Source organism: Actinoallomurus spadix (assembly GCF_024055725.1).
Classification (GTDB): Bacteria; Actinomycetota; Actinomycetes; order Streptosporangiales; family Streptosporangiaceae; genus Actinoallomurus; species Actinoallomurus spadix.
The window spans coordinates 225,738-281,515 of record NZ_JAMXMX010000008.1 but is presented as its reverse complement, the minus strand read 5'-3'; the positions used below and the strand labels follow the sequence as shown (position 1 = coordinate 281,515).

The following is a 55,778-nucleotide window of genomic DNA, read 5'->3' as shown; positions in this document are numbered from 1 at the left end:
GCGGGCGGACGACCGGCTGTGGGCGGGGCCCCGGCCGCTGACGCGCCTGCACGCCCGGACCCGGCGGGCCGCGGCGGCGGTCGCGGACCGCCTCGCCGCCGAGACCGGCCACGAGGTGGAGGTCTCGCCGGTGATCGCCGTACACGGCGGCCGGCTGCCGCGCGGCGGGATCGTCCACGAAGGCGTCCTGCTGCACCGGGCCGACCGTGTGAAGCGCCTCATCGAGCGCCAGCCCGTGCTGTTCACCACCGCCGAGGTGGCGGCGATCGCCGCCGCCGCGGAACGCATCCTTCCCCCGATGATCGACATATGACGAAAAACCAGCACCCTTGGTGACGGATTAGTACGCTCAGCGCAACAGCCGAACATCTTTTCGTAGCCGGGGAGGTCGCATGGCGGGGCGCATCGTGATCTTCGGCGCGACCGGCTACACCGGCGCCCTGACCGCCCGGGCGCTCGTCGGCCAGGGAGTCCGCCCCGTCCTCGCCGGGCGGAACGCCAACGCCCTGGCGGCGCTGGCCGCCGAGCTCGGCGGCCTGGAGACGGCGTACGCGGACGCCGATTACCCGTGGACGGTCCGCTCCCTCGTCGAACGCGATGACGTGCTCGTCACCACGGTCGGCCCGTTCCGCCGGTACGGCCACGCGGCTCTCGCAGCGGCGGTCGACGCGGGGGCGCACTACCTCGACACCGCGGGCGAGTCGCTGTTCGTCCGCGAGGTGTTCGACGAGTACGGCGTCAAGGCGAGCTCCGTGCTGCTCCCCGCCTTCGGCTATCACCACGTGCCCGGCAACCTCGCCGGCGCCCTCGCCCTCGACCGGGTCGGCGAGGACGCCGCGCGGATCGACGTCGGCTACTTCCTCGGCGGCGGATCACTTGTGCGCGGCCTGTCCGGCGGCACCTTCGAATCGGCGCCGGGCCTGCTGGCCACCCGGATGTACACCTACCGGGACGGCGTCGTCGACGAGCCGCGGTCGCAGGTTCGGGACTTCGCGATGGCCGGACGGACGCGCACCGGCGTGTCCATCGGAGGATCCGAGCACTTCACGCTCCCGGCGTCCCATCCCGGACTGCGCGAGGTCAACGTCTATCTCGGCTGGTTCGGCGCGGCCTCCCGGATCGCCGCCCGGCTGCCGCGCGGCCGTGCCGCGGCCGCCGCGATCGGCTTCTGCGGGCGCGGGCTGGCCCGCATGGCCCGCCGCCGGGCCGGCAAGGGCACGCTGACGTCGCGGATCGTCGCCGCCGCCTATGACGCGCAGGGCGGCCTGTTGACGGAGATCCACCTCTCGGGCGGCGATCCGTACGATTTCACGGCCGGAATAGTCGCCTGGGGCGCCCGCCAGGTCGCCGATGGAATGACGGAAACGGGGGCTCTGGGGCCGGTTGCGGCTTTCGGGCTGTCCGAGCTGGAGGCCGCCTGCGCCATGGCCGGGATATCGCGCGTCACCGGCTGAGTCCCCGGTCGTACGGACCTGGTCCCGCTGTCGTTCGCCCTGATGAGCGCGTACGGGCACCTGGATCGCCGACGTTCACCCTGCCCGATAAATCTGCCGAATACGAAATATCCGCCCGGAATTTCGTTGACCGGAGATCGTTTGTCCGGAGCGGAAGAATTATCTACGCAAGGGCCGCGGGAAATAGTTGAAGGCGAGGCGGAAAAGGCTTTACCTTCGCGACATGGAAGACCGCCTCCTGGTCGATGGCCTGCGGTCGGGCGATCCCGGCGCGATCGGCGCGATGTACGACACCTACGCCGTTCGCCTCTACGACTACTGCTGGTTCCAGCTGCGCAACCGCGAGACGGCGCAGCTGGCCCTCCGCGACGCGCTGCTCGCCGCCGAGGCGCACATCGGTGAGCTGCGCGCCCCCGAGCGGTTCGGGCCGTGGCTCTACGCCCTCGCGCGGATCGAGTGCCGCCGGCGGCGGCCGCCGGGAGTCCTGCACCCGGACCTCCCCATCGCCCGCCACGACCAGGACGACGTCGACCTGCGCGTGATCGCCTGGCGCGCGGTCACCGGCCTGCCGGTGCTCAGCCAGGAGCTCCTCGACCTGCACCACCGCCACTCCCTCGGACCGTCCGACATCGCCGGGGTCGTCGGCCTGCCGGTCCGTGAGGTGGCCGACCTGCTCGCCCAGGCGCGTGAGCTGCTCGAGGCGGCCGTCATCGCGGAGATCCTCGCCCACGAGGACGTGTTCGAGTGCGACGACCGGGCGGCGATTCTGCGCCACCGTCGCGGAGAGCTCCGTGACGACGTGCGCGAGGTCCTCGTCGGCCACGGGATCGCCTGCGACGCCTGCGCCGCCCACCTGCCGCGCACGATCTCCACCGCCAAGGTCTGCGCCCTGCTGCCGCACGCCGTCCCGCCCGACTCCCTGCGCGGGCAGGTCACCGGCTGCTTCACCGACCCGCGGCTGGCCGGCTACCGGCTGTTCGCCGCCGCCCGGCTGCGCACCTTCGGGGCGCGGGGTTTCCCCCGGCAGCACGGGCCGGGGCGCGTACACCGACCCGTCCGTGAGGCGCGCTGGCCGCGGGGGCTGGCCGCGGCGGCCGGTGCGGTCGTCACCGCGGTCGGGATCGCGGCCGTCTGCCAGTGGATCAGCCGGGACACCCGCCACACCCCCCTCGTCACCGGTGGCGCCTCCCCGCCGCACGCGCGCGTCCCCAGCCCCGGCCCCATCGGGCCGCCGGCGGTCGGACGGCCGGTCGCGGCGACGTTCGCGCTGAACCCCCGCGACCGAGCCGCGGCACCGCCCGGGCGGCCCGCGGCGCTCACCCCCACCCTCGGTGACGGCTGGATCTACGTCGCCCCCGCTCACCTGAGCCTGGCCCCCGGCGGTTCGGGCGTCATCAGGGTCCAGGCCGCCGGCGGGGGACCGGGAGGCTGGCACGCCGTGGTGACGGGCGCGGTGACCGTCGAGCCCGCCGAAGGCTCCATCGACCTCCTGCCGGCCACCGTCCGCGTGCGGGCTCCCGCCGACGGGCCGGGAGAGGCAGTGATCACCTTCTGGCCGGGTGGGGCGCGGGTGGTGGTCGACTGGGGTGCCCCGTCCGCCCCGCCCGCTTCCCCACCCTCCCAACCGCCGTCCTCACCCCCGTCCACACCGACGCAGCCGCCGTCTCCACCGCCGTCCACGCCCACGCAGCCCTCGTCAACGCCGCCACCCAGTCCGCCCCCGCCCGCGTCCACTCCGGCCCCGCCGCCCTCGACGTCGTCCGGCCGCCCGTCGGATCCCCCGTCGAGCACCACCCCGTCCTCGCAGTCCGGCCCGGACGCGGCCCGGGACGCGACGCCGTCCGCGCCGGAGCACCCCTGATGGCGGCGTACACGGTGCGCCCCGGTGACCTGCGCGGTGACCTGGTCGCACCGCTCGCCGTCCCGCCCCGGCTGGCGGACGTGGTCGAACGGATTCAGCGGGCCCCGTGGCCGCAGTGGCTGCAGCCGGGAGCCCGGATCCGCCGCGAGGTGGCTGAGCTCTGCCGGCTGCAGTCGGCGCGCGGCCTGACGGTGCTGGCCTGGCTCGCCGAGGGCGACGCGCCCGCCGACATCGACTGGCTGCTCGACACGCACCGGCTCACGGGCCGGCGCCAGGAGCGGATGTACGGCGAGGCCGAGCGGCTCGCCGATCCGGTGCGTGATCTGGTCGTCGCGAACTGGACGTGGGCGCTGTCCACCGGTCACGGCGGCCGGGTGACCGCGCCGTTCTTCGCCAGCCGCGCCTATCCCGACGACGGGTACGCCGCAGCGCACGCGACCGTGACGCTGCTGCAGCTGTGGGACCGCGCCCCCGAGGTGCGTCAGGCGCTCGCCCTGGCCTGGGCCGCGACCCGGACTCCGGCGGACTGGTGCAAGGCGGCCGAGCTGGGGGCCGGCCACGGAGACGAGGTCCCGATCTTCACGTATCCGCGGGGCCCCCTGCCGCCGAAGTCGGCCGTACGGCCGTGGATCGGCCGTCTTTTGAGATGCGCCTGAGCTGATCCCCGGCCGGGTTCCGGGCGCCTCCATCGGTCACCGTGTCGGGGGTGACCTGAGGAAAACACGACTGTGACCGGTGTTTCTCTTGTGACCACTGGGGCTAACCAAGTGACAGATCGCTCACGCGGAACGGGGTCCGAGGGGGCACTTTGTCAGCTGTTGTCCGGCGCCGGCTCGGCGCCGTGGTGGTCGCGACGTGCGCGATGGCCGGTCAACCCGTCGGCCCGGCCGACGCCGACGTCCTTCCCAGCGCCGCTTCCGGCGCTGCTCCCGGCGCCGCTTCGGGCGGCCGTTCCGCCTCGGACGTCCGGTCGGCTCCGGACATCCGGTCCGCGCCGGGCGGCCGGTCGGCTTCGGGCGCGGACGGCGGGTCCACCGCGCGCGACGTCGCGCGGGGCAGGGAGCGGGTGCGCGCGCAGACCGCCCGGCTCGGCCGCATCAGCGCCGAACTCGCCCAGGCCGACGCGCTGCTCGACGATCTCGGCGTCCAGGCGGAGAGCGCCGTCGAGCGCTACAACGCCGAGCGCGTCGAACTCGACCGGGCGAAGGCGGCGTACCGGGCGGCGGCGTGGCGGTCGGCGCAGGCGCGGCACCGCCACGCGCAGATCCGTGACGACGCGGCGAGGATGGCGGTCGGCGCCTACCGAGGCGGGGGCGACGTGGCGTCCAAGGCTGCGGCTCCGGCCGGGGCGGGGGGACTCGCCGGATTCCTCACGCGGGCGACGCCGAGGCAGGCCCCGGCCGATCGCGGGCGCGCCCTGCTGCGGCGGGAGGCCACCGCCAAGACCGCCGCCGACGTCTCCGAACGTCAGGCGCGCGAAGCGCTCGCGGCCCAGGAGGAGGCGGTGCGTAGCGCCGCCGACGCCCGGCAGGCGGCGGTGGCGGCGGTGACGCGCCAGCAGAAGGCGGTACGGCGGATTCAGCAGCGGAAGGCCGCCCTCGTCGCCGAACTGGAGGCGGTCCGGGCGGGCGTGGCGGCCCTCGAAGAGGCCCGGCTCGCGGCCGTGGACCAGGCACGCCTCGCGCGCCCGGGAACCGAGCGGACCGTCTCGTCCCATCACGTCGTGCCCGCCGGGGCCCCGGCCCAGCAGGTCCCTCCCACGGGGACGTCGTCAGAAGGGTCGGTTCCGGCCGGGGCGTCGTCTCACCAGGTGCTCACCGCCGGCACGTCGCTTCATCAGGTGGCGTCCGCCGGAACGCGGCTCGGCGCCGCCGGTGTCCGGGCGCTCGTTCGCGGGCTCGCCCGGAGCTCCGACCCGGGGTCCGTCGCCGCGTCCGCCGCGCTGAAGTGGCTCGGCACGCCGTACTCCTGGGGCGGGGGCAACGAGGCGGGGCCGAGCCGGGGGATCGCGCAGGGGGCGGGGACCGTGGGGTTCGACTGCTCGGGCCTGGTGACGTACGCCTGGGCGAAGGCCGGGGTCCGGCTGGTCCACTACGCGACCACGCAGTACAACGCCGGACCGCACCCGTCACGCGGCGACCTGCGCCCGGGGGACCTGGTCTTCTTCGCGCACAATCCCGCCGACCCGAGCACGATCCACCACGTCGGGATCTACATCGGGAACGGGCAGATGGTGGAGGCGCCGTTCACCGGCGCACGCGTGCGGATATCTCCGGCGTTCCGTCCGGATTACGCCGGAGCCACCCGCCCCGTCGCCGCGGTGCCGCTCAGTGACCGTGCTGTGCCGCGCGCTTGATCGACAGCTCGATCTCGGCCTCGGCCTCCGCACGACCGGTCCAGCTCGCGCCCTCGACGGACTTCCCGGGCTCCAGGTCCTTGTACACCTCGAAGAAGTGCTGGATCTCCAGCCGGTCGAACTCGGAGACGTGGTGGATGTCGCGCAGGTGTTCCATGCGCGGGTCCGTCGCGGGCACGCACAGCACCTTGTCGTCACCGCCCGCCTCGTCCGTCATCCGGAACATCCCGACGGCGCGGCAGCGGATCAGGCAACCGGGAAACGTCGGCTCCTGCAGCAGGACCAGGGCGTCGAGCGGGTCGCCGTCCTCGCCTAGCGTGTTCTCGATGAATCCGTAGTCGGCGGGGTACTGGGTCGAGGTGAACAGCATCCGGTCCAGCCGGATCCGGCCGGTCTTGTGGTCCACCTCGTACTTGTTTCGCTGGCCTTTCGGGATCTCGATGGTGACGTCGAATTCCACAATGTCCTCCGCTCCCCGGGGCGGGCCGAGGTAGTTCTGGTTGGATGTTGGCTCGTACAAGGATCTCGCACCGTGGTGAGTGCACGACGATGGGGGAGGGGCGCACATGCCGAGGCCTGAGCGCGTCGTGGCCATGCTCACACTGGCGCTCCTGAACGTCTTCCTTGTCGCCGCCGCGCTCGCAGTGGTCAAGCTCACACCGGACCGTTCCCTGGCGGTACGACCTCCAACCGTCGCAGACCGGACGATCCTGACGGCGGCGGCACCGGCGCTGAGCCCGACGTCCGCGAATGCGCCGGCGCCGAGCTCGGGCAGCCTCACGTCCCGGCTGGACGGCCTGATGGAGCAGGCCGGGATGGGCGCGAACCTCTCCGGCACCGTGATCGACGTGAGCACCGGGCGGGCGCTGTACGCCAGTAACGCCGAGAAGCCGGCGGTTCCCGCCTCGACGACCAAGCTGGTCACCTCGACGGCGGTGCTCGCCGCCGTCGGGCCGGGGCACCGGCTGACGACCAAGGTGGTCAAGGGCGGTGGCGGCGTCATCCTCGTCGGCGGCGGCGATCCGACGCTGACCCGTGCGCCGGGCAAGAACGCCTACCCGCGCCCGGCCTCGCTGACCGACCTGGCGAAGCAGACGGCGGCCTCGCTGAAGGCGGCGGGCACCCGCAGCGTGCGCGTCGACTGGGACGTGTCCCTCTTCCAGGGCAAGCAGATGGGCCCGGGTTGGAAGCCCAACTACGTCGGCGAGGGCGACGTGTCGACGGTGTGGGCACTGGAGGTGGACGAGGGCAGGGTGGCCCCGACCTCGCACGTCCGCGTGCAGAACCCGCCTCGGATCGCCGCCGACGCGTTCCGGAGCCTCCTGCGCAAGCAGGGGATCTCCGCGACCCTCGGGTCCCAGACGACCGCGCCGCGGGGCGCCCGGCAGCTCGGCGCCGTCCAGTCCCCGCCCGTCTCGGCGCTGGTGGAGCAGCTGCTGACCAACAGCGACAACGACGTGGCCGAGGCGATGGCCCGTCAGGTGGCCCTCGCCCGGCACCGGCCGGCGTCCTTCGCCGGGGGAGCCGCGGCCGTCCACGAGGCCCTGGCCGGCCTCGGTCTCGCGAACGGCGTCGCGACCGTCGACGGCAGCGGCCTGTCGCCCAGGAACCGGATCACCCCGAACGCCCTGGCCCGGCTCCTCGTGACCGCGGCCTCCCCCGGCCACCCTGAGCTGGCCTCGGTCATGTCCGGGATGCCGATCGGCGGCTTCTCCGGCACCCTCGCCGGCCGCTACCACGCCGGTTCCTCCGCCGCCGGGCTCGGCCTCGTCCGCGGCAAGACCGGCACGTTGAACGGTGTGAACACCCTCGCCGGTGTCGTGTACGACGCCGACGGCCGGCTGCTCGCGTTCGCCTTCATGGCCAACCACGTCGCGAACCCCAGCGCCGCGCTGGCCGCGCTGGACGGCCTGGCCGGCAGTCTCGCGACCTGCGGCTGCCGCTGACCGCTCCCCGGGGAGCCGGTCCGCCGCCTTGCGGGACCGCGCCGACCTCTCCGGCGGCCGCCGGTGGGAGTCGATCGGGGCCGTCCGCGCGTTGGGTGGATATGGGCATGCCCCCGGGAAGAGCGGGGACGTACGGTTAGAGGTGCCCGGCCGGAGAGGTTACGTGATGCCAGCATCCATGATCGACTGGAACGTCGCCGTACAGACGGGGACCCGCCTCGTCCGCTCGGGACCACAGGTGAGCCCCACCGAGGCCCGCCAGGTCGTCGCCGAGCTGAGAGACCTGTCGCGGACCGCGCAGGGCCATGTCCGCGAGTTCACCGGGATGGACGGGGGGCTGGACCCGTCTCCGGCCAAGGTCGTCGACCGGCCGGGGTGGATCAAGGCGAACGTCGACGGCTTCCGGGTCGTGCTCGAACCCCTGATGGAGCAGTTGCAGGAGCGCAGGGGCGGCGGCGGGATGCTCGGCGGGATCGGCGGCGGCGCCGGCGGCGCGGTCATCCAGGCCGTGGGCTCGCGGGTCACCGGGGCTCAGGTCGGGGCCATCCTCGCGTACATGGCCAGCCGCGTGCTGGGCCAGTACGAGCTGTTCCTGCCGCCGGACCCGACGGGCCGCGCGCCGACGGGGCGGCTGACGCTGGTCGCGCCCAACATCGTGCACGCCGAGCAGGAGCTGGACGTCGACACCCGCGACTTCCGGCTGTGGGTGTGCCTGCACGAGGAGACCCACCGGGCGCAGTTCGCGTCGGTGTCGTGGCTGCGCGCGTACGTCCAGGACCAGATGACGGCGTTCCTGCTCGCCGCCGACCTCGATCCCGGAGCGCTGCTGAATCGGCTGCGCGACGTGGGCGAGGCCGTCGCGGACGCGGTTCGCGGGGGTGAGGGCAACCTCATCGACGCGATCCAGACGCCGGAGCAGCGGGAGATCCTCGACCGGCTCACCGCCGTGATGACGCTGGCCGAGGGGCACGGCGACTACGTGATGGACGCCGTCGGTCCCGAGGTCGTGCCGAGTGTGGCGGACATCCGCGCCAAGTTCCAGCACCGCCGCGAGGGCGGGTCCGGGGTGGACCGGGTCATGCGCCGCCTGCTCGGCCTCGACCTGAAGATGAAGCAGTACGCCGAGGGCTCGCAGTTCGTCCGGACCGTGATCGAGCAGGTCGGGATGGAGCAGTTCAACCGCGTCTGGACGTCCCCGAACACGCTGCCGACGCACGCAGAGATCAAGGATCCCGCCCTGTGGATCGGCCGGGTGGTCGGCAAGCCGGAGCTGCCGCCCGCCGAGTGACCCCGAGGCGCCCGGGTGCCGTCTCCGGGGCGGTGGGCGGCGCCGTACGGGGGTGAATGGTGCCAAGACGCCCCTCGGGTCGGCGTCGCGCTGGAGAATGGGACCGTGGGACCTGATCCGGCGGTCGCGGCGGTACGCCTCGCGGTCCGCGGCACCCTCCGCGAGATCGACGCGGGCGACCTGGTGCTCGTCGCGTGCAGCGGCGGCGCCGACTCGCTGGCCCTGGCCGGGGCGCTGGCCTTCGAGGCGGCCAGATCCGGCCATCGGGCGGGTGGCGTCACCGTCGACCACGGCCTGCAGGAGGGCTCGGCCGAGCGCGCCGCCGGGGTCGTACGGGCGATGGCGCGGCTCGGTCTGGAGCCGGCCGAGGCCGTACGCGTGACGGTGGGGACGTCCGGTGGTCCCGAGGCCGCCGCCCGTGACGCCCGGTACGCCGCGCTCGCCGACGCCGCCGCGCGGCACCGCGCCACCGTGGTCCTGCTCGGGCACACACGGGACGACCAGGCCGAGACGGTGCTGCTCGGTCTGGCGCGCGGCTCGGGCGCCCGCTCGCTGGCCGGGATGGCGGGGACGGCGGGCCGCTACCGCCGGCCGCTGCTGGACCTCGACCGTGACCTGGTCCGCCGCGCCTGCCTGGCGATGGGCCTGGACCCGTGGGAGGACCCGCACAACGACGACCCGGCGTTCACCCGGTCCCGGATCCGCCGGAACGTCCTGCCGCTGCTGGAGAAGGAGCTGGGGCCGGGGGTGGCGGCCGCCCTGGCCCGTACGGCGCGGATGCTGCGCGACGACGCCGACGCCCTCGACGCCTGGGCCGAGCGCGCCCTCCGGGAAGCCGAGGAGGCGGGGGGTGCCGGGGCCGTGCTGGCCGTGGGGGTGCTGGCCGGGTTGCCGCGGGCGGTGCGCACGCGGCTCCTGCGCCGGGCGGCGATCGCCGCGGGCAGTCCGCCGGGGACCCTGGCGGCGGTCCACGTCGACGCGGTGGACGCCCTCGTCACGGCGTGGCGGGGCCAGTCCCACGTGGACCTACCCGGCCGCGTCAGGGCGTGGCGGAGGTATGAAAAGCTGCTCTTCGGGCCGTCCGAATCCTCCGATAAGTAGGCAACCCGGAGTTTCCGGGCGGGCGTGAAGTGGATGTCATGATCGCGAAAGGCTCTGCGGTGGACGAAACGGACATGCGGGCAGATCTCGAAAAGGTGCTCATCTCGGAGGAGGAGCTCCAGAGCAAGATCCGGGAGCTCGCAGCCCAGATCGACGCCGACTATGCGGGCCGGGAGATCCTGCTCGTGGGGGTGCTGAAGGGCGCGGTCATGGTCATGGCCGACCTGGCCCGCGCGCTCCGCTCGCCCGTCTCGATGGACTGGATGGCCGTCTCCTCGTACGGCTCCGGGACCCAGTCCTCCGGCGTCGTACGGATCCTCAAGGACCTCGACGCGGACATCATGGACCGCCACGTCCTGATCGTCGAGGACATCATCGACTCGGGGCTCACCCTGCACTGGCTGATGAGCAATCTGGAGTCGCGCGGCCCCGCGTCCATCGAGGTCTGCGCGCTGCTGCGCAAGCCGGACGCGGCCAAGATCGAGGTCGACGTGAAGTACCTCGGGTTCGACATCCCGAACGAGTTCGTGATCGGCTACGGCCTCGACTACGCCGAGCGCTACCGCAACCTTCCGTTCGTCGGAACACTTGCCCCACACGTCTACGGTGGAAGTGGGGAACAAGAGGGTTAGCTTAGTACGTTGCTAGTTGCGAAGTAGGGCACCGGTCGTCGTGCTGCGGTCTTCCGTGAGACCGGTGTACCTTCGGTATCCCGGCTGCAACGCGGGGAGCCACACTCGGGAAGGCCGCCTCGGCGCATTCGCGGCGGGGTCTTGGAGACGCTGGTCAGGAGGGACGGGCCCCATCGTGGGGCACCGCATAAATGGATCTGAAGCGCTACTTTCGCGGGCCGTTGCTGTGGATTCTGGCCTTCGGGGCGCTGGTGCTCCTCGTCATGTACGGGATCAATCCCGGCGGCTCGTACGAGAAGGCCGATACCTCGAAGGTCGTCCAGGCCATCCAGAACAACCAGGTCAAGTCCGCCCAGATCATCGACAAGGATCAGCGGATCGAGGTCAAGCTCAACAACGGCAAGCAGATGCAGGCCTCCTGGGTCAGCGGCCAGGGCAACGACCTGGCCAAGCTGCTCCAGCAGAAGGCCGACGCGGGCCAGCTGAAGAGCTACAACACCTCGGTGCCGAAGCAGAACGTCTTCTTGAGCCTGCTGTTCAGCTTCCTGCCGATCGTCGTCGTCGTGCTGATCTTCCTGTTCATCATGAACCAGATGCAGGGCGGCGGCTCGCGGGTGATGAACTTCGGCAAGTCGCGGGCCAAGCTGGTCACCAAGGACACCCCCAAGACGACCTTCGCGGACGTCGCCGGGGCGGACGAGGCGATCGAGGAGCTGCAGGAGATCAAGGAGTTCCTGCAGAACCCCGCCAAGTTCCAGGCGATCGGGGCGAAGATCCCCAAGGGCGTGCTGCTCTACGGCTCGCCCGGTACCGGTAAGACGCTGCTGGCCCGCGCGGTCGCCGGTGAGGCGGGCGTGCCGTTCTACTCGATCTCCGGTTCGGACTTCGTGGAGATGTTCGTCGGTGTCGGCGCCTCCCGCGTCCGCGACCTGTTCGAGCAGGCCAAGGCGAATGCCCCTTCGATCATCTTCGTCGACGAGATCGACGCGGTCGGCCGGCACCGTGGCGCCGGTCTCGGCGGCGGTCACGACGAGCGCGAGCAGACGCTGAACCAGCTGCTCGTCGAGATGGACGGCTTCGACGTCAAGGGCGGCGTCATCCTGATCGCCGCGACGAACCGGCCGGACATCCTCGACCCGGCGCTGCTGCGCCCGGGCCGTTTCGACCGGCAGATCGTCATCGACCGGCCGGACCTGGAGGGCCGTAAGGGCATCCTGCGGGTGCACGGCCGCGGCAAGCCGTTCGCCCCGGACGTCGACCTGGACACCATCGCCCGCCGTACGCCCGGGTTCACCGGCGCCGACCTCGCCAACGTGATCAACGAGGCGGCTCTGCTGACGGCGCGCATGGACCGCAAGCAGATCGACATGAACACCCTCGAAGAGGCGATCGACCGGGTCATGGCCGGCCCGGAGCGCAAGAGCCGGGTCATGTCCGACCGGGAGAAGAAGACGATCGCCTACCACGAGGGCGGTCACGCGCTCGTGGCGCACGCGCTGCCGAACGCCGACCCCGTGCACAAGATCACGATCTTGTCCCGTGGGCAGGCGCTGGGCTACACGATGACGCTGCCGATGGAGGACAAGTTCCTCGCCAGCCGGTCGGAGATGCTCGACCAGCTCGCGATGCTGCTCGGCGGCCGTACCGCCGAGGAGCTGGTCTTCCACGAGCCGACCACCGGCGCGGCCAACGACATCGAGAAGGCCACCTCGATCGCCCGCAAGATGGTCACCGAGTACGGCATGTCCGAGCGCCTCGGCGCCCGCAAGTTCGGCGAGGGCAACGGCGAGCCGTTCCTCGGCCGGGAGATGTCGCACAACCGTGACTACTCCGAGGAGATCGCCTCGGCGATCGACGACGAGGTCCGTCGCCTGATCGAGTCCGCGCACGACATCGCGTGGGAGATCCTCGTCGAGTACCGCGACGTGCTCGACAACCTGGTGCTCCAGCTCATGGACAAGGAGACCCTCTCCAAGGCCCAGGTGCTGGAGATCTTCGAGCCGGTGCAGAAGCGGCCGGCCGCCCCGTCCTACAGCGGCTACGGCAAGCGGCTCCCGTCGGACCGCCCGCCGGTGCTGACGCCGAAGGAGCTCGCGCTGCTCGGCCCGAAGGACGTCCAGGACCTCACCCAGGGCAACGGCAGCGGTTCGTCCCGCCCGGCGCTCGGTGAGACCCACCAGGACAGCGACTCCGAAGGCAGCGCGTGACCGAGGAGCTCACCCCGCACGGACCGCCGATCGATCAGGCAAGGATCGAGAAGGCGGTCCGTGAGATCCTGCTCGCGGTCGGGGAGGACCCCGACCGCGACGGGCTCCTCGACACCCCGGCGCGGGTCGCCCGGGCGTACGCCGAGCAGTTCGCCGGCCTGCGGCAGCGGCCCGAGGACGTCCTCACCACCGTCTTCGACGCCGACCACGACGAGATGGTGCTCGTGAAGGACATCGAGGTGTACAGCACCTGCGAGCACCACCTCGTGCCGTTCCACGGCGTCGCGCACGTCGGCTACACGCCGAACGCCCGCGGCCAGATCACCGGGCTGTCCAAGCTGGCCCGGCTCGTCGACGTGTACGCACGGCGGCCGCAGGTGCAGGAGCGCATGACGTCGCAGGTCGCCGACGCGCTGATGGAGTTCCTGAAGCCGCGCGGCGTGATCGTCGTCATCGAGGCCGAGCACCTGTGCATGACCATGCGCGGCGTCCGCAAGCCCGGCGCGAAGACGGTGACGTCGGCGGTGCGCGGCGACTTCCGCGAGTCGCCGAGCACCCGCGCGGAGGCGATGAGCCTCATCCTCGGCCGCTGACACCTCTCCCCAGGGTGACGGCCTCCTCACCGAACGGGTTCGCGGCGAACTCCATGCCTTGACCAATCGTCGAACGAGTAGTCCCGCATCGCGGGAGACTGCGGCCCGGACGCCGAGGAGCCGATGTCGGTGCTGATGGCAGACCGGGCACGCCCGGACGACGACGCTGTGGGGCCGTGATGGGGACGAAGCAGGAAGCGCCGGCGCGCCCGGAGCCGGGCGAGGGCGCGCTGGAACGCCGCCTGCGGCGGCGCTGGGTACCGGCGGTGGCCGGATGGCTGTCGTTCCTGATCGGCCTGCACGACGTCGTCGGCGCCCTGCTCCCCGAGTGGCACCGCCGGATGGTGCGGCTCGACGAGTACGTCCCCGGCTCGGTGAACAACGCGGCCCGTACGGCCACGCTCGTCGCCGGGTTCCTGCTGCTCCTGCTGTCCCACGGCCTGCGCCGCCGTAAGCGCCGGGCCTGGCGCGCGGTGGTCGGCCTGCTCGCCTTCACGATCGTCTCCCATGTCGTCAAGGACTTCGCGCTGTCGGCGATCGTCGCGGCCGCGATGCTGGGGGCGCTGCTGTACCTCCGCGACGAGTTCTACGCCACCGGCGACCCGCGCACGCGGTGGCGGGCGCTGTGGGTCGGGTCGTTCCTCGCGGCGGCCAGCGTCGGGGTCGGCCTGCTGTTCATCGCGGTGAACCGGCACGGTCTCGTCCGCGACTACACCTTCTCCGAGCGGCTGTGGCACGTCCTCGGCGGTCTGTTCGGCGTCTCCGGGCCGGTGACGTTCGTCTCCGACGGCCGGAACGACCTGCTCAGCCTGATCCTGGGCTCGCTCGGCCTGTTCACCGCGGGTACGACGGCGTTCCTGTTCCTCCGCCCGGCCGAGCCCGCCCCCTCGATGTCCGCCGAGGACGAGGAGCGGATCCGGGCCCTGCTCGACCGGCAGGGCGCCCGCGACTCGCTCGGCTACTTCTCACTGCGCCGCGACAAGAGCGTGATCTGGTCGCCGACCGGCAAGGCGTGCGTCACCTACCGCGTGGTGTCCGGCGTGATGCTGGCCGGGGGCGACCCGATCGGCGACCCGGAGGCGTGGCCCGGCGCGATCCAGGCGTTCCTGGAGGAGGCGGCCCGGCACGCCTGGGCGCCCGCCGTGATGGGCTGCAGCGAGCTCGGCGCGGAGATCTGGTGCCGCGACACGGGCCTGTCGGCGCTGGAGCTCGGCGACGAGGCGATCGTGGACGCCGCCGAGTTCTCCCTGGAGGGCCGGACGATGCGCAACGTCCGGCAGATGGTGAACCGGGTGGCCCGCCAGGGCTACACCGCCGAGGTGCGCCGCGAGAAGGACTTCGCCCCCGACGAGCTGCGGGCGCTGTGGGCCCGGGCGGACGCCTGGCGCGGGACCGATACCGAGCGCGGCTTCTCGATGGCGCTCGGCCGGGTGGGCGAGCCCGGCGACGAGGACTGTGTGGTCGCGACGGCGACGAAGGACGGCGAACTGCACGCCATCCTGCACTTCGTGCCGTGGGGCGCGGACGGCCTGTCCCTGGACCTCATGCGCCGCGACCGGTCCGCGCAGCCCGGTCTCAACGACTTCCTGATCGTCGAGGCGCTCAAGGCCGCCTCGGACCTGGGCGTCAAGCGGATCTCGCTGAACTTCGCGGTGTTCCGCGCGGCGCTGGCCCGTGGCGAGCGGATCGGCGCCGGTCCCGTCCTCAAGGCCTGGCGCGGCCTGCTGATCTTCCTGTCCCGCTGGTTCCAGATCGAGTCGCTGTACAAGTTCAACGCCAAGTTCCAGCCGGTGTGGCAGCCGAGGTTCTTCGTCTATCCGAGCCTGAACGACGCGCCCCGCATCGCCCTGGCGGCGCTGGAGGCCGAGGCGTTCATCGTCTGGCCGCGCCTGCGCATCCCCGGTCTGAAACGTCCGTGATTCTGGCGACCCTCTAGGCTGACGAGTATGACCATGAGCGTCGCCGGCCTGCCCGATCCCGGGCGCTGCCTCGTCATGGGCGTCGTCAACGTCACGCCCGACTCCTTCTCCGACGGCGGCGCCTGGTTCGACCATGACGCCGCGATCCGCCGGGGCCTCGCTCTCGTCGCCGAGGGCGCCGACATCGTGGACGTCGGCGGTGAGTCGACCCGGCCCGGCGCGCAGCGGGTCTCGCTGCGCGAGGAGCTGCGCCGGATCATCCCGGTGATCGACGCGCTGGCCGCCGAGGGCGTGCCGGTCAGCGTCGACACGATGCGGGCGGAGGTCGCCGAGGCCGCCGTCGCCGCCGGCGCCCGGCTGGTCAACGACGTGAGCGGCGGGCTGGCCGACCCCGCCATGCCGCGCGCGGTGGCCAAGGCCCACGTCCCGTACGTCGTCATGCACTGGCGCGGGCACAGCCACGACATGGACAAGCGCGCCGTGTACGAGGACGTCGTCCGCGAGGTGCGCGACGAGCTGCGGGCCCGCATCGACGCGGTGCTGGAGGAGGGCGTCGACCCGTCCCTGCTGATCGTCGACCCGGGCCTCGGGTTCTCCAAACGGCCCGAGGACAATCACAACTGGACTCTCCTCGCCCACCTCGACGCCCTGCGGGCGCTCGGCCACCCGGTCCTCGTGGCGGCCTCGAGGAAACGGTTCCTCGGCCGGCTGCTCGCCGCGCCCGACGGGACGCCCCGCCCGTTCGCCGAGTCCGACGACGCCACGGTCGCGATCACCGCGCTGGCCGCCGCCGCCGGAGCCTGGTGCGTCCGCGTGCACGAGGTCCGGCCCAACGCCGACGCCGTACGCGTCGCCGCCGCCTGGGGAGCCGCCCGGTGACCGAGCTGGACGTCCAGGCCGTCGAGGGCGTACACGGCGAGTTCTACGCCGCGTTCGAATCCGCGGACCTCGACCGGATGGGCGCGGTCTGGGCGGACGGCCCGTACGCCGACGACGTCGTGTGCGTGCATCCGGGCTGGCCGCTGATCCGGGGCCGGAGCGCGGTCCTGCGCTCGTGGGCGCTGATCATGGCCAACACCCCGTACATCCAGTTCGTGCTGACCGACACCCAGATCAGGATCTCCGGCGACCAGGCCGTCGTGAGCTGCGCGGAGAACATCATCACCGCCGCGGAGGAGACGGACATCGGCCTGACCACCGGGGGAAGCGTGGTGACCACCAACGTGTTCGTACGTACGGAGGCCGGGTGGCGGCTGTGGCTCCACCACGGCTCACCCGTCCTGGGCCGGGAGGAAGAGGCGGAGTGAACGATCGGATCGTGCTGCGGGGCCTGCGGGCGTGGGGCCGGCACGGCGTCCTGCCCGCCGAACGCGAACTCGGCCAGGAGTTCGTCATCGACGTCACCCTGGGCCTTGACATCCGCCCGGCCGCCGCCGGAGATGATCTATTGCGTACCGTCGACTATGGGGCACTTGCCGACCGGCTCGTGGCCGTGGTCGAGGGCGAACCCGTCAACCTGATCGAGACACTGGCCGAGCGACTGGCGGCCCGCTGCCTCGACGTGGCACAGGTCGAGAGCGTGGAGATCACCGTGCACAAGCCCAATGCCCCTGTGCCCCACCCCTTCACCGACGTGGCCGTGACCATCCACCGGAGCCGCTCATGACGACATCTGAGCAGAAGAAGAGCCGAACCGTGCTGTCGCTGGGCAGCAATCTCGGCGACCGACTGGACAACCTGCAGGAGGGCATCGACGCGCTGTTCGACGCGCCCGGCCTCGACTTCATCGCGATCTCGCCGGTCTATGAGACCAAGCCGGTCGGCGGCCCGGAGCAGGACGACTTCCTCAACGTGGTGATCGTCGCGGACAGCAGCGTGGCGCCGCAGTCGCTCCTCGAACGCGTGCTGAACATCGAGGAGTCGATGGACCGCGTCCGTGACCTGCACTGGGGACCGCGCACGCTGGACATCGACATCGTCACCGTGGACGACCTGACGTCGGACCAGCCGGAGCTGGTCCTGCCGCACCCGCGCGCCCACGAGCGGGCGTTCGTGCTGGTGCCGTGGTCGGACGTCGACCCGGACGCCGCACTGCCGGGCCGTGGCCGGGTTGCGGACCTGCTGCCCGCGGTCGCCGGGCAGGAGCTCCGGCGCCGCGACGACCTCTCCCTGCAGCCGCCCGCGTGAAGCCGACACGGATCGCGGTCCTGGCCGCCGTATTCATCGGCGTCGCCGTCGTCGTGTGGGCGGTGGTGCGCCTCTTCTACACGTCGCTGCCGATCCTGCCGTGGACGATGGTGCCGTCACTGCTGCTGCTCGCCCTCGGCGAGCTGTACACCGCGTTCTTCACGCGCGCCCGCATCCAGCACAAGCCCGACACGAAACCGATCGAGCCGCTGGTCGCCGCGCGGCTGGCGGCGCTGGCCAAGGCGAGTTCGCACGCCGCGGCCGTGCTGGCCGGCGGCTTCGCCGGCATGGCCGTCTACCTGATCTCGTCGCTGGACAAGCCGACGCCCCGGCGCGACTTCTTCGTCAGCGGCGGCACCGCCCTGGCCGGCGTCGCGCTGATCGGCGCGGCGCTGTTCCTGGAGTACGCCTGCCGCGTGCCGAAGGGCCCGGAGGACGAGAACGACCACCGGCACGCCTCGCGCATCTGAGTGTCGGTCGCGGCTGCCATGCTTCGTACCGGGAGCCGACCGAGACGGGAGGGGCGCATGGCGTCCGCGGAGGAGTTGCGCGAGATCGCGCTGGCGCTGCCCGAGGCCGAGGAGCGCGAGACGTGGGGCCGGCCGACGTTCCGGGTCCGTGACCGGATCTTCGCGATGCTGTCGGACGACGGCACGTTCGCGAGCGTGAAGGCCACGAAGGACGAGCAGACGGCGCTGCTCGCCGAGGATCCGGAGATCTTCTCCTTCCCGGCGTACGTCGGGCGGCACGGCTGGGTCGGCGTGGACGTCACGCGGGTCGACGCCGGTCATCTGCGTGAGCTCCTCACCGACGCCTGGCGCCTTACCGCCCCGAAGCGCCTCGTTCGGGCCTACGAGGGGTAGCCCGTGGCCCGTCGGCCGCGGGCATTCGATCGGGGAAATAGTAGCCATGGCTACAGTAGTCATGTACGGTATTCGGTGTGAGCGGAACATCGAAGGGCCCGACGCCGGGCTCCCTGGTCTGGCGGCTGGCGAACAAGTGGCGCGTCGCGGTCGACCGCACCCTGGCGCCCCTGGATCTCACGCACGCGCAGTACGTGCTGCTGTCGTCACTGTTCGGCCTCGAGCGCGCCGGGCGGCGACCCAGCCAGCGCGAGCTGGCCGACCACACCGGCCTGGAGGCGCTGTACGTCTCGAAGCTCGCCCGGACGCTGGAGGCCGATGGCCTCATCGAGCGCACCCGCGATCTCACCGACACCCGCGCCGTCCGCCTCGCCCTCACCGACCGGGGGCACGAGGTCGTACGACCGGCGATGGGCCTGGTCCAGGAACTGCTCGACCGGCTCCTGGCGCCGCTCGGCGGCCAGGACGACCCGCGCACCGCGGCCCTGGTCCGCGACCTGACGACGCTCCTGGACGCCCCGCTCGACCTCCCGCCGTCGCGAAAGGACTCCTGACATGTCAGAGACCGACGTTCTCGACTCGACCATGCACTACGAGGACGTCGGGGAGGGGGCGGTCTTCGTCTTCCTCCACGGCAACCCCGGCTCGTCCCACATGTGGCGGCACGTCATGCGGGCCGTCGGACCGGGCCGCCTGCTCGCCCCCGACCTGATCGGGATGGGCCGCTCCGGCAAGCCCGACATCTCGTACGGCTTCGCCGACCATGCCCGCTACCTCGACGCCTGGTTCGACGCCCTCTGCCTGGACCGCGTCGTCCTGGTCGGGCACGACTGGGGCGGCGCGCTCGCCTTCGACTGGGCGGCCCGGCACCCCGGCCGCGTCCTCGGCCTGGCCTTCTGCGAGAGCATCGTCAAGCCGATGGCCTGGGAGAATCTGTCGCCGCAGGCCCGCAAGCGCTCCGAGCTGATCCGCACCCCCGGCGCCGGCGAGGAGATGGTCCTCGAGCAGGACCTCTTCGTCCGCCAGGCATTCACCGGCGGCGTCCTCACCCCGGTCTCCGGCGAGGACCTGGCCGTCTACCTCGCCCCGTACCCCACGCCGGAGAGCCGCCGCCCGATCCTCGCCTGGGCCCGCCAGATGCCGCTCGGCGGCGAGCCGGCCGGGCTGGTCGCCCGCATCGAGGCGTACGACGCGTGGCTGGCGACCAGCCCGGACGTCCCGAAGCTGCTGATGACCTTCGAGGGCTCGCCGACGCTGCTGATCGACGAGGAGATGGCCGACTGGTGCGCGGCCAACATTGCGGCCCTGGAGACGGTCGCCTGCGGCAAGTCGGGCCACCACGCCCCGGAGGATCGCCCGGAGGAGATCGCCGCCGCCGTCTCCGACTGGGCGGACCGCCACGGCCTGCGATAGGCCTTCTCGAGAGCCGGGTCGCCGGGCTCCCGAAGACGAGAGCACTGGTGATCGCTATGGGCAGCGATCACCAGCGATCACCGCATCGGCGCGCCGGTCATGCGGTCAGCAGGCCGAGGCCCAGGCTGAGGACGCCCGCGGCGAGGGACAGCGCGCCGATCCACAGCATCCAGACGAACCGGTTGGGCGCGGTGGCGCCTCGCCCCGCGGACGCGGCGAAGAATCCGCCGGACATCAGGATCGCGGCGACCGGCACGCCCAGCCGTGCCGTCCACAGCAGCGCGCCGGTCAGGCCGGTCGCGTCCGCGTAGAGCAGGCCGATCAGGCTGAGCAGCACCAGGACGCCGGCGTGGCCGTGCCCGGCTCGGGCGAAGGAGCGCTGGAAGTCGGTCATCGGCACGCCGCCGGAGGCGATCCGGGTCATGAACCAGCCGCCGACCTCGATGGTGACGATCGTGAGGAGCACGGCCCCGGCGATCACCCGGGACTCGGTGCTGAGGGCCAGGGTCTCCATGGCCACGTCCTTCCTGACGAGGGGGAACGAGTGGATAGTCACACTATCCGCTTTATGGCTAGTGATACTATCCATATTGCTGGAGGGGGTGGCAAGGATGCGCATCGGGGAGTTGAGCCGACGATCGGGCGTCTCGGTTCCGACGATCAAGTTCTACCTGCGGGAAGGGCTGCTGCCGCCGGGCGAGCTGACCAGCCCCAACCAGGCGGAGTACGCCGACACTCACCTGCGCAGGCTCCGGCTGATCCGGGCCCTCATCGAGCTGGCCGGTCTCCCCGTGGCACGCGTCAAGGAGGTGCTCGAGTCGCTCGACGCCGGCGACCAGGCCCTGCATCACCGCATCGGGGCCGTGCACCGCGCCCTCGCCCCTTCGTGGCCGCCGGCGGAGAGTGCCGACGCCCGCGCCGAGGCCCGGGTCCGCGAGCTGATCGAGAAACGCGGCTGGATGATCGAGCCGGACGCTCCCGCCATCGGGACGCTGGCCGAGACCATCGCCGTCCTGCAGTCACTCGGCCAGGACGACCTGGCCGCCGACCTGGACTCCTATGCGGACGCCGTCGAACGGCTCGCCGAGCGGGAGGTCGCGGCCGTCGCCTCCCGCCCGGACGCGGACCGCATCGCCGAGAGCGTCGTCGTCGGGACCATCCTCGGCGAGCGGCTCATCGCCGCGCTGCGCCTCCTGGCCCAGGAGCACATCTCGGCCCGGCTCCTGGGCTCTGCGTCAGGTGACTCGCGAACGGAATGAACCGCTGAATACGGGGGATCTTCTGGCGGCACGAGCGCAGCCGGAGGAGTGAGTGTGATGGGACTGTTCGCCCGCTCGAAGATGAGGGCCCGGACGAACCGTAAGCCGACCCGGCGGGAGCGCCGCGCGGCCGAGCGGACCGCCCAGGCCGAGGCGAGACTGCGGGGAACCGAAGAGAAGATCCACGAGCTCGCGAGCGAGGTCCGGTCCGACCTTCGCCGATCCGCCTGAGCTGGCGGGACGCGTGATCCCTGGCGTGTGCTGTCCCCTAATGGCAGTACACGCCAGGGATCGCGCGGTCAGGGCGCTCAGTTCCGCCGAGGTCAGCTCGACGCCGGGGGCCGGGATCACGACGTGCACGGTCTTGCCATCGGTTTCGTACGTCGTCCAGCGTGCCGCTGAGAGAGTGTCCACGATTCCCAGGCCCCAGCCGTTATTGGGCACCGCGCAAGGATCGATCGGTCGCGGGTCCGGATCGATGATGGACAGGCGCATCCATCGTGGAGCCGCCAGGACACCGATCCGTACTGGCCGGTCCGGGTAGGTCCACGGCGGGACCATTCCGTCCTCGACCAGCTTCTGCGCGGCGCGTAGGGCATTGGTCACCAGCTCGCTGGTGACGAGGCCGATGGTGCAGCGGTCCGCGCCGTGCTCGGCCGCGATCCCCTCGGCGAATCGCCGGGCGATCGGCGCGGAGACGTCCTGGACGTGGAGTGAGAGCCAGTCGGGCCGGCCGAACGCGTTCGGGGCCGTGCTCAGCTCCGGAGCTGCCGGTTCGGGTGTCACGTGATCGAACCCCCTACAGGGGTGCATGGTCGGCTTGCGTCGACCGAGGCCTGCGTTGCGTGCTGCGGTCATGGTGAGGTGATGTCATCATTGATCACAAGCTGTATTCGGAGATTCACCGAAAGTGGCCGAACACCTGACGTGACCTCATCGTCCGAGGCAGACTCTCGCCATGGCTTCCGTACACAGCCTCTCCGTCCGCGCCCGGCGACTTGCGACGGAGCTCAAGGGGCTTCGTGAGAGCAGCGGTCTGAGCGTCGAGCAGGCCGCGGCGCAGCTGGGCTGGTCCTACAGCAAGCTCAATCGGTTCGAGAACGGGCGCGCCATCCCACCGCCCAAGACCGTCGCCCACATCATCGACCTGTACGGCGTGCCCGACGGCAAGCGCGACAGCCTCATCCGCCTCGCCCGCGACGCCGGCGAACGCGGCTGGTGGGAGGACCTCGGCGTCTTCACCGGCTCCTATGTTGGCCTCGAAGACGCCGCCTCGTTCATCCGTTCCTGGCAGCCCCTGCTGATCCCGGGCCTCCTCCAAACTGAGGACTACGCCCGCGCCGTGATTCGGGCGGGCCTGCCCCACTTGGGTTCGACCGGAATCGAGAAACGAGTGAAGGCCCGCATCGCCCGGCAGACGCTGCTCAGCCGACCCGACGCGCCGGAGTTCCACGCGATCGTCGGTGCGGCGGCGCTGCGCCATGAGGTCGGAAGTGCAGCCGTTATGCGGGAACAACTCCGAAAGATCGAGGAGATCGCCCGCAAGCGGTCGAACGTCACCATCCAGGTCCTGCCGTTCACCGCCGGAGCCAGTATCGGCCTTGAAGGAGCATTCACTCACTTCGAGTTCGTCGAGGCCATCGATCCGGCCGTGTCCTGCATCGAGGACATCTCTGGGGAGAAGTACGTCGAAAGCGCGGAAGGGAATCGGCGGATTAGGCTGGCTTTCGACCGCATCGGCGATGCGGCCCTTACCCCCGAGGAGTCGGCGGCCCTGCTCGCCGACATGTCCAAGGAGTAGCCCCATGTCCTACCCCCTCGACTGGCGTAAGAGCACCCGCAGCGGCAGTCAGAACGACTGTGTCGAGGTCGCTGCGATCGATCGCCTCTTGGCTGAGTAAGCCGAGAGAAGGCGGTGTCCCTGGCGGTTGAGCGCCGGGGGCACTGTCATTCGGGGCAGAGGCCCAGAACGTGCTCGGCGGGCTTGCTGTGGCCTGGTTCGGCCACGCGAGGTGTGCGCGGTGCCCGGAATGTAAGGCTTGGGATCTTCATTCCGGAGGTGCTCATGGGGTTGGGGAGACGTGCGCTCGTCGCCGGGGTTGCCGGGGCCCTCGTCCTCGGCTCGCTGCCCGGGACCGCCTCGGCGACGACCTGGCGATACCTAACGATCAAGGGGCTGAGCCGGGCCGGGAAGGTGCCCTGGATCACCGCGCAGATCTACGACCCCGCGGCCGGGAAGTCCTGGCCGGTCATGGGTCGTGACAACGCCGTGGCGAAACTGCCGGACAAGCGGACGTACGAGATCTACGCGACGATCGCGCGGAACGAGCCGGGCGAGTCACCCGAGAACACCGTCGTCCTCACCACGTACAAGGTGTCCAAGGGCCACGACAAGGTCACGCTGAGCGCCAAGGGCGGAAAGCCGATCGACCTGTCGGTCGGTGACCCGTCCGTGCAGGGCCGGATCCGGGTCCACGTGCGGCACGGGGCGATGGACTTCACCACCGACGACGTCCCGGGGCGGCTGTACGCGGTACCGGTCAAGCGCTCCGGGGTGACGTTCACCCAGGGCAGCACCTGGACCGGGCCGGGCGTGATCTACCGCCTCGGGACCTCCTACTCCGGGGGCATCCCGGCCGGAGTGACGCAGCACGTCACCAAGGCCGACCTCGCGCAGGTCAAGGTCACCTACCGGTCGTTCGGCGACGGGATGAAGGTGAACCCGCGCTGCCGGGGCGCCGTCTGGGGCGGGGACGACGAGATGTGGCTGGATGCGCCCGCGACCGTCACCGAGTACGTCCAGCCGGGCGCGCCCTGCAAGCGGGAGCTGTGGTACGAGTCGTCCTCCCACCCGCTGTTCGGCGACATCAGCCCGGCCACCCGGACGTACGCCAACGGCACGGCACCCGCCGAGACCTGGAACGCCGCGGTGTTCGCACCCGCCGCGCCCGGCGGCTACCGGACGGGCGACCAGTTGCACTACACGCCGGTGAACCTGCTGTCCGACGGCGCCGGGAACTGGGGGTTCGACCAGTTCACGATCGCGAACGTGAAGCTACGGGCCGGGACGAAGACGCTCGCCCTCGACGCGTACGAGCCGGACGTCACCCTCGGGAAGTCGGCGGCGACCTACCGTCTCGACGTGACGGCCACCCGGGACGCCGCCGAGGCGACGCTGTCCGACCGTGTCCAGCTGAGCTGGGTGTTCAGGTCCGCGCGGACGGCGAAGAGGACGGCGCTGCCGCTGAGCACGGTGCGGTTCACGCCGCGCGGCCTCGACGACCGGAACGCCGCCGCGCCCGGCTCCACCACCGAGATCCCCGTACGGGTGGTGACCAACGCGGGCGCGGCGGCGCACCCCGTCACCACGCTGAAGGTCGAGGCGTCCACGGACGGGTCGAAGACCTGGCAGGCCCTCGCGGTGACGAACGGGACGGTGTCCGTGACCAACCCGTCCGATCCGGGGTTCGTCGCGCTGCGCGCGACGGCCGTCGACAGCGCGGGGGACCAGGTCACCGAGACCGTCTCGCGCGCCTACCGGGTGGCGGGCTGACCGCTCAGCCGGACGTCACCACGCGCTCGCCCTTCGACAGGTCCCGGGGCGATCTCGACGTACGTGTCGCTGCGGACACCGACCTTGACGTACACCTTCTGCGCCTCCCTCCGTCCCACCGCCGCCCCGGCGCCCAAAACGGCGGCGCACAGCCTACCGGCTGATTCATCACTCTCCGAGTTCAAAAGCGTGCTATAAGTAATGTCCAGTAGTGAAGGGTTGCCCTGCATGTTTAGTCGTAGCTAAAGTCGGGAACGGATAGAGCTGGTGAGCTGGGAGATCTACCTCACTGATGAGGTGCTCGAGTGGCTGGATGACCTCGAGGTCATCGACCCTCGTTCATACGATTTAGTGCTGGCGGCGATCAATCAACTCGAACTCCATGGGCCGGCTCTCGGCCGCCCCATGGTCGATCGAATCGTAGGATCGAAGTTGCAGAACTTGAAGGAGTTGAGGCCCGGCTCGGCAGCGTCCAGTGAGCTACGCGTGTTGTTCGTCTTCGATCCTTGGAGATCGGCGGTTCTGCTGGTCGCGGGTGACAAAGCAGGCAAGTGGTCACGATGGTACGCAGAGAACATTCCAGTGGCCGAACAGCTCTATGAGCGCTACCTCGGCGATCGTATGAGGGAAGGGTGAGCCTCGTGGACGGCGTCAAGCGGTGGAGGGACACGAAGCACGGTCAGATCGCCGCCGATTCAGAGCGGATCGCGGCGCTCGGAGAAGCGATGATGGCCGAAGTGCGGGGACACCAGCTCGCAGAAGCACGCAAACGCCGAGGCATGACTCAGGCGCAGGTCGCTGAGATCATGGGAGTCTCACCTGGACGCGTCAGCCAGATCGAGACCGGCCGGGTGACCGATGTGGGGACCGAGGTACTGACCCGCTACGTCGAGGCGCTCGGCGGGAAGCTGAAGATCGTGGCCAACTTCGGCGACGAGTGGCTCGTCGTCGCATAGCGGCCGGTCACTTGTCGATGTCGCCGACGACGAAGAACATCGATCCCAGGATGGCGATCATGTCGGCGACCAGGTGGCCCGGCAGCATTTCGCGGAGCACCTGGATGTTGTTGAACGACGCCGACCGGAGCTTCAGCCGCCACGGGGTCTTCTCGCCGTGGGAGACGAGGTAGTAGCCGTTGATGCCGAGCGGGTTCTCCGTCCAGGCGTACGTGTGACCCTCCGGCACCTTCAGCACCTTCGGCAGCCGTACGTTGATCGGGCCGGGTGGCAGTTCCTTCAGCCGGGCGACGCAGGCGTCGGCCAGGTCCAGTGAGGCGTGCACCTGGTCGAGGAGGCACTCGAACCGCGCCAGGCAGTCGCCCTCGGTCCGGGTCACGACGCGCAGCACGTCCTGGAGCTCGCCGTACGCGAGGTACGGCTCGTCGCGGCGCAGGTCGAAGTCGACGCCGGAGGCGCGGGCGATCGGGCCCGAAACGCCGTACTGCTCGATCTGCTCGCGGGTCAGCACGCCGACGCCGCGGGTGCGGGCCCGGAAGATCTCGTTGCCGCGGATGAGCCTGTCGATGTCGCCGACGCCGTGCCGTACGGCGGCGACGGCGTCGGTGACGCGGCCGAGCCAGCCGGCGGGCAGCTCTTCCTTCAGGCCGCCGACCCGGTTGAACATGTAGTGCAGCCGGCCCCCGGAGATCTCCTCCATGACGCGCTGCACCTGCTCGCGCTCGCGGAAGGAGTAGAAGATCGGGGTGATCGCGCCGACCTCCAGGGGGTACGACCCGAGGAACATCAGGTGGTTGAGCACGCGGTTCAGCTCGGCCAGGAGGGTGCGCGCCCACACCGCGCGGACCGGCACCTCCATGCCCAGCATCCGCTCGACCGCCAGGACGACGCCCAGCTCGCTGGCGAACGCCGACAGCCAGTCGTGCCGGTTGGCCAGCACGATGATCTGCCGGTAGTCGCGGACCTCGAAGAGCTTCTCCGCGCCCCGGTGCATGTACCCGATGATCGGCTCGGCGGCGGTGATCCGCTCACCGTCCAGGGTGATCCGCAGCCGCAGCACGCCGTGCGTGGAGGGGTGCTGCGGCCCGATGTTGAGCGTCATGTCCTCGGTGGCGAGGTCCTTGGTCCCCGCGCCCACGCCCACGATCCGCTCGGTACTCACTGCCGCGCTCGCCTTCTCCGCTCGCTCCGATCATCCATCCTGCCATGGCGGGTCTCGCGGAAGGCGGCCCGGTTGGGGTTGACTTACTCGCACCATGAACGCTGGCGATCAGTATCCGAATCCGCGCGCGGCGCAGGACATGCCACCGGGCAGTCCGAACATCCTGCCGCCCGGCGCGCCGGGCACCCGGCCGTACGGGCCGCCGCCTCCGCCGCCCGCCCCGAACGGGCCGTCGACGCCCTCGGTTGTGCCCATCGGCGCGCGGGCGGAGCAGGCGTTCGACCCGCCGGGCGGCATGGCATGGGTGCGGGTCTCACCGAAGCTGACCTGGCAGCGGCGCATCGCCGTGCTGCTGTGGGCGCTTCCGGTGACGATCATCGGCGCGTTCGTGCTGTCCCGGACGCGCGGGCTCGCCGGCGGCCTGATCTGGCTCGCCCTGGTCCTGGTCGCCTGCGCGGTGGGCTGGATCGTCGCCGAGCTGAGCTACCGGTCGTGGGGGTTCGCCGAGCGCGCCGACGACCTGCTGGTCACGCACGGCTTCTTCGTCCGGCACCTCGTCGTCGTGCCGTACGGCCGCATGCAGTACGTCGACGTGACGGCCGGGCTGCTCGAACAGTGGCTGGGGGTGGCGACGGTGCGGCTGCACACCGCGGCGGCGGCCACCGACGCGCGCATCCCCGGCCTGCCCGCCCGCGACGCCGCGATCCTGCGGGACCGGCTCGCGCAGAAGGGCGAGGCGAGGTCGATCGGGCTTTGAACGGTCCCTACGGTCCGGGAGGCTACGGGCAGCCGCCGCGTCCGCGATTCACCCCGCCGATGTACGGGCCGGGGTACGGTCCGCCGATGTACGGGCCGCCGCCCAAGCCGCCCGTGCACTTCTCCCACGGCGTGCACCGGCTGCACCTGGCCACCGCGGTGATCAACGCGGTGGGGGTCGTCGTCATCGCGTTCGTGCTCGGCGGCTACTCGCTGCTGCTCACCCAGACCCCGGACGGCGTCGCGCTGGCCCTCACCCCGGCGGTCATCGCACGCTTCCTCGTCGTGATGCTGCCGGTGACCGCCGTGGCCGCGGCCATCGGCTTCTGGATCTGGTGGTCGCTGAAGTTCTGGATCTCCGGGGACGACCTCGTCGTCGAGACCGGCATCCTGCGCCGCCGCAACCGCCGGATCCCGCTGGCGCACATGCAGGCCGTGGACGTCGTACGGCCGCTGACGTCCCGGGTGTTCGGGCTCGCCGAGGTGCGGGTGGAGCTGGCTGGGGGGGACCAGGCCGAGACGAAGTTCCGTTTCCTCGGGCGGCCGATGGCCGAGCAGTTGCGGGCCGAACTGCTGGCCCGGGCCGCCGGGCTGCCCGGCCACACGCCGGAGGCGCCCGAACGCCCGTACTGGCGGGTCGGGTTCGGGACGCTGCTCGGCTCGCAGCTGATGAGGCTGCCGGTCATCGGCGCCCTGATGCTGCTGGTGGCGCTGCTGGCGTTCGGGGTGGTGTTCAAGGAACTCGGCGTGCTGGCGGCCGCGCTGCCGGTGCTGCTGGGCCTGGCCCGCGGCGTGATCGCCCCGCTGGTCATGCACACGAACTTCACCGCGGCGCTGTCCCCGGACGGCCTGCGGCTCCGGTACGGCCTGATGGAGACCCGGATGCAGACCGTGCCGCCGGGCCGGGTGCAGGCGGTCCGGGTCGTCGAGCCGCTGCTGTGGCGGGGGAACGGCTGGGCGCGCATCGACGTGACCGTCGCCGGTTACGTCGGGGACCGGCAGGCGCTGTCGTCGGTGCTGCTGCCGGTCGCGCCGCGGGACGTCGCGATGCGGATGGTGGGCCTGGTCTTCCCCGGCACGAACGCCGAGGCGGTGCCGCTGCTGCCCGCCCCCCGGTCGTGGCTCGCGCCGTTCCGGAAGGGGGAGGCCGGCACGGACGACCGGCTGTTCGTCACCCGCCGGGGCCGGGTGTGCCGGCGGCTCGACGTGATCGCCCACGCGCGGGCGCAGAGCGTGCGTCTCACCGCCGGGCCGTTCCAGCGTTTGCTGGGGCTGGGTACCGTTCACATCGACGCGCCACCTGGACCGGTCCAGGTCGCCGCGGAGGATCGCGAGCTCGGGGAGGCCCGCGCGATCGTCGAGTCGGCGGCCGGGCGGGCGCACCGGGCGCGTGCCACCGACATCCGTACCGAACGTTGGGCACGTTGACGTCCTCCCCCCGACTGCACGCGGGGGATTCCACCGGCTCTATGTCGCGTCAGAGAACCTTTGCCCCGTAGTAACGTCCTGACGACCGTGTCACCGGCCGCATCGATCCCCACTTCGTTCGCCGCTCATCAGGGCAGGCGGGCGTGTTCGGCTCGGGTGGCAGTGATCCGCTCACGCGCGAGCGTACGGGCCCGCTTGGTGTCGTCGCCGGTGAGTCGGGCGAGGATCGTTGCGAGCGGCCTGATCTGGCCCCAGCCGCCCCAGTGACCCTCGGGGATCTCGGTGGGGAATACCCAGATCCGGCTGGCGTCACGCGGCCAGGCGCCGTTCTCCGCGTCGAGGATCGCCTCGGTGACCTCGGCGATGACGCTCGCTCGCTTCTGCTCGTCGAGCTGGCCCTCGGGGACGGACGGGACGATTTTGTAGCGAGGTGCGTCCGCGGGTTCTCCGCCGACGTAGATGCCGGCCGGTCGGTGCAGCCAGAGCCAGGAGACGGAACGGCTCACCGGGTCGGCGGGGTCGAAGCCCTCGTTGCGGACGAGGATCTCGGTGATGCGGTTCAGCAGCGCCGCCTCGGCGTCCGGCTGGAGCGCGCCGTCGGGAATGTACACGTCGAGCATGGGCATGGTCGATCTCCTTTATGGGTTTAGTTCTTCAACTCAGCCCGGAGCCTACGAGGGCTAAGTGCAGCTTGTAAACCCAGATCGGTACACTCGTCCCATGGAGACGCGGCGAATCGACCCAGTGAACTGCTCGGTGGCGCGCGCCCTCTCGGTGGTGGGGGAGCGCTGGTCGCTGCTGATCGTTCGTGAAGCGCTGGACGGCGCGCGCCGGTTCGGAGACTTCCACTCTCGCCTCGGGATCGCCAGAAATCTCTTGGCGACTCGGCTCGAGACCTTGGTGACCGCGGGAGTGATGCGCCGCGTGCCCTATCAGGAGCCCGGGGATCGGCGGCGCTTCGCCTACGAGCTCACCGAGCAGGGCCGGGCGTTGCGGCCCACGCTCGTGGCGCTCCTGGAATGGGGCGACACGTACCTCGCCGACCCGCAGGGCCCGTCGGTCATCGTCCGGCACCGGCCCGTCGACGATGCGAGCTCCTGCGACGAGCCGGTCAAGGTCGTCCTCGAGTGCGCTGCGGGGCACAGCCACCTCGCCCCGGAAGACGTCTGCCGTACGCCCGGGCCCGGCGCGCGCTTCGTGGAAAGCTCCTGAGATCCGCTTGCCTCTGGCCGGCGCCGGGGGTGCCGGCTCGTTCTCAGGGGCGTCTACTCAGACGAGAGGCCGACTGTCCCGGAAGACCGGGCACGTATGGAACGACTAGATTCCACACATATCGGGCATGTGAGCAGTGCTCCAGCAGCGCCTGCTCTTGGGCGGGCGTGGGCGCGAGCCGGAACCGCATGCCCGCAACCTGACAAGCCCCACCGGCAATCGAAGGAGGGAGCGGCGTTTCCTTGCCGGCCTGAAGGCCCGGATCGCCCCGCCGCGCAACTGATGAACGATTACGCCCCCTGGTCGCCGGCCTTCGTCGCCGACCCGTACCCCGCCTTCGAGCGCCTGCGCCGTGAGTCGCCGGTCTTCTTCCACGAACCGACGAACCAGTGGGTCATCTCCCGGTACGCCGACGTCAACACGCTGCTGCGGGACCGCCGGCTCGGCCGGACGTACCACCACGTCGCCACCGACGAGGAGTTCGGCCGCGCGCCGCAGCCGGACCATCTGAAGCCGTTCTGGGACCTCAACGACGCGGGCATGCTCGACATGGAGCCGCCGGACCACACGCGCCTGCGGCGGCTGGTGTCGAAGGCGTTCACCCCGCGCATGGTCGAGGACCTCCGGCCCCGGATCCGGGCGCTCGCCGAGGGACTCGTCGGCGGCCTGGTCGAGCGGGGCGGCGGGGACCTGATCGCCGAGGTCGCCGAGCCGCTGCCGGTGACCGTGATCGCCGAGATGCTCGGCGTCCCCGAGTCCGACCGGCACCTGCTGCGGCCCTGGTCGGCGGACATGTGCGGGATGTACCAGCTGAACCCGTCCACGGAGATCCAGAACGCGGCGGTGCGCTCCTCGATCGAGTTCTCCGACTATCTGCGCGACCTGTCCCGGGCCCGCCGGAAGGACCCTCGCGACGACCTCATCAGCGCCCTGTGCCAGGTCGAGGGGCTTACCGAGGGCGAGCTGATCGGCACCTGCGCCCTGCTGCTGAACGCCGGGCACGAGGCGACCGTGAACGCCACCGGCAACTCCTGGTGGGCGCTGTTCCGCAACCCCGGGGAGCTGGAGCGGCTACGCGCCGACCACGACCTGATCCCCACGGCGGTGGAGGAGCTGCTGCGGTACGACACGCCGCTGCCGCTGTTCGAACGCTGGGTGCTGGAGGACATCGAGGTCGGCGGCGTGCCGATCCCGCGCGGCGCCGAGGTCGCCCTGCAGTTCGCCTCGGCCTGCCGGGACCCGGAGGTGTTCGCCGACCCGGACGTCCTCGACCTGTCCCGTACCCCGAACCCGCACCTGGCCTTCAGCGCCGGAATCCACTTCTGCCTGGGCGCGCCCCTGGCACGGGTCGAGCTGGCCGAGTCGTTCCGCGCGTTCCTCCGGCTCGCGCCCGGGCTCACCGTCAAGGCCGACCCCGAGTGGAAGCCGGGCTACGTCCTGCGCGGCCTGCGCGCCCTCCAAGTCGAGATCTGAGCCGTCTGGCGAGGTCTGAGCCGCCGTCAGGGTGAGGGGCGGGTCTCGGTCAGGATGGCGGGGAGGCCGACCCCGACGGTCTGCACCAGCCACCCGAAGCTGCCCAGGCCGGACGGGTCGATCAGTTCGGCGTCCTCCCCGGCGGCGCGCAGCGCCCGGAGGTAGGCGCGCGGGTCCGACCGGGCCAGGTCCAGCGCGGGCCGCGCGCCGCGCAGCCCGAGCGCGCGCAGCGCGGCGCGCTGGGTCGTGAGCAGGGTGGACGTCGCCCCGGCGAGCCGGCCGGCCTCGGCGCAGGCGTCCAGGGCGACGTGCGCCGTGATGTCGCAGGAGCCGTCGGGCACCGGGGTGACGCAGCGGCCGTCACGGTACCCGGTCAGCGTGCCGTACGCGGGGCGGTGGTCCCGTTCGTGCGCGTAGTCGACGGCGAGGGCCAGACCGCCGCGCAGGCGCCGCAGGACCGACGCCCACGCCGCGCAGCGATGCCGGCCGATCTCGGCGCGGTCACCGGGCTCGCGCAGCGGCCACCAGCGTTCGAGCCATTCGGTGTCCTCCACGGCGGGGGCGGGGCCGGGGATCTCGGCTCCGGTGCGCGGATCCACGACGACCAGGCGCGGCCCCTCGTCGGTGAGCTCGACGACGTCGACGGGCACGTTGTCCAGCCACTCGTTCGCGACGACCAGCCCGGTGATGTCCTCAGGCGGCGCGGAACACCACTCGATCGCCCCGCTCAGGCCCGCGGGCCGCGGGGCCACCTCGACGGCGACCGGCCGCAGCCGCCCGCCGAGGTTCGTCACGGACAGGATCTCGGCGAGCAGCTCTCCGGAGCCGGCGCCCACGTCGACCAGGTCGAACCGGGCCGGGTGCCCCAGAGCGGTGTCGACCTCCGCGATCAGCCTGGCCAGCGCCATGGCGAATCGGTGCGAGGCGTGCACCGAGGTCCGGAAGTGCGCGGCGGGCCGCTCGCCCCGCGCGTAGAAGCCCCCGGGCCCGTACAGCGCCTGCTGCATCGCCGCCCGCCACCCGACCTGACCCACCTCTCGACCGTACCGCGTGCGCCTCGTGGTGGACTCCGCCTCAGACTCGCGGCTGACGCGCCTGCGGCGCCCCCGAACGTACGCTGATGCGGTGTTCGCCCGTCTCTTCGCCTGGCTTCGGCGCCATCCCCGGCTCGTCGACATCGTGTGGGCGCTGCCGATCACCGCCTTGTCCCTGGCGGTCACCAGCAATTACACGAACTCGGACATCGTCGGCCGGCGGCCCATCCCGGAACTCGCGTATCTGGCGATCGTCGTCGGGATGTGCGTCCCCATGATCTGGCGCCGGCGGTGGCCGCGCGCGGTGTTCGCGATCGTGTCGATCGTCGCGGCCGTGCACTGGGCCTTCAACGTCGAGGCCGGGCCGGCGGACGGCAACGTGTTCGTCATGCTGTACGCGGTCGCGACCGGGTGCAGGTTCCGCTGGTCGCTCGCGGCCGCTCTCGTGACCGAGTTCGGCTCGGTGATCGCCGTGTGGCGCTGGTGGGTGCTGCCGAACTCCTCCATGAATTGGAACAACCTGATCCCGTTCACGGTCTTCACCGCGGCCGTGTGGATCGGCGGGCTCTACGTGAACACCCGGCGAAAGTACACCGCCGAGCTGGAGGAGCGCGCCAGGCGGCTCGAACGTGAGCGGGACGCACACGCCCAGGTCGCGGCGGCGGCCGAGCGGGCGCGGATCGCCCGGGAGATGCACGACGTCATCGCGCACAGCGTGAGCGTGATCGTGGTGCAGGCCGACGGCGCCTCGTACATGGTGGACATCGACCCGGCACGGGCGAAACGGGCGATGGAAACGATCGGGGCGACCGGGCGGCAGGCGCTCACCGAGATGCGGCGCATGCTGGGCGTGCTGCGGGAGGAGGACGACGCCGGTTCGTACGCGCCGCAGCCCGGCATCGAGCAGCTGTCCGAGCTGGTCGGCCAGATCCGCTCGGCGGGGCTGCCGGTCGGCCTCACGGTGCAGGGGGTGCCGTCGGAGCTGCCGACGGCGCTGCAGCTGACGGTGTACCGCATCGTCCAGGAGGCGCTGACGAACACCCGCAAGCATGCCGGGCCCGCGGCCACGGCGGAGGTGAACCTCCACTACGGTGATGACGCGGTGGAGATCCGCATCCGCGACGATGGCCGGGGCGCCGCCGCCTTGAGCGACGGTAAGGGTCACGGCCTGGTCGGCATGAACGAGCGCGCCGCCCTGTACGGCGGGTCGGTGCGCTCCGGGCCACGGTCCGGCGGCGGATGGGAGGTCTTCGCCCACCTTCCGGTGACCGAACCCCGACCACGAGCGGAAGCGAACGCGGCATGACGGATGAGACGGCGCCGATCCGGGTCCTGCTCGTCGATGACCAGGAGCTCGTACGCGCGGGGTTCCGCATGGTGCTCGACGCGCAGCCGGGCCTGGAGGTCGCGGGCGAGGCCGGCGACGGCGAGCAGGCGGTGCGGGTCGCCCGGCAGACCCCGGCCGACGTGGTCCTCATGGACGTGCGGATGCCGCGCCTGGACGGCATCGAGGCCACCCGGCGGATCTGCGCGCTGCCGGACGCGCCCAAGGTCATCATTCTGACCACGTTCGACCTGGACGAGTACGCCTTCGCCGCGCTGAAGGCCGGGGCGGCCGGGTTCCTGCTGAAGGACGCCGGCCCGACGCAGCTCATCGAGGCCATCCACGCGGTCTGCTCCGGTGACGCGGTGGTCGCGCCCAGCACCACGCGGCGGCTGATCGACAAGTTCGTGCCGCACCTCCCCGCCGAGGAGCCGGCGCCGGACGGCCGGCTGGACACCCTCACGGCCCGCGAGCGCGAGGTCCTGCACCTGGTGGCCAAGGGCCTGTCCAACGGGGAGATCGCGGGCCGCCTGTACGTCTCCGAGGCGACCGTCAAGACCCACGTCGGCCGCATCCTCATGAAGCTGGAGCTGCGCGACCGCGTCCAGGCGGTCGTGTTCGCCTACGAGACCGGCCTCGTCCGCAGCGGCGCCGACTGACCGGCGGCGGCCGGCAGGACCGCGCTCGCGACGACCTCGAAGAGGTGATCGGCGCGTGGCGCGAGCGCGGGTTGATCGCCGGCCCAGGCGAGCATGGCGATCAGCGCGAACAGATCGTCGCCATCGATGTCGTCGCGCGCCGTGCCCGCGGCCTGGGCCCGGGTGAGGAGCCGCGCACCGGCGGCGCGCAGGGTGACGCACGAGGCGTGGAGCGCGGATTCGGGATCCTCGATCGCGGCCGCCATCAGCACGGTCACGCCGCGGTACTCGGTCGTCCACGTGACGCAGTCGCGTAGCCACGAGACGAGGGCGTCTCCGGGCGCGCTGGACGTCTCGAGCTCGCCCGCCTTCGCCGTCAGTTCGTCGAAACTCGCGTGGAGCAGGGCATCGAGCAGCGCCTCGCGGGTCGGGAAGTGCCGCAGCAGCGTGGCGAGCCCGACACCGGCCCGGCGCGCGATGTCGCGCAGGGCCACGTCGACGCCTTGCTCGGCGATGGCGGTGCTCGCCACGGCGAGCAGGTGGTCGCGGTTCTTCCTGGCGTCGGCCCGCATCCGTCCCTCTTGTTGACTATCCGGATCAGTGGTCCATATATTCGGATCAGTGGTTCACTTATGTGGATCGCTGGTCCGATTCAGCGTATCCCGCAGTACGAGCAGGAGAGAACGATGCCGACACACACCATGAGGGCGGTCCGGATCCATGAGCACGGCGGCCCGGAGGTCCTGCGTTACGACGAGGTGCCGGTTCCCGAGCCGAGGCCGGGCGAGGTGCTCGTTCGCGTTCACGCCGTCGGCGTCAACCCCCCGGACTGGTACCTGCGAGGCGGCATGACCACGATGCCCGGGAAGCCCGAGGCGACGGTCGAGCTGCCGATCATCCCGGGGACGGACGTGTCGGGCGTCGTCGCGGCCGTCACCCCGGACGTGGACGACTTCGCCGTCGGTGACGAGGTCTTCGGCATGCTCCGCTTCCCCGGCTTCGACGGCAGCGCCTACGCCGAGTACGTGGCCGCGCCCGCGTCGGACCTCGCGCCCAAGCCGGCCGGCGTCGACCACGTGCACGCCGCCGGGGTGCCCATGGCCGGGCTCACCGCGTGGCAGTACCTGATCGAGGTCGGACACGATCACCCCTCGCCCTTCCAGGAGGCACGGCATCGCCCGACGGCACTCGGCGCCGGCACGACGGTGCTCGTCAACGGCGCCGCGGGCGGCGTGGGGCACTTCGCGCTCCAGCTGGCGAAGTGGAAGGGCGCGCGGGTCATCGCGGTGGCATCGGGCGCGCATGAGTCGTTCCTGCGCGAGCTCGGCGCCGACGAGTTCATCGACTACACCAAGAGCCGCCCGGAGGAGCTCGTGCAGGACCTCGACCTCGTCCTCGACACCGTCGGTGGCCCCGGCAGCAGGCGCTTCCTGCGCACGCTCAAGCGCGGCGGCTCCCACTTCCCCGTGTTCTACGCGGACTTCGACGAAGAAGAGGTCGCGAAGCTGGGCGTGACGGTCTCGATCAGCCAGGTCCGCTCGAACGGCGCGCAACTCGCCGAACTCGGCCGCCTGCTCGACGAGGGCACGGTCCGCGTCGCGATCGACAGTACGTTCCCGCTCGCGGACGCCCGGGCGGCGCATGAGCGCGCCGCCCGGGGGCACATCCAGGGCAAGATCGTCCTCACGGCCGCCTGATCGGCCGCGCACCTCTCGATCAGCGCGTGCTACTCGCTCGCCGGAGAGGGCGGGCCGGCCGCCTCGGCGCGCGAGACCGGAAGGTAGATGCGGCCGCCGGACGCGTTGAACTCGGCGGCCTTCTCGCGCAGGCCCTCGGTCAGGGCCTGCGCGTCCTCCAGGCCGCGCTCGGTGGCGTAGGCCCGGACATCCCGCGTGATCTTCATGGAGCAGAAGTGCGGGCCGCACATCGAACAGAAGTGCGCGGTCTTGGCCGGTGCGGCGGGCAGCGTCGCGTCGTGGAACGCCCGTGCGGTCTCCGGGTCGAGTGAGAGGTTGAACTGGTCCTCCCACCGGAAGTCGAACCGCGCGTCCGACAGCGCGTCGTCCCACGCCTGCGCGCCCGGATGGCCCTTGGCCAGGTCCGCGGCGTGCGCGGCGATCTTGTAGGCGATCACACCCGCCTTGACGTCGTCGCGGTCCGGAAGACCCAGATGCTCCTTCGGCGTGACGTAGCACAGCATCGCGGTGCCGTACCAGCCGATCATCGCCGCGCCGATCGCCGAGGTGATGTGGTCATAGCCGGGCGCGATGTCGGTGGTCAGCGGCCCCAGCGTGTAGAACGGCGCGTCGTCGCACCACTCCCGCTGCAGGTCCACGTTCTCCTTGATCTTGTGCATCGGGACGTGTCCAGGGCCCTCGTTCATCACCTGGTTGTCGTGCTCGGCGGCGATCCGCGTCAGCTCGCCCTGAGTGCGCAGTTCGGCGAACTGCGCCTCGTCGTTGGCGTCGGAGATCGACCCGGGCCGCAGCCCATCGCCCAGCGACCAGGTCACGTCGTACGCGGCGAAGATCTCGCACAGCTCACGGAAGTGGGTGTACAGGAAGTTCTGCCGGTGATGCGCCAGGCACCACGCCGCCATGATCGAACCGCCGCGGGACACGATGCCGGTGCGGCGACGCGCCGTCAGCGGCACGTACTCCAGCAGCACGCCCGCGTGCACCGTCATGTAGTCGACACCCTGCTCGGCCTGTTCGATCACGGTGTCACGGAAGATCTCCCAGGTCAGCTCGGCCGGGTCCCCGCCGACCTTCTCCACGGCCTGATAGAGCGGAACCGTCCCGACGGGGACGGGGGAGTTGCGCAGGATCCACTCGCGAGTGGTGTGAATGTCCCGGCCCGTCGACAGGTCCATGATGGTGTCGGCGCCCCAGCGGGTCGCCCAGGTCATCTTGGCCACCTCGTCCTCGATCGAGGACGCCACCGCCGAGTTGCCGATATTGGCGTTGACCTTCACCAGGAAGTTCCGCCCGATGATCATCGGCTCGAGTTCCGGGTGGTTGACGTTGGCGGGCAGCACCGCGCGGCCCGCCGCCAGCTCGTTCCGGACGACCTCGGGGTCGACCCCTTCGCGCAGCGCGACGAACTCCATCTCCGGGGTGATCTCGCCGCGCCGCGCGTACGCGCGCTGAGTCACCGCCCCCGGGCCACTCGCCCGGCGCGGCGACCGTTCGGCGAACGCCGCCGCGTTCCGCAGGGGGTCGCCGGAACGCCGCCCGTCGTCCTCGGGCCGTACGGCACGGCCGGGGTAGGACGTGGTGTCGCCGCGCTCGGCGATCCAGGCCGTACGGAGCGCGGGCAGGCCACGCCGCACGTCGGCGTCGTAGTCCGGATCGGTGTACGGCCCCGAGGTGTCGTACAGCACCACGGCGCCGCCGTCGCTGAGCGGCACCTCCCGCATCGGCACCCGCACATCCGCCCGCGTCCCCTGGAGGTACACCTTGCGAGCGTGCGTCATCGCTGTGTCGGTCATGAGGACTCGATCTCTCCCTACGCCGGCATTACCCGGTCAGGTTCCAGCGGTCAGCGGCCGTCTCAGCCGCTATCTCAGCCCGGTTCGCCGGGCCCCCGCGATCTGTCGTACTCGACCCTAACCCGCGTGACCCGTCAGGGATAGAGGCGGCCGAGAGTAGGCCGTGCTCGTTGAGGCGATAGGCCGCCCCGGCCTGGTCCGTAGCGGCGCCGACCTGCGGCGGACGATCTCACGAATGATTGGTGTGAAAAGTCCCTTGTAGTCGGCGGAAAGGCTTTTCATACTTCGGGAACGCCGGCGATCGGCGGACTTCCACGCGTGAAGCCGCCGGCGCGCGGTGCCGGACGGCTCCTATCGAGAGGCTCCCACATGCACCTGCTCGGCAGGCACCGGACCACTGTGGTCGGCGGCGCCATGGCCTTCGCCGTATTAACGCCGGCCGCCATCGTGCCGGCCACGTCCGCGCACGCCGCCACCACGATCACCGTCGCGGCCGACGGCTCCGGGAATTACACGACCGTCCAGACCGCGCTCGCGGCGGCCTCGTCCGGCACGGTCATCAACATCAAGCCGGGCACCTACCACGGCCAGGTGTCCATCTCCTCGGGCAAGTCCGGCATCACCCTGCAGGGGACGACCGGGAACTCGGCCGACATCGTGATCACCGGGAGCACGCCCGCGTCCACCGCCGGGACCGCGGGCAGCGCGACGGTGCTCAACAGCGCCAAGGACACCACGGTCAAGGGACTGACCATCGCCAACACCTACGCCGCACACGACAGCCAGGCACTGGCCCTGTACGCCGGCGGCGACCGGCAGGTCTACCGCAACGTGCGCCTGCTGGGCTACCAGGACACGTTCCTGTCCTGGGGCGGTACCGGAAGCTCACAGGTCCGCCAGTACGTCTACAAGAGCTACATCGAGGGTGCCGTGGACTTCATCTACGGCAACGGCGCCCTGGTCATCGACTCCACGACCATCCGCTCGCTGGACCGCGGCAGCACCAACAACGGCTACATCACCGCCGCGGCCACCAACGCCGCCAACCCGTACGGCATCCTGATCACCAGGTCGACGCTGACCAGTTCGGCCGCGGCGCGGACCGTCGCCCTGGGCCGCTGCTGGCACGCCGGTGGCGCGGCCGACGCGATCGGTCAGGTCCTGGTCCGCGACTCGACGCTGGGCGGGCACATCCGCCAGGCCGGAGCCTGGCAGGACATGGGCGGCTTCTCCTGGAGGACGTGCCGGTTCAGCGAGTACGGCAACAGCGGCGCCGGAGCCAGTACCGGTACCGGCGATCGTCCGCAGCTGAGCAGCGCGACCGCGGCGAACTACACCGCGCAGAGGTACCTGGCCGGCAGCGACGGCTGGAACCCCGTGCAGTAGCCCGGCCCTGCGACCGGGTCAGCGTTTCCAGGTCACGCCCTCGTCGCCGCTGTACGGGTCGTTCGACCAGACGGCGCCGGTGACGTCGGCGCCGCGGGCGGCCAGGACGGGGCTGCAGCTCTTGTACGACTTCCCGGGGCGGAAGGTGTGGGTCTTCGGGTAGCTGTCGCACGTGGTGAAGGTGCCGAGGACCTTCAGGGCGCGCGTCTCGTCGCCGCTCGCGAGCAGGCCACGCGGTTCGGGCGGCATCGTGAGGGACAGATCGGTGGTTCCGGCGTTCTTGATCGTGCTCCGGATGTAGTAGGGGACCATCTTCTTGGCCTTGGCGTCGAGGTTGAGCCTGGCCAGGTCGGAGTGCGTGCCCTTCTGGATGGCGGTGACGGTGATCTGCAGTCGCCCCTTCTTGTCGTTGTAGGTGAAGTCGACGAGGGCGGGCTGCCCGATCTTCAGCGCGGTGCCCGGCCGGGCGACCCCTCCGGCGGCCGTCCCGGCGGAGGGGGAGGCGGTGGCCGCCGGCGTTCCGGCGGGGGAGCCGGCGGGCTTCGGCTCGTCGCTCGATCCGCACCCGGTCGCGCTCAGGACGACCAGCGCCGACGCCGTCGTCACGGCACCGCGGAGTCCTCGCTTCCCGATCATCTGCCTGGAGAACATGGCGGTCATTACACTGCGGTGATCGTCATGTACGCAAAGAGAGCACTCGTCCATGGTCCGGATGCGCGATTCGTCACCGGGGGCGTCGCCGGTCGCTTACGCTGAGGCCATGATCTGCCCGAAGTGTCATGGCCCGATGCAGACGTACGACCGGCACGGCATCCACATCGAGCAGTGCTCCGGGTGCGGGGGCATCTTCCTCGACCGTGGTGAGCTCGAGCAGATCGTGCACGCGGAGCAGCGGCACTACGCCGCCCCGCCGCCGCCCTATCCCGGCGGCTACACCGACTCCCCGCCGCCGTACCCGGGCGGCTACAAGGATTCCCCGCCGCCGTTCCAGGGCTACCGCGACTCCCCGCCGCCGTACCACCCCGGGCACGCCCCGCAGCACGGGCACTACAAGGATTCGCCCCCGCCGTACGGGCGCCGCGGCCGCAGGAAGAGCTTCCTCGAAGAGCTCTTCGACTGACGTTCCGTGAATCCGCTGATCTGCGCGCGCTGTGGGGCGCGCGCGGATTCACCTCATGTCGTCGCCGAGCCTCCGGTCGTCGTCTGCGCCGTGTGCGGTCATCGGCAGCCGTTCGCCCGGCTTCCCCTGCTGGCGCTCACCGGCCCCAGCGGCTGCGGCAAGTCGACCGTGGCCCGGCTCCTCGTCGAACGGCTGAGTGAGCGCTTCGTCGTCCTGGAGCAGGACGTGCTGTGGCAGGCGGGCCTGCACGACCCCGTACGGTTCCGGTCGGCGTGGCTGGCGATGGCGGCGATGATCCAGCAGAACGGCCGGCCGGTGCTGCTGTGCGGCACCGTCGTGCCGCCGGAGTTCGAGCCGTTGCCCGAGCGGGCGCTGTTCCAGGAGATCAGGTACCTCGCGCTGACCTGCGACCCGGACGTCCTCGCCGCCCGGCTCCGGGCGCGCCCGGCCTGGCGGGAGTGGTCCGAGCCGCGCATCGCCGAGATGCTGGAGTACAACGCCTGGGTCCGCGCCGAGGCCGCCTCGATGAAACCCGCGATGCGGCTCCTGGACACCACGACGGCCACCGTCGAGGCCACCGCCGACGAGGTCTGCGCCTGGGCGCTCGGGACCGCCACGGCCTGAACAGGTCACGCGTCACCTCATTCTCCAGACGGCCGAAGGGCGGGGCCCCGGCGCGTTGAGGGTCGGCTGGCGGACTACCCCTGGTGTGGCTTGCATGAAACAATATTCCGCAAAGAGACATCAGGCTTCGTCCTGCGGTCGCCCCGCAGGGACGGACACCCGACCATGGCGAGGCTGGGGAATGACGGCATCGGAGTCAGCTGCCGGTCGGTCCCTTGCAGAAGAAAGGCACACCGGAACATGACGGCGACATCGAGCCGGCGCCCCACCGCTGCGGATCCGGCGGTCACCGGGCAAGCGGCGCCGGAGGACCTGCGGGCGCTGTTCGGGCAGTCCATCGCCGTCTTCGCCTCGCTCGCGGGGCCGGTGCACCTGGTGGAGGCGGCCAACCCGGCGTTCTTCGCCGCCATCGGCCAAGAACGGGCTCGCACCGGGATTCCGCTCGCAGACCTGATGCCCGAACTGGTCGATCAGGGCTTCATCGCCCTATTGGACCAGGTCTACCGCACGGGCGAGCCCTACACCGGCCGTGACGCCCGGGTGATGCTGGGCAGCGGCCCCCACGAGCGGGAGGCGTTCTTCGACTACACCTACGAGCCGCGCCGAGACGCCGACGGCAACGTGATCGGGATTCGTGTGATCGGCGTGGAGATCACGCAGGTCAAGCATGCCCAACGGCTGATGGCCGAACACCGCGCCCTGCTGGAGCAGATCGCCCGTCAAGCCCCCCTGACCGACGTGCTCGATGGGATGGCCCGCTGTATCGAGAACCTCGCACCGCAGGAGGTCCTCGTGTCGGTCCTGCTCGCCGACCCCGACGGCCGGCACCTGCGCCACGGCGCCGCCCCGAGCCTGCCCGACTTCTACAACCAGGCCATCGACGGCATCACCATCGGCGAAGGCGTCGGCTCCTGCGGCACCGCCGCCCACCGGCGGCAACCGGTCATCGTCACCGACGTCACCGCCGACCCGCTGTGGACCGACTTCCGGCACCTGGCCGAGGAGGCCGGACTGGCGGCCTGCTGGTCCACGCCGATTCTGGCCGCCGACGGCACCCTGCTGGGCACCTTCGCCATGTACCACCGCACCCCGCGCGTCCCGCAGGACACCGACCTCGCCTTCACCCGCGTCTTCGCCGGCACCGCGGCCCTGGCCATCGAACGCCACCACGGCGAGCAGGCGCGGCAAGCCGCCGAAGCACGCGCCAAAGCGGCGCATGACGAGCTGGCCAAGGCGATACAGGCGGAGCGGCGATTGCGCGCCGAGGCCGAACAGCGTGCCGCCGACGCCGCGGAACTCGCCGCCCGGATGCGCGCGGCCGCCGCCGCGCAGGCCGCCAGGCCACGCCCCGAACACTGCCAGCTCGGCGGCACCGAGGGGTGCACCGCACCGGCCGAAATCAAGATCGCCGACTCATGGGGCGACGCGGCCTGGGGCTGCACCGTCCACGTCGAAGAGGCCCTCATCAACGTGCGGTCGGTCTTCATCGCCAACGAACAACCCGACGGCCTGGGCGCCTACCTCAACCGCTGACCGGCTCCGTCGACCGGCTCCGTCGACCGGCTCCGTCGACCGGCTCCGCCGACCGGCCGGGAAGCCATCGGTCTCTGAGCCGCCCGCCGGGCGGGCAGGGCCGAATCCGATGGCTTCACCGAGCGTTACGCCGGTCCGGGTGCGCGGTCAGCGCAGGGCGTAGGCGCGGATCACGGTCTGGTCGACGGCGTCACCCGCCCCGTCGTCCGCGTGGAGCCGGATCGAGACGTATCCGGATCCGGTTCCCGCGGCGGGATGCCGGACGTCGGCCGTCCACCGGTCGGCGCCGGCCGCGGACACGGGCGCCTGCCGCCAGGTCTTGCCGTCGTCGAAGGACGTCTCCACCGTGACCGTGCGCATGACGACGGCGGGGGGCGTCGTGCCCGAGATCCGGACGTCGTCGGCCCTGATGCCGAGGCGGAACGTCGCGTCGGAGGGGGCGCGGTCGGCCTGGTCGAACGCCCCGGACACCCGCAGGGCGGGGAGCCGGGGCTCGTTCTGCGGCGTCCGCGGCTCCGGGTCGTACCCGAAGGTCCAGGTGACGTCGGTGCTGCTGCCGAGGGGTGTCCACGGCGCGTCGCGCCGGGCCGTGGCGTGGAGGGTGTAGGACGCCGAGCCGCTCGGCAGCGTGAAGCAGGCCCCGGCGCCTTCGGTACTGCCGATGACCTCCCCGTCCCGCCGCAGGGTCATCTCCTGCACGGGCGTTGCTGCGCCGTCGGACAGGTTCGTGGCGTACGACGAGCCGTTCGGCGGTGTCAGGAGATCGGTCGTGAACGTCCGGCCGTTGCGGCAGGGTTTCGACGCGTGGGCGATGGGGCCGCCGACCGCTTCGTTCCAGTCGTACGCGACTCGCCGGCCGGGCGTCAGCGCCGGATCGGCCCCGGCCTCGAGGAAGACGGGAGTCGCGCCGTCGGAGCCGATCAGCTCGCGGTACCACCTCACCCCGGGCGTGACCGAGTAGAGCTCGGTACGGCCGCCGGGCAGCCGCACGTCGTAGGAGCCCATACCGAGGGGGAAGGTCTCACCGGGCAGGATCGCGACCGTGTCCCGGGTGCCCGTGAGCGCCTTCCCGGCGGAGTGGTACCGCGCGTCCAGCGTGGCGAGGTCCCCGTCGTGGAGCCGGTAGACCGGCCGGTCGGGAATGTGATCCTTCGTGAGCAGCGCCAGGTGGTAGGCGCGTGCCGTGGAGCCCGCGCCGAGCGGTTCGGCGAGGGTGGTCTTGTAGAAGAAGGAGTACGGCCGCGAGGTCACCCGTTTCGTCGGGATCGCGTAGAGGCCGAGCGCCGGGTTCTCCGACACGGTGCTGAAGAGGAAGGTCTGCCCGGCGATCTCGCTGTCGATTCCGGTGACGTCCGTTCCGCTCTGGACCGCCGTCGGGCTGTCGACCTTCGCGGCGATCCTCCTGCCGCGCCGGGCGTCGACCGTGAGCTGGACGTCGTGGTCGATGTTCAGCTCGGGTTCGGAGAACAGGGTGCTGTCCGTGATGGTCCCGTCCGCGGCGACGGTGTCCACGTTGATGTTCAGGGCGTACCGGCCGGTGGGCACGCGGGCGGTCACCCGCCCGCCGCTGACGAACGTCTCGACGGGTGTCCCGGTGTCCAGGTCGACCAGCTCTCCCCAGGGCAGCGACTCCAGGGACCGGCCGGAGGAGGCGCCGTTGCGGTCGATGCCGGCCACGCTGATCGTGTGCAGCCGGGGTTCCCGTACCGCGCCGACCGCGACGGCGACCTTCTGCCGGCCGTCGGAGGAGGTCGCGGTGAGACGTCCGCTGTACCGGCCGGCGGCGCCCGGCGCACCGTCGATTTTGATCGTCGTCGTCGCCGTGCCGTGCGCCGGGACCGTGAGGTGATCGGCGTCGACACCGAACATTCCGGCCGGCGCGGGTTCGCCGTCCGGCCCGTTCACCGTGAGCGCGAGGTCGAGGTCCAGGGCGGCGGAGCCGTCGTTGCGGAAGGTCACCTGCCGGGTCGCCGTGGTGGAGTCCGGCTCCGTCAGGTGGGCCGAGACGCTTCCCGGAGCGGCCCACAGGGTCTGGGAGACGCCCCGCTTGAGGTCGATCCGGCCCGCGCCCTGCTGGAAGACCGTACCGGCGGAATTGGGGACGGCGGTGTTCATGAGAGCCGCCTTGAGGTCGCCGGCCTTCCAGTCCGGGTGCTCCTGGGCGAGGATCGCGGCCGCGCCGGCCACGTGGGGTGTCGCCATCGACGTGCCGGACAGCCTCGTGTAGTCGTCTCCGACGGGCTCGCCCATCTCAGTGCCGTGCGCCCGGGCGGCGACGATGCCGACGCCGGGCGCGGTCACGTCCGGTTTGACCGCCCCGTCGCCGATTCGCGGTCCGGCGCTCGAGAACTCCGCGAGCGCGTTGTCGTGGTCCACGGCGCCGACGGTCAGCGCCGCGTCGGCGACCGCGGGAACACCGACCGACCGGTCGCCGCCCTGGTTGCCCGCGCCGACGACGAACAGCGTTCCCGTACGGGCGGTGAGCGTGTTCAGCTCCGCGGAGAGCGGGTCGGTCCCGTCGCTGGCGATGTCCGTGCTGAGGCTCATGTTGACCACCCGGGCACCCTGCGTCGCGATCCACTCCATCCCGGCCATCACCTGGGAGAAAGCGCCGTTGCCGTTGCCGTCGAGGACCTTGCCCACGACGAGCCGGGCGTCCGGCGCGACCCCCTTGTACCGGCCGCCGGACGCGGCGCCGCTGCCCGTGATGATCGAGGCGACGTGGGTGCCGTGGCCGTAGCCGTCCTGCGTGCCGTTGTCACCGCCGGTGAAGTCCTTCGCGACCGTCACCGTGTCGGCGAGGTCCGGGTGCGCCGTGTCGATGCCCGAGTCGAGGACGCCGACCGTCACGCCCTTGCCCGTGTAACCGGCCGCCCAGGCGTCGGGAGCGCCGATCTGCGGCACGCTCTGGTCGAGCACAGCGTGCACCTTCGCGTCCAGCCACACGCGCGTCCGGTTCGAGGCGCGCCCGCGGAGGGTCTTCCAGAAACCCCCGGACCGGTCCTTGCCCGCTTGGACGGCCGCGCCGTTCACCGCGGACAGCGTCCGCGTGGTGCGCGTCCCGGCGAGGGCCGGTGCGGGCGCGTCGCTCACGATGAGCGGGAGGTCCTTGCGCGACGCGTCGCCGTACCCGTCGCGCAGCAGCCGGGTCACCTCGAACAGGTGACGGTCGAGCCGGCCCTGGGCGACCATCGGGGCCGCGTCGGCGGGGATGACGGAGACCTCTTTCCCGTGGACCTGCTCGTGGAAAGGGATCTTGCCGCGGCCCGTGCCGGGCTCCACCCGGATGAGCCGCCGTCCGCCGGCCCCGTCCGCCACGAGGACACGGTCCCCGGTCACCAGGGTCACGCTCCGCCAGTCGTGGCCGGAGGCGGCTCCGGAGGCCGGTGCCGCGCCCTCCGCGCGTGCCATCGGCAACGCCAGCATCACGGCCAGGACGGCGGCCGGCAGACCTACTGATCTTCGTCGCATCGGTGAACTCCTTGTCGGTGATTCACCTATCTCCGCCGGCCGGCCGGATCGCTTTCGGCGCCGAGATCATCCCGGCCCGTACGACTTGAGTCTGACGGGGCGGGCGCGTGTCACCGGGAAGGCTGACTCAACGCTGTCCGCAGGGGCGATGGCGGGCGAGCGGCGGAAATCTACCGTCGGTCACGACGTTCCGAGACGATCGAGGAGTTCAGTCGTGACAAGCACCGTCGTAGGCGCTCCGCCCGCCGTGCTGGCCCAGAACGTGATCAAGGACTACGGCACCGGCGAGGCCGCCGTCCGGGCCCTGCACGGGGTGAGCGTGGGGTTCGCCCGCGGCGCCTTCACCGCCATCATGGGCCCGTCCGGTTCCGGCAAGTCCACGCTCATGCACTGCCTGGCGGGCCTGGACACGGTGAACGAGGGCGAGATCCGCATCGGCGACGTGGAGATCACCCGCCTGTCGGACAAGCAGCTCACCCACCTGCGCCGCGACCGGGTCGGGTTCATCTTCCAGGCGTTCAACCTGCTGCCGACGCTCACCGCCGAGCAGAACATCCTCCTGCCGCTGGAACTGTCGGGCCGCAGGCTGGACCGCCGGTGGTTCGACCACGTCGTCGACACGGTGGGGCTGCGGCCGCGCCTGTCGCACCGGCCCAGTGAGCTGTCCGGCGGGCAGCAGCAGCGGGTGGCCTGCGCCCGCGCCCTCGTCAGCCGGCCAGAGGTCATCTTTGCGGACGAGCCGACGGGCAACCTCGACTCCGCGTCGAGCGCCGAGGTCCTGTCGTTCCTGCGCGCCTCCGTACGGGAGATGGGACAGACGATCGTGATGGTCACGCACGACCCGGTGGCGGCCTCGTACGCCGACCGGGTGGTGTTCCTGCGCGACGGGCGGATCACGACCGAGCTGTACGGCCCCACCCCGGACACCGTTCTGGACGCGCTGAAGAGCCTGGAGTCCTGACGATGCTGAAGACGACGCTCACCGGGCTCCGCGCGCACCTGCTGCGCCTCATGCTCACCGCTCTCGCGATCACCCTCGGCGTGGGTTTCGTCGCCGGCACGTTCGTGCTGACCGACACGATGAAGGCAGGGTTCGACCGGCAGTTCACCGCCTCCGCGGAAAAGGTCTCGGTCGCCGTCCTCCCCGACGACGATGACAAGAAGGTCCCGGACTCGGTGCTGCGCGCGGTCCGCGCCGTGCCGGGCGTCCGGGACGCGCAGGGCCTGGTCCGCGGCGACGCCGCGCTGATCGGCAAGAACGGCCGGGTGTACGGCGAGGTCCCCACCCTGGGGATGTCGATCACCACCGGTTCGCTGGCCCGCTACCCGATCACCAAGGGCCGCGCGCCGAACGGCCCGGCCGAGGCCGTCCTGGACACGGGGGTGGCCGGACACACGGGCTACCACGTCGGTGACACGATCAGGGTCCTGGACAAGAAGGGCGCCACGCACTCCTTCACGGTCACCGGCCTGGTCGACGTGGGCGTCGACCAGGAGGTCGGCTTCCGCGGCGCCGTCGGCTTCACCGAGCCGGTGGCACGGCAGATGACCGGCGAGCGCGGCTACGTCGAGGTCGACGTCAAGGGCGCCGCCGGCGTCCCGGACGACCGGCTCCGCACCGCCGTCGCCGCGGCGGCCGGGTCCTCGTACACGACCCTGACCAGCCACGGCCTCGCCAAGAGGATGGCCGCCGAGTCGAGCCTGGACGTCGACAGCATCACCACGTTCTTCTTCGCGTTCGCGCTCGTGGCGCTGTTCGTCGCCGCACTCGTCATCTACAACACCTTCAACATCCTGATCGCCCAGCGGACGCGGGAGATGGCACTGCTGCGCTGCGTCGGCGCGACCCGCGGGCAGGTCTTCCGCAGCGTCCTGCTCGAGTCGGCGGTGGTCGGCCTGCTGGCCTCCGTGCTCGGCGCGGTCGTCGGAATCGGGCTCGGGTACGGCGCGGCCGTCGTCTTCAACTCCGGGACCGGCACGCCGGGCGGCCCGCTGGCCGTCTCGGCCACGCCGTTCCTCGTCGGCATCCCCCTGGGACTCGCCGTGACCGTGCTGTCGGCCCTGATGCCGGCCCGCACGGCGACGCGCGTGCCGCCGGTCGCCGCGCTGCGCGCGCAGGCGGAGGGCCGCGTGCGGGGGCGTGCCGGAATCGTCCGGATCATCATCGGCGCGCTCTTCGGTGCCGCCGGGACGGGCATGGCCGTCCTCGCGCTGACCGCCAAGCCCGGGCAGGGGCCGTTCCTCCTGATGGTGGTGGCGGGTGCGCTCATCTTCCTCGCCGTCGTCGCGCTCAGCCCACTGATCGTCCAAGCGCTGAGCGGGCTCGTCGGCGGGCTTCCGGCGCGGTTCTTCGGGGTCCCCGGCCGGCTGGCCCTGGCCAACTCGCGGCGCAATCCCAAGCGCGCCGCGGTCACCACGATCGCGCTGACGGTCGGCGTCACGCTGATGACGATGTTCTCCGTCGCACTGGCGTCCACACGGTCCACGGCGGACGCCCACCTCCGTGAGCAGTACCCGGTCGACTACCGGCTGAGCGCGCAGTCGGGCCAGGACGACCGGCCCGTCCCCGGCGCCGTGGTGACGCGCCTGCGCGCCGCGCCGGAGTTCTCCGCGGTCATCGAGGCGCGGAGGGCGACCGCCCACGTGAACGGGAAAGAGGTGGGCGTCGGCTCGGTCACCCAGCGGTACCTCGGCCAGGGTCTGAAGCCCAAGGTCTCCGCCGGCTCGCTGGCGGACCTGCGGCCGGGCACCGTGGTGCTGAACGACGAGCGGGCCAAGGCGTTCGGCGCACGGGTCGGTGGGACCGTGCCCGTACGGACCGGCCGGGGCACCGCGAACCTGCGGGTGGTCGCGATCGTCACCGGCGAGTCCCTCCTCTCGGGGATCCTGCTCGACGAGACGGATTTCACCCGCTCGTTCGGGCCGAAGGACCCCGAGCAGGTCTACCTGATCGCCAAGAAGGGCGTCTCGACGAAGGTCTCCCGGGCCGTCGTCGACGACGCGCTCAAGGACTACCCGGCGGTACGGATGAGCTCGGCCGCGGACCTCAAGGACCAGCTGTCGAAGTCCCTTGACCAGCTCTTCCTGCTCGTCGCCGCCCTGCTCGCCCTGGCGATCATCATCTCGCTGATCGGCATCGCGAACACGCTGACCCTGTCGGTGGTCGAGCGGAACAGGGAGTCGGCGCTGCTGCGGGCGCTCGGCCTGACCCGGCGCGGGTTGCGGCGGATGCTTTCCCTGGAGGCTCTGATCATCTCGCTGATCGGGGCGCTCGTCGGCGTGGTGCTGGGGATCGCGTTCGGCTGGGCCGCCATCTCCGCCGCCATCGACGACGCGGTGCTCGGGCTGCCGATCGGCCGGATCGTCCTGTTCCTCCTGCTGGCGGCCGTCGCCGGCGTGGTCGCGGCGATCATGCCCGGCCGGCGGGCCGCGCGGACGTCGATCGTCGAGTCGCTGGCGGCCGAATAGTGAGGCACGTTCTCGACAGAAGGCCACAAAACAGTCACTCTATGTAACGATCCGATCACGCCGAGATAGATCCGCTTACCATTACCTGGGAGTATCTGGATAACTACCGTACGTACCGGCCGCCCCTCGGGGCGGCTGCGAACCGAAGTACGGGAGGAAACTCAGGTGCTCAAGAAACTCTCCGCGGCCGGGGTGGCGGCGGCCGCCGTCACCGGCGCGCTGCTGCTGGCCGCCCCGGCCAACGCGGGCGAGATCGGCACGAGCGGCGCGGGCGGCATCCTGTCCGGTAACCAGGTCGTGGCGCCGATCACGGCCCCGATCAACGTCTGCGGCAACAGCGTCGCCGTCGTCGGCGGAGCGCTCGCCGGCTGCAAGGGCGGCGCCTCGGTCGGCGGCGGGCACCGTCACCGCCCGCCCTGCCACCACCACCGCCGCCCGCCCTGCCACCACCGCCCGTGGTCGTCGTCCTGACCCGGTCGTACGGCTAACAGCGTTCACCGGCCCGCCCGCAGTGCCACCGGGCGGGCCGGTGTGCTGCCCGGCCCCAGTCGAGACCGTGTGCAGTCCGGCCCCGGGCGCGGGCCGGAATCCGGGTGCCGCCAGGTCCCCGGGCGCGGTGCGGATCGGGGCGCCGCCCGGCCCGATATAAGCTGTGGCGGCACCGTCCGGTACCCGCAAAGGACTGGAACGATCTATGACCGCCTCTCACGACCGGCCGGGACGGCTGGCCGTCGGCGTTGTCGGCGTCGGCCGTGTCGGCTCGGCCCTCGGCCACGCCCTCACGCTCGCCGGCCACACGGTCGTGGCCGCCGCGGGCGTCTCCGAGGCATCCCGCGAACGCGCGCGACAGCGCCTGCCCGGCGTCCCGCTCCGTACCGTCCAGGAGGTCGTGTCCGCGGCCGACCTGGTCCTGCTCACCGTTCCCGACGACGCGCTCGCGCCGCTCATCACGGGTCTGGTCGCCACCGACGTCAAGGTCGAGGGCAAGCTGCTCGCGCACACGAGCGGCCGGTACGGCGTCCGCGTCCTCGACCCGGCCACCCGCGCCGGAGCCCTGCCGCTCGCCCTGCACCCGGTGATGACCTTCACGGGGCGGCCCGACGACGTGCACCGGCTGGCCGGGATCACCTTCGGCGTGACCTCGCCCGAGCCGCTCCGTCCCGTGGCCGAGGCCCTGGTCGTGGAGATGGGCGGCGAGCCCGTCTGGATCCCCGAGGAGCGTCGCGCCCTCTACCACGCGGCCCTCGCGGGCGGCGCGAACCACCTCGTCACGCTCGTCGCCGAGTCGATGGACCTGCTGACGCGCGCCGGCGTCGAGGCGCCGGGCCGGATGCTCGGGCCGTTGCTCGGCGCGGCGCTCGACAACGCGCTGCGGCTCGGCGTCCGGGGGCTGACCGGCCCGGTCGTGCGCGGCGACGCCGGGACGGTCGCCGAGCACGTCACCGAACTCGCCCGCGTCTCACCCGAGGCGCACGACGCGTACATCGCGCTGGCCCGGCTCACCGCCGACCGCGCGCTGGCCGCCGGGCTGCTCCGCGCCGAGGACGCCGAACGCCTGCTCGACGCCCTCGCGGGCGGCCGTGGAGACGACACCGAGGGGACCGGACAATGACACCCATCATCGCCCGCACGCGCGAGGAGCTCACCGCCGCCCGCGCCTCCCAGGGCACCCTGGCGCTGGTCCCGACGATGGGCGCGCTGCACGAGGGCCACCGGTCGCTGCTGCGCCGCGCCCGCGAGCTGGCCGACACCGTCGCGGTGAGCATCTTCGTCAACCCGCTGCAGTTCGGCCCGAACGAGGACCTCGACCGGTACCCCCGGACCCTGCCGGACGACATCGAGATCTGCGCGGCGGAGGGCGTCGACCTCGTCTTCGCGCCGACCGTCGACGTCATGTACCCGCCGACCGCGCTCGGCGCGCGGGTCACCGTCGACTCGGGGCAGATGGGGACCATCGTCGAGGGGGCCTGCCGCCCCGGCCACTTCGACGGCGTGCTGACCGTCGTCCTCAAGCTGTTCAACCTGGTCCGCCCGGACGTCGCCGTCTTCGGGGAGAAGGACGCCCAGCAGCTCGCCATGATCCGCCGGATGGTCGCCGACCTGAACGTCCCCGTCCGCGTCGTCGGCTCCCCGACCGTGCGCGAGGCGGACGGCCTGGCGCTGTCCAGCCGGAACCGCTACCTGTCCCCGGCCGAGCGCCTCACCGCCGTGTCGCTGTCGATGGCCCTGCGCGCGGGCGCCGAGGCGGCCGGCGACGGCCCCGCCAAGGTCGTACGGGCGGCGCGGACCGTGCTCGACGGCGCGATCGCCGCCGACCCGCCGCTCGAGCTCGACTACCTGGTGCTGGTCGACCCGGAGACGTTCCAGGAGGTCGACGACGCCCACACCGGCCCGGCCGTGCTCGCCGTCGCGGGCCGCGTCGGCACCACCCACCTCATCGACAACGTCCCCCTGGCCTTCGGCCACGCCTCGGAGTGACCCGCATGTTCCGCACGATGTTCAAGAGCAAGATCCACCGGGCCACGGTCACCCAGGCCGACCTGCACTACGTGGGCTCCGTGACGATCGACGAGGACCTCATGGAGGCCGCCGACCTGCTGCCCGGTGAGCAGGTCCAGATCGTCGACATCACCAACGGCGCCCGCCTGGAGACGTACGTCATCAGCGGCCCGCGCGGCAGCGGGGTGATCGGCATCAACGGCGCCGCGGCCCACCTCGTCCACCCCGGTGACCTGGTCATCATCATCAGCTACGCCGCGATGACGGACGCCGAGGCCCGCGCGTTCCAGCCGAGCGTCGTCCACGTCGACGGCGACAACCGCATCGTCGACCTGGGCACCGACCCGGCCGAACCGGTCCCGGGCACGGCCGCCGTACGCGGCGACGCCGTGGCGCCGCGCTGACTCACGGGGCGGCCGCGGCGGTGGCCGCGAGGACGTCGAGGTAGTCGCGCTGATGGACGATGCGGCCGTCGCGGACGGTGAGGACGATGCTGTCCATCGTCGGGGTCAAGCTCGGCGAGCTCCCGCAGACATCACTGCCCCTGCTGCGCTCGACGTTCACCCATCCGGAGGCGACCGAGCGAATGCGGGCCGCGATGACCCGGCAGGTCGAGCAGGCGAGCGCCGCCCTCCCGGACGAGGACGGCGAGCTGCGGGCCGCGCTGATCCTGGCGATCCTGTTCGGCGTGTCCACCGGACGGAATCTGATCGAGCTCGGCCCGCTCCGCGACGCGACGCCGGAGCAGATCACGCGGCTGCTCCGGCCCTGCTTCGAGGCGCTGACCGGTCAGGCGGCGCCCGAGGCGTGATCCGCCGGCGCCCGTGACCCGGGAACGCGCGGACCGTCGCCGGCGGTGCCCGGACGGCGCCACACGCGCTCGCCGAGCACGGCCATCGCCGCGGGCAGGAGCACGCCGCGCACCAGGGTGGCGTCGATCAGGACGGCGACCGCGAGGCCGACGCCCATCATCTTGTACTCGATGGCCGTGAGGACGGCGAACACGCTGAACGCGGCGGTCATGATCGCGGCCGCGCTGGTGACCACGCCCGAACTGGCGCCGATCCCGGTGACGATGGCCTCGACGGCCGGGACGCCCGCCGCGCGGCGCTCGCGGATCCGGCTGAGGATGAAGATGTGGTAGTCCATGCTCAGCCCGAACAGGATCACGAACATGAACAGCGGGAGCCAGCCGATCACCCCGCCGTACGCCGTGAAGCCGAGGAGCGAGCCGAGGTGTCCGTCCTGGAACACCCAGGTCAGCACGCCGTAGGCGGCGCCGATCGACAGGAGGTTGAGCAGGATCGACACCAGCGGGATGGCCACGGATCGGAACGCCACCGACAGCAGCACGAAGGCCAGGGCGAGCACGAACCCGAATACCAGCGGCGACCGTTTCCTGATCACGTTGGTGAAGTCGTAGGCGAAGGCCGTCTTGCCCGCGACGGCGTGGTCCACGCCGTCCAGCAGGTCGAGTGCGGCCGTCCTCCGGCGGAGGTCGCGCAGCGACCGGTTCGCCTTCTCTCCGGTGCCGAAGTCGGCGAGCGGGACCCGCGCCACGATGATCCGGTCGACGCGGGTGGCCGAGATCGGGTGCAGGTCGGCGACGGCCGGGCGCACGGCGGGGTCGTCCAGGGCGCCGGGCTGCTTCTCCCACAGCACCACCCAGGCGGGCGAGGGGCTGCCGGGGAACGCCTGCTGCATGCGGATGGCCGCGTCCACCACGGGCACCCTGCGCGGCAGGCTGTCGGTGACCGCCGCGTCCTGCAGCCGCATGCCGAGCGCGGGCAGCGTCATGAGGATCAGGGCGAGCGTGGCGACCCCGCCCCAGAGGAGGGGACGGCGGACGACGTGACGTGCCACCGCGGTCCAGAGGCGGGACCGCCCGGCCGCGGTACGACGGCGGCCGAGCCAGGGGACGCGGGCCCTGTCGACGCGGTGCCCGAGCAGGGACAGCAGCGCGGGCAGCACCGTCACCGACCCGGTCATGGCCAGGCCGACGACCAGGACGGCGCCGGCGGTGAGGCCCTTGAAGTTGTCCAGTCCGGTGAACAGCAGACCGGCCAGGCAGAGCATCACGGTGAGGCCGGAGACGACGACCACGTGCCCGGAGGTCCTGGCGCTGATCGTCAGGGCCTCGGTGACCGACCGGCCGGCGGCGCGTTCTTCCCGCTCGCGGCGCAGGTAGAACAGGGAGTAGTCGATGCCGACGGCGAGGCCGATCAGCAGCACGATGGACGAGGTCGCGCTGTTGACCGGCACCCAATGCCCGACCACCTGCAGCAGCCCGAACGTGCCCGCGACCGTGGTGATCGCCAGCAGGAGCGGAATTCCCGCCGCGATCAGCGAGCCGAACACCACCAGCAAGATGATCACAGTGAGCGGCAGGGAGAAGTACTCGGCGCGCTTGACGTCGTCCTTGATGCCGCCGTCCACCGCGTCGGACAGGCTCTTGTCCCCGGCCTGCGCCAGCCGGACCTGCGGATGCCGGGCCGTCACGTCCCCGACGCCCTTGACGATCGCGGCATAGTGCTCGCGGAACGCCTCGTCGGGGCCGGCGACCTGGATGTTCACCAGGCCGGACCGCCCGTCCTTAGAGATCAGGTCCGCCCCGTCCGCGTCCAGGGGCGAGCGGAGGGTGCCGAGGCCGCGCAGGGTCCGGGTCAGGTCGCGGGTGGCCGACCGCAGTTCGGGGTCGTCGGCGAAGCGGGCCGTGCCCGTCCGGGACTGGACGAGGATGTTCTCCTGCAGCGGCACGTACGCGGTCTGGGCGTCCAGGACCCGGTCGACGCGACCGGACTCTCCCGGATCGGTGCTGCCGGTCTGTTCCAGGCCGAGCACACCGCCGGCCAGCACGGCGACGATCACCAGTGTGAACCAGCCGCAGATCGCCAGGAGCCGGTGCCGGACGGACCAGCCCGCGATCCGCTCGGTGATCGGTTTGCGTTCAGGCAGCACGAAATGCTGTCCTTTCCCTGAGGGAGCGTTCCTGTGAGAGCCCGCCCTCGGGCGGGTTGGTGCTTCTTCGTCCACTGGGCCGTCGAGTTGCCGCTCGGCGGCCCAGCTCGTTCGTCACTTCACGGTCTGCGGCGTCACTCCACGGTCTGCAGGATCTTCTCCAGTGCGTTCATGCGCTCTTCCATCGCGGCCAGGCGCCTGCCGGCCTCGGTGAGCTGCCGCTCGATGTTCTGCTGGGCCTCGACTCCGCTCTCGGCGAGCCTGCGGTACTCCCCCTCGCGGGCCAGCGCCGCGCGGGCGCGCACGGTGGCGCCCACCTGAACGATGATCACGGTGATCACCGTCGTGATGAAGGCGAAGATGCCGATCGCGCCGGCCACCTCCGCGAGTTCATGGCCGTCCATCACACGTCGCCCTTCTTCTCCTCCGGCACGGTGAGCGTGCGCACCGCGACCTCGATGGCCTGCGGTGTCAGCTCGATCGTGAACGGGTTGACCTCGTAGAACTTCATCGCCTTGCCGTCCTCGGACACCTCGGCCCGGCCCGTCACCAGTCCGGCCGCTTCCAATTTGCGCAGGTGGACCTGAAGGAGGGGCCGGCTGATGCCCAACTCG

58 protein-coding genes and 1 riboswitch (2 of these 59 cut by a window edge) are annotated in these 55,778 nt (G+C 71.5%); of the genes, 44 read left to right on the top strand and 14 right to left on the bottom strand.

Annotation, left to right across the window (positions count from 1 at the left end; all coding sequences use genetic code 11):
* From NE235_RS14660 to NE235_RS14640, 5 genes are all read left to right on the top strand, one after another.
* Positions 1-313, top strand: the 3' portion of a protein-coding gene (locus NE235_RS14660) for a nuclease-related domain-containing protein (protein ID WP_252802950.1). Its footprint begins 416 nt before the window's first position; 313 of the gene's 729 nt are visible here — the last part of the coding sequence; the start codon falls outside the window, past its left edge; the stop codon is at positions 311-313.
* Positions 314-392: 79 nt separating this feature from the next.
* Positions 393-1,454: a saccharopine dehydrogenase NADP-binding domain-containing protein gene (locus NE235_RS14655; protein WP_252802948.1), complete on the top strand. Its 1,062-nt coding sequence runs from the start codon at positions 393-395 to the stop codon at positions 1,452-1,454.
* A gap of 223 nt (positions 1,455-1,677) precedes the next feature.
* Positions 1,678-3,315 carry an RNA polymerase sigma factor gene (locus NE235_RS14650; protein WP_252802946.1) on the top strand — a complete coding sequence of 546 codons (1,638 nt, stop codon included), beginning with the start codon at positions 1,678-1,680 and terminating at the stop codon, positions 3,313-3,315.
* Positions 3,315-3,971 carry a hypothetical protein gene (locus NE235_RS14645; protein ID WP_252802944.1) on the top strand — a complete coding sequence of 219 codons (657 nt, stop codon included), beginning with the start codon at positions 3,315-3,317 and terminating at the stop codon, positions 3,969-3,971. The genes NE235_RS14650 and NE235_RS14645 overlap by 1 nt, the downstream gene beginning before the upstream one ends.
* Before the next feature lie 152 nt (positions 3,972-4,123).
* A complete protein-coding gene (locus NE235_RS14640; protein WP_252802942.1) occupies positions 4,124-5,671 on the top strand; it encodes a C40 family peptidase in 1,548 nt (515 codons plus the stop codon).
* On the opposite strand, the gene NE235_RS14635 is transcribed toward NE235_RS14640, so the two are convergent.
* Positions 5,643-6,131 carry an inorganic diphosphatase gene (locus NE235_RS14635; RefSeq protein ID WP_252803152.1) on the bottom strand — a complete coding sequence of 163 codons (489 nt, stop codon included), beginning with the start codon at positions 6,129-6,131 and terminating at the stop codon, positions 5,643-5,645. The two genes, NE235_RS14640 and NE235_RS14635, sit on opposite strands and share 29 nt — an antisense overlap.
* Positions 6,132-6,237: 106 nt before the next feature.
* Between NE235_RS14635 and dacB the strand changes: the two genes are divergently transcribed.
* The 15 genes from dacB to NE235_RS14560 all read left to right on the top strand — a co-directional run bounded on the left by dacB (position 6,238) and on the right by NE235_RS14560 (position 19,820).
* Complete coding sequence (gene dacB, locus NE235_RS14630; protein ID WP_252802940.1) at positions 6,238-7,617, top strand: D-alanyl-D-alanine carboxypeptidase/D-alanyl-D-alanine endopeptidase; 1,380 nt, start codon at positions 6,238-6,240, stop codon at positions 7,615-7,617.
* 178 nt (positions 7,618-7,795) lie between these two features.
* Complete coding sequence (locus NE235_RS14625) at positions 7,796-8,905, top strand: zinc-dependent metalloprotease (protein WP_252803149.1); 1,110 nt, start codon at positions 7,796-7,798, stop codon at positions 8,903-8,905.
* Positions 8,906-9,010: 105 nt separating this feature from the next.
* Complete coding sequence (gene tilS / locus NE235_RS14620; RefSeq protein WP_252802938.1) at positions 9,011-10,006, top strand: tRNA lysidine(34) synthetase TilS; 996 nt, start codon at positions 9,011-9,013, stop codon at positions 10,004-10,006.
* 59 nt (positions 10,007-10,065) lie between these two features.
* The gene (gene hpt, locus NE235_RS14615; RefSeq protein WP_252802935.1) at positions 10,066-10,638 is read left to right on the top strand and encodes a hypoxanthine phosphoribosyltransferase; all 573 of its coding nucleotides are present in this window, start codon (positions 10,066-10,068) and stop codon (positions 10,636-10,638) included.
* A 191-nt stretch (positions 10,639-10,829) separates the two neighbouring features.
* The gene (gene ftsH, locus NE235_RS14610) at positions 10,830-12,845 is read left to right on the top strand and encodes an ATP-dependent zinc metalloprotease FtsH (protein ID WP_252802933.1); all 2,016 of its coding nucleotides are present in this window, start codon (positions 10,830-10,832) and stop codon (positions 12,843-12,845) included.
* Positions 12,842-13,438: a GTP cyclohydrolase I FolE gene (folE, locus tag NE235_RS14605; protein WP_252802931.1), complete on the top strand. Its 597-nt coding sequence runs from the start codon at positions 12,842-12,844 to the stop codon at positions 13,436-13,438. Before ftsH ends, folE begins: the two co-directional genes overlap by 4 nt.
* Before the next feature lie 179 nt (positions 13,439-13,617).
* Positions 13,618-15,357, top strand: coding sequence for a phosphatidylglycerol lysyltransferase domain-containing protein (locus NE235_RS14600; RefSeq protein WP_252802929.1), 1,740 nt, complete (start codon positions 13,618-13,620; stop codon positions 15,355-15,357).
* Between the two features lie 27 nt (positions 15,358-15,384).
* Positions 15,385-16,236: a dihydropteroate synthase gene (folP, locus tag NE235_RS14595; protein WP_454464575.1), complete on the top strand. Its 852-nt coding sequence runs from the start codon at positions 15,385-15,387 to the stop codon at positions 16,234-16,236.
* A complete protein-coding gene (locus NE235_RS14590) occupies positions 16,233-16,664 on the top strand; it encodes a nuclear transport factor 2 family protein (RefSeq protein WP_252802927.1) in 432 nt (143 codons plus the stop codon). Before folP ends, NE235_RS14590 begins: the two co-directional genes overlap by 4 nt.
* On the top strand, positions 16,661-17,023 hold the full coding sequence (gene folB / locus NE235_RS14585) for a dihydroneopterin aldolase (protein ID WP_252802925.1): 363 nt from the start codon (positions 16,661-16,663) through the stop codon (positions 17,021-17,023). Before NE235_RS14590 ends, folB begins: the two co-directional genes overlap by 4 nt.
* A complete protein-coding gene (gene folK / locus NE235_RS14580) occupies positions 17,020-17,544 on the top strand; it encodes a 2-amino-4-hydroxy-6-hydroxymethyldihydropteridine diphosphokinase (RefSeq protein ID WP_252802923.1) in 525 nt (174 codons plus the stop codon). The genes folB and folK overlap by 4 nt, the downstream gene beginning before the upstream one ends.
* Entirely contained in the window at positions 17,541-18,014 is a 474-nt protein-coding gene (locus tag NE235_RS14575; protein WP_252802921.1) for a DUF3180 domain-containing protein, read from the top strand. The genes folK and NE235_RS14575 overlap by 4 nt, the downstream gene beginning before the upstream one ends.
* Positions 18,015-18,071: 57 nt before the next feature.
* Complete coding sequence (locus tag NE235_RS14570; protein WP_252802919.1) at positions 18,072-18,407, top strand: MmcQ/YjbR family DNA-binding protein; 336 nt, start codon at positions 18,072-18,074, stop codon at positions 18,405-18,407.
* A 77-nt stretch (positions 18,408-18,484) separates the two neighbouring features.
* Positions 18,485-18,961, top strand: coding sequence for a MarR family winged helix-turn-helix transcriptional regulator (locus NE235_RS14565; RefSeq protein ID WP_252802917.1), 477 nt, complete (start codon positions 18,485-18,487; stop codon positions 18,959-18,961).
* A 1-nt stretch (position 18,962) separates the two neighbouring features.
* The gene (locus NE235_RS14560) at positions 18,963-19,820 is read left to right on the top strand and encodes a haloalkane dehalogenase (protein ID WP_252802915.1); all 858 of its coding nucleotides are present in this window, start codon (positions 18,963-18,965) and stop codon (positions 19,818-19,820) included.
* Between the two features lie 97 nt (positions 19,821-19,917).
* Here the strand turns inward: NE235_RS14560 and NE235_RS14555 are convergent, their stop codons facing one another.
* Entirely contained in the window at positions 19,918-20,334 is a 417-nt protein-coding gene (locus NE235_RS14555; RefSeq protein ID WP_252802912.1) for a hypothetical protein, read from the bottom strand.
* Here NE235_RS14555 and NE235_RS14550 point away from each other — a divergent pair.
* A complete protein-coding gene (locus NE235_RS14550) occupies positions 20,243-21,079 on the top strand; it encodes a MerR family transcriptional regulator (RefSeq protein WP_308206078.1) in 837 nt (278 codons plus the stop codon). The genes NE235_RS14555 and NE235_RS14550 overlap by 92 nt on opposite strands.
* Here NE235_RS14550 and NE235_RS14545 read toward each other — a convergent pair.
* Positions 21,056-21,937, bottom strand: coding sequence for an ATP-binding protein (locus NE235_RS14545; RefSeq protein WP_252802908.1), 882 nt, complete (start codon positions 21,935-21,937; stop codon positions 21,056-21,058). The genes NE235_RS14550 and NE235_RS14545 overlap by 24 nt on opposite strands.
* A 100-nt stretch (positions 21,938-22,037) precedes the next feature.
* Between NE235_RS14545 and NE235_RS14540 the strand changes: the two genes are divergently transcribed.
* The 5 genes from NE235_RS14540 to NE235_RS14525 all read left to right on the top strand — a co-directional run bounded on the left by NE235_RS14540 (position 22,038) and on the right by NE235_RS14525 (position 25,588).
* Complete coding sequence (locus tag NE235_RS14540) at positions 22,038-22,880, top strand: helix-turn-helix domain-containing protein (protein WP_252802906.1); 843 nt, start codon at positions 22,038-22,040, stop codon at positions 22,878-22,880.
* The gene (locus NE235_RS38675) at positions 22,822-22,980 is read left to right on the top strand and encodes a DUF397 domain-containing protein (RefSeq protein ID WP_406567576.1); all 159 of its coding nucleotides are present in this window, start codon (positions 22,822-22,824) and stop codon (positions 22,978-22,980) included. The genes NE235_RS14540 and NE235_RS38675 overlap by 59 nt, the downstream gene beginning before the upstream one ends.
* Before the next feature lie 164 nt (positions 22,981-23,144).
* Entirely contained in the window at positions 23,145-24,632 is a 1,488-nt protein-coding gene (locus tag NE235_RS14535; RefSeq protein WP_252802904.1) for a hypothetical protein, read from the top strand.
* 267 nt (positions 24,633-24,899) lie between these two features.
* On the top strand, positions 24,900-25,268 hold the full coding sequence (locus NE235_RS14530; protein WP_308206077.1) for a type II toxin-antitoxin system RelE/ParE family toxin: 369 nt from the start codon (positions 24,900-24,902) through the stop codon (positions 25,266-25,268).
* A complete protein-coding gene (locus tag NE235_RS14525) occupies positions 25,265-25,588 on the top strand; it encodes a helix-turn-helix domain-containing protein (protein WP_252802902.1) in 324 nt (107 codons plus the stop codon). The genes NE235_RS14530 and NE235_RS14525 overlap by 4 nt, the downstream gene beginning before the upstream one ends.
* Before the next feature lie 7 nt (positions 25,589-25,595).
* Here the strand turns inward: NE235_RS14525 and NE235_RS14520 are convergent, their stop codons facing one another.
* Positions 25,596-26,750, bottom strand: a complete 1,155-nt coding sequence (locus tag NE235_RS14520; protein WP_252802900.1) for an NADH-quinone oxidoreductase subunit D — start codon at positions 26,748-26,750, stop codon at positions 25,596-25,598.
* 94 nt (positions 26,751-26,844) lie between these two features.
* Between NE235_RS14520 and NE235_RS14515 the strand changes: the two genes are divergently transcribed.
* Positions 26,845-27,507: a PH domain-containing protein gene (locus NE235_RS14515; RefSeq protein ID WP_252802898.1), complete on the top strand. Its 663-nt coding sequence runs from the start codon at positions 26,845-26,847 to the stop codon at positions 27,505-27,507.
* Between the two features lie 86 nt (positions 27,508-27,593).
* The gene (locus NE235_RS14510; protein WP_252802897.1) at positions 27,594-28,934 is read left to right on the top strand and encodes a PH domain-containing protein; all 1,341 of its coding nucleotides are present in this window, start codon (positions 27,594-27,596) and stop codon (positions 28,932-28,934) included.
* Between the two features lie 128 nt (positions 28,935-29,062).
* On the opposite strand, the gene NE235_RS14505 is transcribed toward NE235_RS14510, so the two are convergent.
* Complete coding sequence (locus NE235_RS14505; RefSeq protein WP_252802894.1) at positions 29,063-29,560, bottom strand: tautomerase family protein; 498 nt, start codon at positions 29,558-29,560, stop codon at positions 29,063-29,065.
* A 94-nt stretch (positions 29,561-29,654) separates the two neighbouring features.
* Here NE235_RS14505 and NE235_RS14500 point away from each other — a divergent pair, with 94 nt between their 5' ends.
* The gene (locus tag NE235_RS14500) at positions 29,655-30,146 is read left to right on the top strand and encodes a winged helix-turn-helix transcriptional regulator (RefSeq protein WP_252802892.1); all 492 of its coding nucleotides are present in this window, start codon (positions 29,655-29,657) and stop codon (positions 30,144-30,146) included.
* Between the two features lie 43 nt (positions 30,147-30,189).
* Here the strand turns inward: NE235_RS14500 and NE235_RS14495 are convergent, their stop codons facing one another.
* Positions 30,190-30,336, bottom strand: a complete 147-nt coding sequence (locus tag NE235_RS14495; protein WP_252802891.1) for a helix-turn-helix domain-containing protein — start codon at positions 30,334-30,336, stop codon at positions 30,190-30,192.
* Positions 30,337-30,428: 92 nt separating this feature from the next.
* Here NE235_RS14495 and NE235_RS14490 point away from each other — a divergent pair, with 92 nt between their 5' ends.
* Positions 30,429-31,619: a cytochrome P450 gene (locus tag NE235_RS14490; protein ID WP_252802888.1), complete on the top strand. Its 1,191-nt coding sequence runs from the start codon at positions 30,429-30,431 to the stop codon at positions 31,617-31,619.
* 26 nt (positions 31,620-31,645) lie between these two features.
* Here NE235_RS14490 and NE235_RS14485 read toward each other — a convergent pair whose 3' ends face one another.
* A complete protein-coding gene (locus NE235_RS14485; protein ID WP_308206076.1) occupies positions 31,646-32,653 on the bottom strand; it encodes an SAM-dependent methyltransferase in 1,008 nt (335 codons plus the stop codon).
* 91 nt (positions 32,654-32,744) lie between these two features.
* Between NE235_RS14485 and NE235_RS14480 the strand changes: the two genes are divergently transcribed.
* Together NE235_RS14480 and NE235_RS14475 are read left to right on the top strand one after the other, a co-directional pair.
* Entirely contained in the window at positions 32,745-33,959 is a 1,215-nt protein-coding gene (locus NE235_RS14480; protein WP_252802886.1) for a sensor histidine kinase, read from the top strand.
* A complete protein-coding gene (locus NE235_RS14475; protein WP_252802884.1) occupies positions 33,956-34,636 on the top strand; it encodes a response regulator transcription factor in 681 nt (226 codons plus the stop codon). The genes NE235_RS14480 and NE235_RS14475 overlap by 4 nt, the downstream gene beginning before the upstream one ends.
* Here NE235_RS14475 and NE235_RS14470 read toward each other — a convergent pair.
* Complete coding sequence (locus NE235_RS14470; RefSeq protein WP_252802882.1) at positions 34,600-35,187, bottom strand: TetR/AcrR family transcriptional regulator; 588 nt, start codon at positions 35,185-35,187, stop codon at positions 34,600-34,602. The genes NE235_RS14475 and NE235_RS14470 overlap by 37 nt on opposite strands.
* Positions 35,188-35,301: 114 nt before the next feature.
* Between NE235_RS14470 and NE235_RS14465 the strand changes: the two genes are divergently transcribed.
* Positions 35,302-36,312: an NADP-dependent oxidoreductase gene (locus tag NE235_RS14465; RefSeq protein WP_252802880.1), complete on the top strand. Its 1,011-nt coding sequence runs from the start codon at positions 35,302-35,304 to the stop codon at positions 36,310-36,312.
* A gap of 29 nt (positions 36,313-36,341) precedes the next feature.
* On the opposite strand, the gene thiC is transcribed toward NE235_RS14465, so the two are convergent.
* The gene (thiC, locus tag NE235_RS14460) at positions 36,342-38,105 is read right to left on the bottom strand and encodes a phosphomethylpyrimidine synthase ThiC (protein WP_252802879.1); all 1,764 of its coding nucleotides are present in this window, start codon (positions 38,103-38,105) and stop codon (positions 36,342-36,344) included.
* Positions 38,103-38,214: riboswitch (TPP riboswitch) on the bottom strand. Its footprint overlaps the gene before it by 3 nt.
* 260 nt (positions 38,215-38,474) lie before the next feature.
* On the opposite strand from thiC, the gene NE235_RS14455 reads away from it, so the two are divergent.
* Positions 38,475-39,491, top strand: a complete 1,017-nt coding sequence (locus NE235_RS14455; RefSeq protein ID WP_252802877.1) for a pectinesterase family protein — start codon at positions 38,475-38,477, stop codon at positions 39,489-39,491.
* Positions 39,492-39,509: 18 nt separating this feature from the next.
* On the opposite strand, the gene NE235_RS14450 is transcribed toward NE235_RS14455, so the two are convergent.
* Positions 39,510-40,097 carry a hypothetical protein gene (locus NE235_RS14450; protein ID WP_252802875.1) on the bottom strand — a complete coding sequence of 196 codons (588 nt, stop codon included), beginning with the start codon at positions 40,095-40,097 and terminating at the stop codon, positions 39,510-39,512.
* A 154-nt stretch (positions 40,098-40,251) separates the two neighbouring features.
* Here NE235_RS14450 and NE235_RS14445 point away from each other — a divergent pair, with 154 nt between their 5' ends.
* From NE235_RS14445 to NE235_RS14435, 3 genes are all read left to right on the top strand, one after another.
* Positions 40,252-40,611 (top strand): TFIIB-type zinc ribbon-containing protein, encoded by a 360-nt coding sequence (locus tag NE235_RS14445; RefSeq protein ID WP_289848614.1) that lies wholly within the window; start codon positions 40,252-40,254, stop codon positions 40,609-40,611.
* 6 nt (positions 40,612-40,617) lie between these two features.
* Positions 40,618-41,235, top strand: coding sequence for an AAA family ATPase (locus tag NE235_RS14440; RefSeq protein WP_252802873.1), 618 nt, complete (start codon positions 40,618-40,620; stop codon positions 41,233-41,235).
* A gap of 240 nt (positions 41,236-41,475) precedes the next feature.
* Positions 41,476-42,768: a GAF domain-containing protein gene (locus NE235_RS14435; RefSeq protein WP_252802871.1), complete on the top strand. Its 1,293-nt coding sequence runs from the start codon at positions 41,476-41,478 to the stop codon at positions 42,766-42,768.
* A 147-nt stretch (positions 42,769-42,915) separates the two neighbouring features.
* Here the strand turns inward: NE235_RS14435 and NE235_RS14430 are convergent, their stop codons facing one another.
* Positions 42,916-46,239 (bottom strand): S8 family peptidase, encoded by a 3,324-nt coding sequence (locus tag NE235_RS14430; protein ID WP_252802869.1) that lies wholly within the window; start codon positions 46,237-46,239, stop codon positions 42,916-42,918.
* Positions 46,240-46,453: 214 nt separating this feature from the next.
* Between NE235_RS14430 and NE235_RS14425 the strand changes: the two genes are divergently transcribed.
* The 7 genes from NE235_RS14425 (at position 46,454) to NE235_RS14395 (ending at position 53,017) form a co-directional block, all read left to right on the top strand.
* A complete protein-coding gene (locus tag NE235_RS14425) occupies positions 46,454-47,200 on the top strand; it encodes an ABC transporter ATP-binding protein (protein ID WP_252802867.1) in 747 nt (248 codons plus the stop codon).
* Between the two features lie 2 nt (positions 47,201-47,202).
* Positions 47,203-49,707, top strand: a complete 2,505-nt coding sequence (locus tag NE235_RS14420; protein ID WP_252802865.1) for an ABC transporter permease — start codon at positions 47,203-47,205, stop codon at positions 49,705-49,707.
* A 165-nt stretch (positions 49,708-49,872) separates the two neighbouring features.
* Positions 49,873-50,178 carry a chaplin family protein gene (locus tag NE235_RS14415; protein WP_252802863.1) on the top strand — a complete coding sequence of 102 codons (306 nt, stop codon included), beginning with the start codon at positions 49,873-49,875 and terminating at the stop codon, positions 50,176-50,178.
* A 223-nt stretch (positions 50,179-50,401) separates the two neighbouring features.
* Positions 50,402-51,319 carry a Rossmann-like and DUF2520 domain-containing protein gene (locus NE235_RS14410; protein WP_252802861.1) on the top strand — a complete coding sequence of 306 codons (918 nt, stop codon included), beginning with the start codon at positions 50,402-50,404 and terminating at the stop codon, positions 51,317-51,319.
* Positions 51,316-52,185, top strand: a complete 870-nt coding sequence (panC, locus tag NE235_RS14405) for a pantoate--beta-alanine ligase (protein WP_252802859.1) — start codon at positions 51,316-51,318, stop codon at positions 52,183-52,185. The genes NE235_RS14410 and panC overlap by 4 nt, the downstream gene beginning before the upstream one ends.
* A gap of 5 nt (positions 52,186-52,190) precedes the next feature.
* Positions 52,191-52,610: an aspartate 1-decarboxylase gene (gene panD / locus NE235_RS14400; RefSeq protein WP_252802857.1), complete on the top strand. Its 420-nt coding sequence runs from the start codon at positions 52,191-52,193 to the stop codon at positions 52,608-52,610.
* Positions 52,611-52,696: 86 nt separating this feature from the next.
* On the top strand, positions 52,697-53,017 hold the full coding sequence (locus NE235_RS14395) for a TetR/AcrR family transcriptional regulator (RefSeq protein ID WP_252802855.1): 321 nt from the start codon (positions 52,697-52,699) through the stop codon (positions 53,015-53,017).
* On the opposite strand, the gene NE235_RS14390 is transcribed toward NE235_RS14395, so the two are convergent.
* The 3 genes from NE235_RS14390 to NE235_RS14380 all read right to left on the bottom strand — a co-directional run.
* Complete coding sequence (locus NE235_RS14390; RefSeq protein WP_252802852.1) at positions 52,996-55,164, bottom strand: MMPL family transporter; 2,169 nt, start codon at positions 55,162-55,164, stop codon at positions 52,996-52,998. The two genes, NE235_RS14395 and NE235_RS14390, sit on opposite strands and share 22 nt — an antisense overlap.
* A 134-nt stretch (positions 55,165-55,298) precedes the next feature.
* Positions 55,299-55,568: a hypothetical protein gene (locus tag NE235_RS14385; protein ID WP_252802850.1), complete on the bottom strand. Its 270-nt coding sequence runs from the start codon at positions 55,566-55,568 to the stop codon at positions 55,299-55,301.
* Positions 55,568-55,778 carry the 3' portion of an ArsR/SmtB family transcription factor gene (locus tag NE235_RS14380; RefSeq protein WP_252802848.1) on the bottom strand. Its footprint extends 113 nt past the window's final position, so the window shows 211 of its 324 coding nt (coding positions 114-324); its start codon lies off the right edge, out of view; its stop codon occupies positions 55,568-55,570. Before NE235_RS14380 ends, NE235_RS14385 begins: the two co-directional genes overlap by 1 nt.

Excerpts from the sequence above, each read along its gene's own strand:
- NE235_RS14655 (WP_252802948.1), top strand. The coding sequence starts at position 393 with ATGGCGGGGCGCATCGTGATCTTCGGCGCGACCGGCTACACCGGCGCC.
- NE235_RS14650 (WP_252802946.1), top strand. The coding sequence starts at position 1,678 with ATGGAAGACCGCCTCCTGGTCGATGGCCTGCGGTCGGGCGATCCCGGC.
- NE235_RS14645 (WP_252802944.1), top strand. The coding sequence starts at position 3,315 with ATGGCGGCGTACACGGTGCGCCCCGGTGACCTGCGCGGTGACCTGGTC.
- dacB (WP_252802940.1), top strand. The coding sequence starts at position 6,238 with ATGCCGAGGCCTGAGCGCGTCGTGGCCATGCTCACACTGGCGCTCCTG.
- NE235_RS14625 (WP_252803149.1), top strand. The coding sequence starts at position 7,796 with ATGATCGACTGGAACGTCGCCGTACAGACGGGGACCCGCCTCGTCCGC.
- ftsH (WP_252802933.1), top strand. The coding sequence starts at position 10,830 with ATGGATCTGAAGCGCTACTTTCGCGGGCCGTTGCTGTGGATTCTGGCC.
- NE235_RS14600 (WP_252802929.1), top strand. The coding sequence starts at position 13,618 with ATGGGGACGAAGCAGGAAGCGCCGGCGCGCCCGGAGCCGGGCGAGGGC.
- folP (WP_454464575.1), top strand. The coding sequence starts at position 15,385 with ATGACCATGAGCGTCGCCGGCCTGCCCGATCCCGGGCGCTGCCTCGTC.
- folK (WP_252802923.1), top strand. The coding sequence starts at position 17,020 with ATGACGACATCTGAGCAGAAGAAGAGCCGAACCGTGCTGTCGCTGGGC.
- NE235_RS14570 (WP_252802919.1), top strand. The coding sequence starts at position 18,072 with ATGGCGTCCGCGGAGGAGTTGCGCGAGATCGCGCTGGCGCTGCCCGAG.
- NE235_RS14560 (WP_252802915.1), top strand. The coding sequence starts at position 18,963 with ATGTCAGAGACCGACGTTCTCGACTCGACCATGCACTACGAGGACGTC.
- NE235_RS14550 (WP_308206078.1), top strand. The coding sequence starts at position 20,243 with ATGAACCAGCCGCCGACCTCGATGGTGACGATCGTGAGGAGCACGGCC.
- NE235_RS14555 (WP_252802912.1), bottom strand. The coding sequence starts at position 20,334 with ATGGAGACCCTGGCCCTCAGCACCGAGTCCCGGGTGATCGCCGGGGCC.
- NE235_RS14545 (WP_252802908.1), bottom strand. The coding sequence starts at position 21,937 with ATGACCGCAGCACGCAACGCAGGCCTCGGTCGACGCAAGCCGACCATG.
- NE235_RS14540 (WP_252802906.1), top strand. The coding sequence starts at position 22,038 with ATGGCTTCCGTACACAGCCTCTCCGTCCGCGCCCGGCGACTTGCGACG.
- NE235_RS38675 (WP_406567576.1), top strand. The coding sequence starts at position 22,822 with ATGCGGCCCTTACCCCCGAGGAGTCGGCGGCCCTGCTCGCCGACATGT.
- NE235_RS14535 (WP_252802904.1), top strand. The coding sequence starts at position 23,145 with ATGGGGTTGGGGAGACGTGCGCTCGTCGCCGGGGTTGCCGGGGCCCTC.
- NE235_RS14515 (WP_252802898.1), top strand. The coding sequence starts at position 26,845 with ATGAACGCTGGCGATCAGTATCCGAATCCGCGCGCGGCGCAGGACATG.
- NE235_RS14510 (WP_252802897.1), top strand. The coding sequence starts at position 27,594 with ATGTACGGGCCGCCGCCCAAGCCGCCCGTGCACTTCTCCCACGGCGTG.
- NE235_RS14505 (WP_252802894.1), bottom strand. The coding sequence starts at position 29,560 with ATGCCCATGCTCGACGTGTACATTCCCGACGGCGCGCTCCAGCCGGAC.
- NE235_RS14500 (WP_252802892.1), top strand. The coding sequence starts at position 29,655 with ATGGAGACGCGGCGAATCGACCCAGTGAACTGCTCGGTGGCGCGCGCC.
- NE235_RS14495 (WP_252802891.1), bottom strand. The coding sequence starts at position 30,336 with ATGCGGTTCCGGCTCGCGCCCACGCCCGCCCAAGAGCAGGCGCTGCTG.
- NE235_RS14490 (WP_252802888.1), top strand. The coding sequence starts at position 30,429 with ATGAACGATTACGCCCCCTGGTCGCCGGCCTTCGTCGCCGACCCGTAC.
- NE235_RS14475 (WP_252802884.1), top strand. The coding sequence starts at position 33,956 with ATGACGGATGAGACGGCGCCGATCCGGGTCCTGCTCGTCGATGACCAG.
- NE235_RS14470 (WP_252802882.1), bottom strand. The coding sequence starts at position 35,187 with ATGCGGGCCGACGCCAGGAAGAACCGCGACCACCTGCTCGCCGTGGCG.
- NE235_RS14465 (WP_252802880.1), top strand. The coding sequence starts at position 35,302 with ATGCCGACACACACCATGAGGGCGGTCCGGATCCATGAGCACGGCGGC.
- thiC (WP_252802879.1), bottom strand. The coding sequence starts at position 38,105 with ATGACCGACACAGCGATGACGCACGCTCGCAAGGTGTACCTCCAGGGG.
- NE235_RS14455 (WP_252802877.1), top strand. The coding sequence starts at position 38,475 with ATGCACCTGCTCGGCAGGCACCGGACCACTGTGGTCGGCGGCGCCATG.
- NE235_RS14445 (WP_289848614.1), top strand. The coding sequence starts at position 40,252 with ATGATCTGCCCGAAGTGTCATGGCCCGATGCAGACGTACGACCGGCAC.
- NE235_RS14435 (WP_252802871.1), top strand. The coding sequence starts at position 41,476 with ATGACGGCGACATCGAGCCGGCGCCCCACCGCTGCGGATCCGGCGGTC.
- NE235_RS14430 (WP_252802869.1), bottom strand. The coding sequence starts at position 46,239 with ATGCGACGAAGATCAGTAGGTCTGCCGGCCGCCGTCCTGGCCGTGATG.
- NE235_RS14420 (WP_252802865.1), top strand. The coding sequence starts at position 47,203 with ATGCTGAAGACGACGCTCACCGGGCTCCGCGCGCACCTGCTGCGCCTC.
- NE235_RS14410 (WP_252802861.1), top strand. The coding sequence starts at position 50,402 with ATGACCGCCTCTCACGACCGGCCGGGACGGCTGGCCGTCGGCGTTGTC.
- panC (WP_252802859.1), top strand. The coding sequence starts at position 51,316 with ATGACACCCATCATCGCCCGCACGCGCGAGGAGCTCACCGCCGCCCGC.
- panD (WP_252802857.1), top strand. The coding sequence starts at position 52,191 with ATGTTCCGCACGATGTTCAAGAGCAAGATCCACCGGGCCACGGTCACC.
- NE235_RS14395 (WP_252802855.1), top strand. The coding sequence starts at position 52,697 with ATGCTGTCCATCGTCGGGGTCAAGCTCGGCGAGCTCCCGCAGACATCA.
- NE235_RS14385 (WP_252802850.1), bottom strand. The coding sequence starts at position 55,568 with ATGGACGGCCATGAACTCGCGGAGGTGGCCGGCGCGATCGGCATCTTC.